The sequence below is a fragment of the Mesorhizobium sp. C120A genome (genome assembly GCF_030323105.1).
In the GTDB taxonomy this organism is placed as follows: domain Bacteria; phylum Pseudomonadota; class Alphaproteobacteria; order Rhizobiales; family Rhizobiaceae; genus Mesorhizobium.
In genome coordinates, this window is record NZ_CP100476.1 from 5,771,721 (window position 1) to 5,828,726 (window position 57,006).

The window sequence follows — 57,006 nt, forward strand, 5'->3', positions numbered from 1 at the left end:
GCGCGCAGATCACCTTGCCCTTGCCGACCTGTTTGCGAATGGTCTCGACCGCGTGCTCACGATAGGCGCGCATCGTCCAGTCGCCTTCGATGCCGGCGATGTTGTGCACGAAGTTTCTCAGCAGCCTGGCGCCATCCGGCGTATGCACCACTTCGGGGTGGAACATGATGCCGTACATCTTGCGCGCGACATTGCCGAAGATGGCGAAGGGCGAGCCTTCCGACTTGCCGAAGACTTCGAACCCCTTGGGCAGCGAGATGACGCGGTCGCCATGGCTCATCCACACCTGGTGACGCTGGCCGGGCGCCCACAGCCCTTCGAACAGCGGGCTGTCCTTTTCGATCTCGACGAAGGCGCGGCCGAATTCGCGATGGTTAGAGCTTTCGGCGACGCCGCCCATCTGCACGCACATGGCCATCTGGCCGTAGCAGATACCGAGCACCGGCACGCCGGCATCGAAGACGATCTGCGGCGCGCGTGGGCTGCCGATGTCCGATGTCGAGGCGGGACCGCCCGACAGGATCACGGCTTTCGGATTGATGCGCTTGAAGGCAGCTTCGGCCGATTGGAACGGCACGATCTCGGAAAACACGCCGGCCTCGCGGATGCGGCGGGCGATGAGCTGCGTAAACTGGCTGCCGAAATCGATGATGAGAACGGTGTCGGCCAGGACTGTATCGGGATGATTGGCTGTCGTCATGGCGAGCCTTTAGAGAAAGAAACGAGTCGGCGCAATGGGGTGCGTAGCCCGACTTTCAGAGCGCTGCCGGCTCTTGCCCAGGCTGCTCCTTGTGTAGCGTGCCGGAGCCGATGGCCTGTTCGAGGCGCACGACTGCATCCGCCAGCTTCTCGTCGATGACATGCAGATATTCGGTCCAGTCGCCAACGTGGCGCAGATCGGCTGCACCGTCTGAAATGCCGCGCAGGCCGATAAGCGGGACATCGAACAACTGGCAGGCGCGCAGGCAGGCGAAGGTTTCCATGTCGACCATGTCGGCGGCGATGGCGTCATAGGCGGCACCGGTGATGATGGCGCCGCCGGTCGACAGGCTGGCTTCTTTAATGCCCGGAATCCTGAATGATAGCGGGAGGGTCACCGGCAGGTCGAGGAACGGCGTCGCGCCTTTTTCGAAGCCTAGCGGCGAAGCGTCGATGTCGCGATAGCTGACCGAGACCGCCTGGTAGATTTCCGTCTGCTCCAGTGTGCGGCTGCCGGCGGAGCCGAGCGAGACGACGAGATCGGGCAGCGTCTTCTCAGACTTCAGCCATGATAGTTCGGCGCCGAGCCGCACACCTGCCTCTACCGGGCCGACGCCCGTCATCAGCGGCGTGAACAGTTTTTGCAGATGCGGACCGTACTCGGCCTGCGCCGCCATGACGAAGAGGACGTCCTTGCCACCAATTCGCGTAATTTTGGCCATCAGCCTGCTATCCCGTCACGGCCAACCACCGTCATCATCGTGCCGGTCATGGTCGCGATCAGCTTGGCCTCGCCATCGGCGGCAAAGGCGTAGGCCTGGCCGTCGGCGACGATGATGGTGCGGCCGGGCTTGGTCACCGAGCCGCGGAACAGGAAGCGTTCGCCCCGGCCGGGCGCCAGGAGATTGACCTTGAACTCGATGGTCAGCACGCCGGAATTTTCCGGCATCAGCGAGAACGCGGCGTAGCCGCAAGCCGAGTCCAGTGCGGTCGAAATCACGCCGGCATGCAGGAAACCATGCTGCTGCGTGAGTGCGGCCGAATAGGGCATTTCGATCTCGATGATGCCCGGCGTCACAAGCGTCAGTTCGGCGCCGATGGTCGCCATCGCCTGCTGGCGCGCGAACGACGCCCTGACGCGGTCCTCATAATCGGGTGCGGGTACGATCTTTGCTGCCATGGCCATCGCCCTGATTTATCTGCAAAGCTTATCGCAGACGCCTGAACGCCACGCAAATGCTTTTGCTGCACTGCAGCAAAAGCACTCAGTTCAACAGGAGCAGCGACGCGTTGAGCAAGGTGGCGAAGGCTACCCACGCGGCATAGGGCGCAAACAGCCAGCCGGAAACCCGGTCGCGGTTCCACACCGTGGCTATGAACAGCGCAATGCTGGCGAGAAGAGCCAGGATCACGACCAGTGCCGGCCCCATCTGTTTGGCGCCGAAGAAAGTCGGCGACCACGCGAAGTTCAGAACAAGCTGGAGGGCCCAGATCTTCATCGCGGCGGCTGCTCGTTCCCGCTCCCATGTCCGCCAGCCGGCCACGGCGATCAGCACATAGAGGAGCGTCCAGGCCGGCGCGAAGACCCAGTTGGGCGGGTTGAAGGGCGGCTTGGCGAGCGAGGCATACCATTCACCCGGCAGCGTCGCATAGCCGATCAACAGGCCGCCGCCGAGCACCAGAAGGAGGAAAAGCAGAAGCGACACATATCTTTGCAAGAATTCTACCCCGTCTGGCGGCCGACGCCGCGCATCTGCAACTGGCGCTATGTCAGCCTGTCAATCGCAGCGTCAATTCGCCCGACGCAGCGCACAGAAATGGAACCCGTCGGTGCCGCTCAGAGCCGGCGACAGCGAGATATCGCTTGTCTTGCCGATCCGGGCGGCCGCTGCGTGACCGGGGAAGCTGGCATCCCAGAGCGCGCGATGATCGACCGGAACGAAGCCCTTGTGCCGTTCGCGAAAGGCGGCGACCTGCTCGCCATTCTCCTCGTCGAACACCGAACAGGTGATGTAGACCAGCAGGCCGCCCGGTTTGACATAGGCATTCGCCGCATCGAGGATCGCCGACTGCTCGCCCTTGCGGGCATCGAGCTGTCTTTGCGTCAGCCGCCATTTGGCGTCTGGACGGCGCCGCCAGGTGCCGCTGCCGGTGCAGGGCGCATCGACCAGCACAATGTCCATGTGGCCTGCGAGGGGGCTGAGCTCAGCCGGCTTGGTGACAACCTGGACGTTGCGGTTTTCCGAACGGCGGATGCGGTCGAAGATCGGCGCCAGCCGCGCCTTTTCGGCATCATGGGCGAAGACCTGACCTTTGTTGGCCATCGCCGCAGATAGCGCCAGCGTCTTGCCGCCGGCGCCGGCGCAGAAATCGAGCACCTGCATCCCGGCTTGCGCGCCGGCAAGGGTTGCAACGATCTGCGAACCCTCGTCCTGAACCTCGAACCAGCCCTTTTGGAAAGCCGGCTCGGCCTGTACGTTGGGGTGCCGGCCGTCGCCGTCGATGGGCGGGATGCGAATGCCTTGTGGCGCGATAGCGGCTGCCTTGGCGCCGGTTTCGGCGAGTTCCGCCAGCACTTTGGCGCGGTCGGACTGCAGCGTATTGACCCTGATGTCGAGCGGCGGGCGGGTCGCCAAAGCCGCCCCTTCCGCAACCCAGTCTGCGCCAAAGGATCGTTCGAAGAGCGGCGCGCACCAGTCGGGTATGTCCGCCCGCACCGCCTCCGGCGCGTCTTCAGGCCGGCGCTCGGCCAGCGCCTGCAACTCGGCGGCGCTGAGCAGCGGCGGCGCGAACTTGTCACCCTGGAGCGCATCGTTAAGCGATTGCGGCGTCTGGCCCCATTCGATGAGCAGCGCGCCGAAGCCGATGGCGCGGGGCGTGTCTTCACCCAAAAGCCAGCCGGCGGAACGTTTGTGGCGCAGCGCGTCGTAGACGATGTTGCCGATCGCCGCGCGGTCGCCGCCGCCCGCAAAGCGATGCGACAGGCCCCAATCTTTCAGCGCATCGGCCACCGGCCGGTGGCGCCGGCCAATGTCGTCCAGCACTTCAATGGCTGCCGCCAGCCGTCCGCCCAGTCGCATTCGTCATTCCATCTATCGAGCACAGTATCTTTCGGCCTGCTCTTAGAGCGTTTCGCGTCGAGATTGAACCCCGCTTGAATTTCGCGGCGACGAGGCCTTCCGCTCGCGGCCGACGATTTTCCCCGCCGGCAAATGTCCGCCCGCCGGCGATAACAAATCTCAAATATATGCAAGGTCTCTAATGTTGGTAACTGGCCGCCGTAAGCACGATCTGTGGCGCAATTGCTCAGCTTTCCAAGCTTTTGCGTTGGGAATACTCTTTGCGCCATGATTCGCGGCGCGGAAAAGCGGACCGACGGATCGATACGAGGAGAGGGCAATGAAAACGTATCTTGCGGAAGTTCTAGGGACATTTCTATTGGTGTTTATCGGCACGGCGTCGGTGGCGACGGGTGGCTTTCTCGCCGACTTGCCGCTGGGCCAGGAAGCCATCGGTCTGGCGTTCGGCATCGGCCTGATTGCGGCGGCTTACGCGGTGGGTCCCATCTCAGGCGCACATCTCAACCCGGCCGTCACGCTCGGCGTCTTCCTTGCCGGCCGGCTGCCGGCCAAGGATGTCATTCCTTACTGGATCGCGCAGATCATCGGCGCCATTCTGGCCTCGCTGGCGCTGTGGATCATCGTCTCCGGCCAGACCGGCGGGCACACCACCGGTTTCGGCGCCAATGGCTGGGACGTGGCGAAATGGGGGACGAGTTCGGCCTTCCTGTGGGAGCTGATCGGCACCTTCACCTTCGTCACCGTCATCCTCGGCGTCACCGCCGAGAAGCACTCGACGGCGTTCGCCGGCCTGGTCATCGGCCTGACGCTGGCCGGACTCCACTTCGCAATGATCCCGGTGACCGGCACCTCGCTCAATCCGGCGCGTTCGATCGGCCCGGCGCTGTTTACCGGCGGCGCAGCCCTCAGCCAGCTCTGGCTGTTCATCGTTGCGCCGCTGATCGGCGGCGCAATCGCTGGCGTCGTCGCCAAGGCACGCATCTTCGAAAAGGACTGATTTCGAAGCCTGCGAAAACGAAGGGCGCGGGCCTCAGCCCGCGCCCTTCGTTTGGGAGGTTGTATCAGGCAGCGATGTCGAAACGGTCGGCGTTCATCACCTTGGTCCACGCCTTCACGAAATCGCCAACGAATTTCTGCCCGGCATCCGCCGACCCGTAGACCTCGGCCAGCGCGCGCAGCTGCGCATGCGAGCCGAAGATCAGGTCGGCGCGTGTGGCGGTCCACCTGACTGCCCTGGTCTTGCGGTCGCGTGCTTCATAGACCTCACGCGAGCCCGGCTCGGAGGCCGGATCCCAGATGGTGCTCATCGAGAGCAGGTTGACGAAGAAGTCGTTCGTCAGCGTGCCCGGCCTGTCGGTCAACACACCATGCTTCGAGCCGCCGGTGTTGGCGCCGAGCACGCGCAGGCCACCAACCAGCACCGTCATCTCCGGCGCCGTCAGGTTGAGCAGTTGCGCCCGGTCGACCAGCATGGCTTCGACCGACATCGGCGGTTTGCCCCTGAAATAGTTGCGGAAGCCGTCAATTTTCGGCTCGAGCGCCGCAAAGGAATGGACGTCGGTCTGCGCCTGCGAGGCGTCGGTGCGGCCGGGCGTGAAGGGAACCTTCACCGCATTGCCGCCATCCGTTGCGGCTTTCTCGACCGCGGCGACGCCGCCGAGCACGATGAGGTCGGCCAGCGAGACCTTCTTGCCGCTTGCGTTGAACTCGTTCTGGATGGCTTCGACCTGCGCCAGCACGGTAGCCAGTTCGACAGGCTGGTTGACCTCCCAGTCCTTCTGCGGCGCCAGGCGAATGCGCGCGCCATTGGCGCCGCCGCGCTTGTCGGAGTTGCGGAAGGTCGAGGCCGAGGCCCAGGCGGTCGAGACCAATTGCGAAACGCTGAGGCCCGAAGCCAGGATCTTGGCCTTCAGCAATGCGATGTCCTGGTCGCTGACCAGCTCATGGTCGACGGCCGGAACCGGATCCTGCCAGATCAGCTCTTCCTTCGGCACCAACGGGCCGAGATACCGCACAACCGGCCCCATGTCGCGATGGGTGAGCTTGTACCAGGCACGGGCGAAGGCATCGGCGAACTGCTCCGGATGCTCATGGAAGCGGCGCGAGATCTTCTCATAGGCCGGGTCGGCCCGCAGCGCGAGGTCGGTGGTCAGCATTGCCGGCGCATGACGCTTCGAGGGATTGTGCGCGTCCGGCACCGTAACCGCGCCAGAGCCGCCCTTCGGCGTCCACTGATGGGCCCCGGCCGGGCTCTTGGTCAGCTCCCATTCGAAGTTGAAGAGATTGTCGAAGAAGTTGTTGCTCCACTTGGTCGGCGTCGTCGTCCAGGTAACTTCGAGGCCGGACGTGATCGCATCGCCGGCAATGCCGGTGGCATGCTTGCTCGACCAGCCGAGGCCCTGCGCCTCGATGGCCGCGCCTTCCGGCTCGGCGCCGACCAGTGTTGCATCACCGGCGCCATGGGTCTTGCCGAAGGTGTGGCCGCCGGCGATCAGCGCCACGGTTTCCTCATCGTTCATTGCCATGCGTCCGAAGGTCTCGCGGATGTCGCGGGCCGAGGCCAGCGGATCCGGCTTGCCGTTCGGCCCTTCCGGGTTGACGTAGATCAGGCCCATCTGCACCGCGCCGAGATGGCCGTGCAACTCACGGTCGCCGGAATAGCGCTGGTCGTCGAGCCACTTGGTTTCCGAACCCCAGTCGACATCCTGCTCGGGCTCCCAGACATCGGCGCGGCCACCGGCAAAGCCAAAGGTCTTGAAGCCCATCGATTCCAGCGCGACGTTGCCGGTGAGAATCAACAGGTCGGCCCAGGAGATCTTGCGGCCGTATTTCTGCTTGACCGGCCACAAAAGCCGGCGCGCCTTGTCGAGATTGGCGTTGTCCGGCCAGCTGTTCAGCGGCGCGAAACGCTGCTGGCCCGCACCGGCGCCACCCCGGCCGTCGCCGATGCGATAGGTGCCGGCGCTGTGCCAGGCCATGCGGATGAACAGCGGCCCGTAATGGCCGAAATCGGCCGGCCACCAATCCTGCGAATCCGTCATCACCTTGTGCAAATCCTCGATCACCGCGTCGAGGTCGAGCGTCTTGAACTCCGCGGCGTAGTCGAAAGCTTCGCCCATCGGGTCCGAAAGGCTCGACTGCTGGTGGAGAACGCCGATGTCGAGCTGGTTCGGCCACCAGTCGCGGTTGGTCCTGGCGGAGGTTCCATGCGCGACCGGGCATTTGCCGGCGCTGTTGTCGTCGGTCATCGCGTCCATCTTGGCCTCCGAATTGCTGATTTTATGTGTTGTTTTTTCCGGGCCGGCCGGGAGCCGCGCCACTCTGGAATGGTTCCAGACTAAGCCGTCTCTTCGATAAAAACAAATTGCCTTTCCTGTTTGTTGCGATAGGCTTTCCTTATGATTGGCTTGACCGTGCGGCAGATGCAATATTTCGAGGCTTTGGCGCAAACGCTGCATTTCGGCCGCGCCGCAAAACTCGCCGGCGTCAGCCAGCCGGCGCTGTCCGCGCAGATCGCCGAGATGGAGCAAAGGCTGAACTGCCGGCTGTTCGAGCGCGGCGGCAAGACGGTGCGGATGACGGAAGAGGCGCAAGCGCTGCTGCCACGCATCGAGCGCATCCTGCGCGACATCAGTGATGTCGAGACGACGGCCCGGCGCGGCCGCCCGGCCATGGAAGGCCGCTTCCGGCTGGGCATCATCCCGACCGTGGCGCCGTATCTTTTGCCGCATGTGCTCCCGGAGCTGAAGCGGCATTTTCCGTCCCTGCAGCTCGAACTGCGCGAAGCAGTGACGGCATCACTGATCGAGGACACGGCAACCGGACGGCTCGACGCCTTCATCGCCGCGCTGCCGCTCGAGCAGCCGGGCCTGGTCACCGAAGAACTGTTCGCCGACCGCTTCTTCCTCGCCGTGCCATCCGGAGATCCAGCCTTCGCCTCGCCACCGGTGCCGCCGGAAAGCCCGGCGCTGGAGCGGTTGATGCTTTTGGAGGAAGGCCACTGCCTGCGCGAACAGGCGCTCGCGCTCTGCGGCAGCGTGCGTCCCGTAGCGATGGCAAGCTACGGCGCCACCAGCCTGACGACGCTGCTGCAGATGGTGGCGCATGGTCTCGGCGTCACGCTCATCCCCGAAATGGCGGCAAGGCCGGCCAGCGCCATGCCGGACCTCAAGATCGTGCCGTTCCAGGAGCCAATGCCGCAACGCACGATCTGCCTCGCCTGGCGCCGCAACAAGGTGCGGCATGGTGAATGCGTCGAGTTGGCGAAGATCATTCGGGGGTTGGATGCGGCGGTGCTGGGGGTGTGAGTCGTTTGGGTCTTGGATGTCGCCTGGAGAACCCCGAAAAGAAACTCAAATCAGGCGCGTTCGCGAATACCCGCATTGATGGCTGGTCGCCAGACCGCACCAAAGCCTCAAGGGATAAATACCAGAAATACATACGTAAAAAATATAACGGCATGGACGATTCCGGTCAGGAAGGTCGTCCTTTCGTTGCTAAAGCTTACGCCGCATATGAAAAGCGCTAAAACCAAAAGTACTGCGTCAGCTCCCGGGAGCCCCAGGGTCAACCCTCGTCCCGTAAGCAGGCTGGCTGCTGCGACCGCAGGTATCGTCAAACCAATCGTGGCGCAAGCCGAACCCATTGCGACATTCAGGCCGCGCTGCAGCTCATTGTTGAGTGAAGCGCGAACCGCCGAAATGGCTTCCGGCATCAAAACCAGACCCGCGATCATTGCCCCCACAATGCTGTCAGCCTGGGTCACCTGGTAAGCAACGAGTGTATTTTCAACACTTGCGGCGACCTGCTCGGCGAGCATGACAATTCCGATCAGTCCGATTACCAGGAGCAGAGCGCTGGAAGAGATGCTTTTGTGAGGGGCGGTTCGCGCCGAAAGGTCGTGTGCCAGTCCTTCGATGAAGTCGTCCCGGTGCCGGACGGTTTGCGCGAACACAAAACTTGCATAGAGCAGCACGGAAAGTACGCTCACAAGGCCAAGCTGAGCTGCCGAAAATGTGCCGGGATCGGTGGTCCGTGTATAGGTCGGCAGGATAAGCGTCATGACGGTCAGTGCGGCCAGAACCGCCAGATATGCGCTTGTCCCTTGCCGGACAATTGCCTGCTTGCGATGACGCCAGCCGCCAAACGTGAGACACGTCCCCACAACGCCGGTGGAGGCAATCATCACCGTCGAGAAGACGGACTCACGTGCAAGCGTGGGGTTGTTCTCTCCATGCAGCATCATGGAAACGATGATCGACACCTCGATTGCCGTTACGGCAAAAGTCAGCACCAATGTGCCGTAGGGTTCCCCCACACGGTGGGCCACCGCCTCGGCGTGATCGAGCACCACGAAAATAGTGATGAACATGATCGCACTCGAGAGCGCTCCGACGAGAATCCTGACGCTCGGCGAACCTTCGTCCACCGATAGCCCGCTGGCTCTGACCGCAACGGCCAGTGCCAGCGCGGCCAAAGGCATCGCATAGGAAGTCGCTGATCGTGCGAAACCAGTCATTCAAGCCCCAATGCGTTCGGCGAACCTTGCGGGAGCCTGTCGAGCACCCCAATGTCGAAGCGGGCAATCCCGTCCCCCGGCGTTCAACCCTCAAGCCGTCTTCTGCACCACCAGCCCCAGTTCCTCCACCATCGCCTCGCGCATCAGAAACTTCTGCGGTTTTCCCGTCACCGTCATGGGCAGTTCGGTGCGGAAGCGGATGTAGCGGGGGATTTTGTAGTGGGCGATCTGGCCGGCGCAGAAGTTCTTGATCTCCTGCTCGGTCGCGATCTGGTTGGGCTTCAGCACGATCCAGGCGCACAGCTCCTCGCCATATTTGGCGTCGGGAATACCGAACACCTGCACCTCCTTGACCTTGGGATGGCGATAGAGAAATTCCTCGACCTCTCTGGGATAGACGTTTTCGCCGCCGCGGATGACCATGTCCTTGGCCCGGCCGACGATGTTGCAATAGCCCTCGGCGTCGATCGTGGCGAGGTCGCCGGTGTGCATCCAGCCATCGCTGTCGATCGCCTCGCGGGTCTTTTCCGCATCGTCCCAATAACCCTTCATCACGGAATAGCCGCGGGTGCACAGCTCGCCCGGCGCGCCGACCGCGACGGTGGCGCCGTCGGCGTCGATGGCCTTGACCTCGACATGCGGATGGATGCGGCCGACGGTGGAGACGCGCTTTTCCAGCGGGTCGTCGACACTGCTCTGGAACGACACCGGACTGGTCTCGGTCATGCCATAGGCGATGGTCACCTCATCCATATGCATCAGCGACACCACCTTCTTCATCACCTCGATCGGGCATGGTGAGCCCGCCATGATGCCGGTGCGCAGGCTGGAGAGATCGAAGCTGGCGAAATCCGCATGGTCGAGCATGGCGACGAACATGGTCGGTACGCCGTAAAGGCCGGTGCAGCGTTCCTGCGCCACCGCTTTCAGCGTCGCGCCGGCGTCAAAACCCTCGCCCGGGAAGACCATGGTCGCGCCCTTTGAGACGCAGCCCATCGTGCCCATCGACATGCCGAAGCAGTGGTAGAGCGGCACCGGGATGCAGAGCCGGTCGTCGACGGTGAGCTTGATCGCAGCGGTGACGAAATTACCGTTATTGACGATGTTGGTGTGGGTCAGCGTCGCGCCCTTGGGCGCGCCCGTCGTGCCTGATGTGAACTGGATGTTGATGGCCTCGCCCGGCTTCAGCCCTTCGGAGATGCGGTCGAGGCTGTCATGCTCGTCGCGGCCGGCCATCGACAGCACATCGGCGAAATTGAACATGCCGGGCGAATTGTCATCGCCCATGCGGATGACGATCTTCAGCGCCGGCAATTTCTGCGCTTTGAGCTTGCCGGGGGTGGCCTTGGCGAGCTCCGGCGCCAGCGTCTCGATCATGCCGAGATAGTCGGAGGTCTTGAAACTGGGGGCGGTGACCAGCGCCTTGCAGCCGACCTTGTTGAGGGCATATTCCAGCTCCGTCAGCCGGTAGGCCGGGTTGATGTTGACCAGGATCAGGCCGATGCGAGCGGTGGCGAATTGGGTGACCAGCCATTCCCAGCGGTTGGGCGACCAGATGCCGACACGGTCGCCTTTTTCGAGGCCGAGCGCCAGGAAGCCGGCGGCGAGCGTATCGACCGTGTCCGACAATTCGCTCCAGGTGAAGCGCTTGTCCTGTCCGACGAAGACGGCAGCATCCTGCGTGGCGTATCTGCCGACCGTGTCGGAGAAAAGCTGAGGGATCGTCTTTTCGAACAGCGGCACCGAACGGTCGCCCGACACATGTGCCCGGCCGTCGAGCGGGGCGATGAACGCCCTGCCGCGCCCGCGCAGATTGGTGGCGTTCTTGAGCTCGTCGAGATTGATCGCCATCGCCGTCTCCTCCCGATGAGTGAGCCTAGCAGCCTGATGGGATGGTGGAAAGTAGAGGCGGTTCCCCTCCCCCTCGAGGGGAGGGTGCCTCGCGAAGCGAGGCGGGTGGGGTCCTCGGCGAAGTGCTCGACTCTTTGGTCATGGTCGACGCGGCTTGGGTGGTCTCGCGTCGAGCACTGCCGCAGCGACCCCACCCGTCCATCCGCCTTCGGCGACTGTCCACCCTCCCCTCAAGGGGGAGGGAGGGCGCCCATCTTCGCAGCGATATCGCGTACCAGCGCCTCATCCGGAGCCGCACGGCCCTTCCTGGAAGCCACCAGGCAAGCCTGCGACTTCAGCACAACCCCATCGGCCAGCACCTTGAGATGGTTGGCGCGCAGGGTCGAGCCGGTGGTGGTGATGTCGACGATGACATCGGCAAGGCCTGCCGCCGGCGCGCCTTCGGTGGCGCCGAGGCTTTCGACGATGCGATAGACCTGGATGCCGTGCTTTTGCGAGAAGAACTGCTGCGTGAGCCGCCAGTATTTGGTTGCGATCCTCAGCCGCCTGCCGTGGCGCTGGCGGAAATCGGCGGCGACATCGTCGAGATCGGCCATGGTATCGACGTCGAGCCAGATGCCGGGCACCGCGACCACGACATCGGCATGGCCGAAGCCGAGGCGAGCGACGATTTCGGCGCGCGCCTCCCAGTCGGCGAGGTTTTCGCGCAGCAGATCCTCGCCGGTAATGCCGAGGTCGACCGAACCTTGCCCAATCTCGCCGGCGATTTCGGACGCCGACAGGAGCGCCACCTCGATGCCCTCGGTGCCGTCGATGCGGGCGCGGTACTGGCGCTCATCGCCGGGCAGGCTGACGGCAAGCCCGGCCCTGGCCAGTACCTCCACGGCCTGCTCCTTGAGCCGGCCTTTCGATGGGATCGCCAGCGTGATCATTGCGGCTCTCCCCGCAGCGCTTCGATGCGGTCGAGCCAGACAGAGAAGCCGACGCCGGGGATCGGCGTCTTGGCGCCGAGCAGGGTCAGCAGCCGGTCGTAGCGACCGCCGCCGGCCAGCGGCCGCTCGCCACCAAGTGCTGCGATCTCGAAGACGATGCCGGTGTAGTAATCCAGCGGACGGCCGAAGGCAGCGTCGTAGCGGATCGTCTTTGCAGGCAGGCCATGTGCCTCGATGGCTTTGGCGCGGGCGGCGAATTTTTCCAGCGCCGCGCCCAGCGAAAGCCCGGCAGAGGCCGCAAAACTTTCGAGCGCAGCACTCGCGCCGTCGAGCGGCACGTCGATGGCGAGAAAATCCCTGAGCGCCGCAAACGCTTCGTTCGACAACCGCACGCTGCGCAGTTCGGCCTTTTCGATCAGCCGCCGGGCAATGTCCGCCGGCGCGCGCCCGCCGGAGCCCGACAGGCCGGCCTCTTCCATGCCGCCGGCGATGTGGGCGGAAAGCGCTTCGAGATCGCCATCGAGCACAAGGGCCGCGACATCGCCGTCAAGCTGACCGTTGCGCGGCGGGTTGGCGAGATCGGCGAGTGCTGCCTGCAGCATCGGCGCCGAGCCGAAGGCGCGCGCAAGCCGCATGCGCCAGCCGCGCGGCAAGCCGAGTGCTGCCAGCACCGCCTCGAAGATGGTCTGGTCGCCGAGCGTGATCGCCAGAGGTTGCGCCGGCAGCACCAGCTCAAGCAGCGCATGCGCATCGGCCAGCGAACGGGCGTCGGCCTCAGCCGTATCGCGGTCGCCGAGATCCTCGATGCCGGCCTGAAAGAACTCGTTGCCGCCCTCGCGGCGCTGGCGGAACACTTCGCCGAGATAGCTATAGCGGCGCGGCGTGCCGGCCTGCGAGGCGATGTGGTCGAGGCAGACGGGGATGGTGAATTCCGGCCGCAGACACAGCGTCTTGCCGGTCTCGCTTTCGGTGAGGAAGATGCGGCGGCGCAAATCCTCGCCGGCCATGTCGAGGAACGGATCGGCCGGCTGCAGCACGGCGACCTCCACCGCATGGGTGTTGCGGGTGGCGAAGAGCTTGGTGATTTCGGATGCGATGGCGGGATAGCGAGTCATCGGCTGGTTGGGTGCGAGGCACCCCCCTCTGGCCTGCCGGCCATCTCCCCCTCGAGGGGGAGATTGGCAGCTTGGAGCGCAGCGCCTCTTCTTCAACGCCGGAGATTGGCGAAACCATGCGCGACATCCAATCTCCCCCCTTGAGGGGGAGATGGCCGGCAGGCCAGAGGGGGGTGTTCAAGCGCCACCTTTCGCGCGATCGGCCGCCTGCGCCGCCAGTATCTTCTTCACCTCGGCGACCAGCTCAGCCTCCGCCACCGTCACCTGCGCAGGCCTCGCGGCGCGCCATTCGGCGTTGTCGGTGATCTCGGCCGACATACGCGCGCCTTCGATCAGATCCTTGATCTTCAGCTCGCCCTTGGCGCGTTCGTCGCCGCCCTGGATGATTGCGACCGGGCTGCCGCGGCGGTCGGCATATTTCAGCTGCGCCTTCATGCCGGCGCCGCCGAAATACATTTCGGAGCGGATGCCGGCGGCGCGCAGCTCTGCGACCATCTTCTGGTAGCGGCCAAGGCTATCGGTATCCTTGTCCATGACCAGCACGACGACCGGCGCGATGACATCGGTGGTGTCCAGCTTGCCGAGGTTCTTAAGCGCCGTCATCAGCCGCGAGACGCCGATGGAGAAACCGGTCGCCGGCACCGGCTCGCCACGGAAGCGCGAGACCAGGCCATCGTAACGGCCGCCGCCGCCGACCGAGCCGAAGCGCACGATCTGGCCGTCTTCGTTCGGGATCTCGGCCAACAGCTCGGCTTCGAAGACCGGGCCGGTGTAATATTCGAGGCCGCGGACAACGGAGGGATCGATGCGGATGCGGTCATTGTTGTAACCAGATGCATGCGCCAACTTTGCGATGACAGAAAGCTCCTCCAAGCCTTCTACTCCGCGAGCATTGCCCTCTACTGCCTTTGCCATACTCGCAAGGGTTTCATCGTTGGAAAGCCCTAATGCACCACCCAATGCATCCGGATATGCTGCAAGGCTCAACACTCGTTCGATGTGAGCTGCGCCAAGGCCCGCGCCTTTAGTAAAGTCCCCTTCGCCTTCCTTACCGCCATCCCATCGTCCGGCTCCAAGCAAAAGAGCCACGCCGTCTGGGCCAAATTTATCCAGCTTGTCGATCGCCCGGAGGACATGCAGCCGGCGGCCAGCATTCTCATCGCCGCCAAGGCCAATCGCCTCCAGCACGCCATCCAGCACCTTGCGGTTGTTGACCCGGATGACGTAGTCGCCGCGTTTGATGCCGAGCGCTTCCATCACGTCGGCCATCATCATCGCCATCTCGGCGTCGGCGGCGACGCCCGGCGTGCCGATCGTGTCGGCGTCGAACTGCATGAACTGGCGGAAGCGGCCGGGGCCGGGCTTTTCATTGCGGAACACCCAGCCGGACCGGTAGCTGCGATAGGGTTTCGGCAGCCGCTCAAAATTCTCGGCGACGAAACGTGCCGTCGGCGCGGTCAAATCGTAGCGCAGCGACAGCCACTGCTCGTCATCGTCCTGGAAAGAAAATACGCCCTCATTAGGCCGGTCCTGGTCGGGCAGGAACTTGCCGAGCGCATCGGTGTATTCGATCAGCGGCTGCTCGGCCGGCTCGAAACCGTATAGCTCATAGACCGAACGGATCGTCGCCATCATCTTCTCGACGGCACGGATGTCGTCCGCACTGCGGTCGACAAAGCCGCGCGGCAGCCGCGCTTTCGTCTTTTCCGATTTGTCGGCCATGGGATGGGTCTTTTCGCTAAGTAATCGATGACTTGTTTGGAGTGGGCGTGTCCTAACCGAAGCGGCTTGGTGCGGCAAGGGTTTGCGCTCTTTCCTTCTCCTTCGAAACAAAACGCACCAAAAGGAAACAATTCCGCCATCGGCGCGGCATCGTGCCGACACAATCAGAGCCGATAAGCGCGCCGAAACAAAGGGTTGGGCCATGACTGCGGCACGCAAATTCGATATCGGAGACGACGGCTTGCATGAAGTCCGGCTGCGGCCGGCCGAGAGCCGTGCGCAGGTGACGGCGAGCCCCGGTCCGTTTGAGGTCACTGCCGACGAGCGCAAGGGTTCCACCGTGCGCGAGGCGCTGATGACTGGATTGCTGGTGATTTATCCGGCCTTTGCGGCACTGGCGGCGATTGTCGCCGGGCTTTTTCTGACGGGCGCCAGCGGGACGTGAGTTCCTTACCCTCGCCCTTGTGGGGAGGGTCGACGCGTAGCGTCGGGGTGGGGGTGCGGCGCCAAGATACCCCCACCCGCGCCTTCGGCGCGACCTCCCCACAAGGGGGAGGTAGGGGGACAGCGCCCTACTTCGGCCTCTTAAAGGCCTTGCGTTCCTTCTCCACCTGCTCCCGGCAAACACACCCCTCGAGATGGTCGTTGACCAGACCCATCGCTTGCATGAAGGCATAGACCGTCGTCGGTCCGACAAAGGTCCAGCCGCGCTTTTTCAACTCCTTTGAAATCCTGATCGAGACCGCCGTCGTCGGGTTGGCGCGTAGATGCGCCAGGTCCACGACCGCCGGCCGCTCCTCCGGGCCTGGCTCGAACTTCCAGAACCAGGCGGCCAGCGAGCCGAATTCATCGACCATTTCGCGTGCGCGTTTGGCGTTGTTGATGGTCGAGACGATCTTGCCGCGGTGGCGGATGATGCCGGCATTGCCGACCAAGCGCTCGACATCCTCGTCGGTGAAGGCGGCGACCTTGTCGAAGTCGAAACCGGCGAAGGCCTCGCGGAAATTCTCGCGCTTGCGCAGAATGGTCAGCCAGGACAGGCCGGACTGAAAGCCTTCCAGGCAGATTTTTTCGAACAGCCTGCGGTCGTCGGCGACCGGCCGGCCCCATTCATGGTCGTGGTAGTGCAGATAATCCGGCAGATTGCCGTGCCAGAAGCAGCGCGTGATCCCGTCGGAGCCGGTAAGCAGTCCGGTGTTGTCTTGCGCCATGGCCAATCCATCCGTTAACGCGCTTTCGCGCTGCATTTACCGCGGCTTTACCAGATTCCTGAACCCGGCGGTAACCACACCAAAAGGTTTACTGACAGAACGGCATTTTACGCATTCCGATTCATGTTTCGGTTGCGGCTTCGCGCCAAGGATCGCGCAACCGGGGGCACGTCGCGCCTCCGTCCGTTCGACGATCAAGGTGCGTTCCGATGAAGATCTTTTTGCGTTCCGTGCTCGGCGCCGTGGCCATTCTGGCCGCCGGCGTCACCTCGTCTGCCGCCAACGACCGCTATGCCGACAGGCCGCCGGTGATGGTGAGCCCCGACCTTTCCGCACCCTGGGTGCTGCAGCTAGGCCGGGCGCCCGGCATCGTGCGGCAGAGCCGACAGGTGGTCCAGCAGCCGCGACTTCGCTATGCGCAGCCGGCGCGACCCGATCGGGTGCGCACTGCTTCCGTGCAGGCGCCGGCCAAGCGCGTGGTGATGCGGCCGCAGATCAATCCGCTCTACCTGCCGCAGGAAGTCGCCTATGACGGCCCGCAGAAGCCGGGCACGATCGTCATCGATACGACGCAGAACTTCCTGTTCCTGGTCGAGAAGAACGGCAAGGCGCGGCGCTATGGCGTCGGCACCGGCAAGCCTGGCTTCGAATGGTCTGGCACGCACAAGATCACCAACAAGCGCGTCTGGCCGGACTGGCGCCCGCCAGCGGAGATGATCAAGCGCGAGGCCGCCAAGGGCCGCTACCTCCCGACCTATCTGGCCGGCGGCGAGGAAAACCCGCTTGGCGCCCGCGCGCTCTATCTCGGCACGACGGAATACCGCATCCACGGCACCAACCAGCCATGGACCATCGGCGGCTCGGTGTCTTCCGGCTGTATCCGCATGCGCAACGAGGACGTGGTTGACCTTTACGAGAGGGTCAATGTTGGAACGACCGTGGTCGTGATATAGTCGGCTACCGAATCATCTGGTCCAAAAGGTTAGAGCTTCAGGATCGGGAAGAGTTTACGGGGGACGGGCCGTGTGGGGATGCGGCCAGTCAGGAAAGGGCAGCCCGGGAAACCGCGCTGCCCTTTCTCTTTGCGGCTATAGCTGAGCCAGGCTGCGCCAGAACGTCGCGCCAGGGGGATGACGGTTCGCTTTCACGCTGCCTTGCCGCATTTTCCCTGCTATAGGGACGGCCAAACTCCCCTGCGCCAAACTCCGCTGCAAAGGTCCAGCCATGTCTCCGCCAGACGATAGCCGCTATCTCCGGGGCGGCCCGGTCGCCCAGCGCATCATGGCATCCGTGCGCGAGGATGCCGCCATCGCCACCGCCGAAGGTTTTCCACCCAAGCTGGTGTCGATCACCGTCGGCGATACCGCTACCGTCGATGTCTATGTGCGCAACCAGCGCGCCAAGGCCGCGCTTGCCGGCATCGGTTTCGAGGAGCGGCGGTTCCCCGCCGACATCGGCGCAGGCGAACTCGAGGCGGCGATCCATGGCCTGAACGCCGACCCGCGCGTCACCGGCATCATCATCCAGCGGCCGGTGCCGGCGCATATCCCGATCAAGACGCTGCAGGCCGCGGTGCATCCGCTGAAGGATGTCGAAGGCATGCACCCGGCCTCGATCGGCAACATCGTCTACAATCAGCTCGACCTCGCACCTTGCACGGCTGCTGCCTCGGTCGAGCTGCTGAAGGAAACCGGCCTCGATCTCAAGGGGCTGGAGGTCGTCGTCGTCGGCCATTCGGAGATCGTCGGCAAGCCGATTGCCTTCCTGCTGATGAGCGAAGGCGCAACGGTGACGGTGTGCCATCACATGACGCGCTCGGTGGCCGCCCATGCGCGCCGCGCCGACGCACTGTTCGTCGCCGTCGGCAAGCCCAGGCTGATCAAGGCCGACATGGTGAAGCCCGGTGCGGCCGTCATCGACATCGGCATCAATTCCGAGATCGGCCCGGACGGCACGAGCCGCATCGTCGGCGACGTCGACACCGAGAGCGTGAAGGAAGTCGCGTCCTGGATCACGCCGGTGCCCGGCGGCGTCGGTCCGATCACCGTGGCGATCCTGCTGCGCAACACAATGGTTGCGCTCAGCCGCCAGCGCGCGCGCTACTAGGCGACATATGGCGTGGTGGACCGGCTGGCAGCGGAATAGCTGCTTACTCGGCGGCGACCAGGTTTCCTTCGGAGACGCCCTCCGGCTTCGGACCACCATAGGCCCAGTCGAGCAGCTTGATCGTGTGCACCACCGGCAGCTTCGCGGCGGAAGCGATCTGGGTGATGCAGCCGATGTTGCCGGTGGCGACGATTTCGGCGTCGGTCGCCTCGATGTTCTTCACCTTGCGGTCACGCAACCTTGCGGAAATCTCCGGCTGCAGGATGTTGTAGGTGCCGGCGGAGCCGCAGCACAGATGCCCCTCGCGCGGTTCGCGCACGACGAAGCCCGCCTTGGACAGCAATTCCTTCGGCTGGCGGATGATCTTCTGACCGTGCTGCATCGAGCAGGCGGAGTGATAGGCGACGACGGTGCCGGGTTTGCGCACCGGCTCGGGCAGGTCGAGGCTTGCGAGATATTCGGTAATGTCCCTGGCCAGCGCCGAGACCCGCGCGGCCTTGTCGGCATAGGCCGGATCGAGGCGCAGCATGAAGCCGTAGTCCTTGATCGTTGTGCCGCAGCCGGACGCGGTGATGACGATGGCATCGAGCCCGCCCTGGTCGATGGCACGCGTCCACGCATCGACATTCTGCCGGGCCGAGGCAAGGGCTGCTGCCTCGCGGCCCATATGATGGACAACCGCGCCACAGCAGGCTTCGCCCTGCGGCACCACGACCTCGACGCCAAGCCTGGTCAGCAATGCAATCGTCGTCTCGTTGATGGCGGGGTCGAGTACCGATTGGGCGCAGCCGGTGAGGATGGCGACGCGGCCTCTCTTCGTCCCCTGCCCGGCATGAATGCCGGAAGAGGCCATTGGCGAGACCGTCGGGATCGAGGCCGGTGCCAGCTTCAGCATCGCGCTGAGCGGCTTCAGGGCCGACACCTTTTCGAACAGACGAATGAATGGCTTGCCGAGTCTCGCCAATTTCAGCGCGGCGCGAAAGCGCGCGGGATAGGGCAGCACGAAGGCCAGCATGGCGCGGGTGAGCCGGTCGAGCAGCGGCCGCTTGTAAGTTTCCTCGATATGGGCGCGGGCATGGTCGACCAAGTGCATGTAATTGACGCCCGACGGGCAGGTCGTCATGCAGGCGAGGCAGGACAGGCAGCGGTCGATATGGGTGACGATCTCCTTGTCGGCCGGGCGGCCGTTCTCCAGCATGTCCTTGATGAGATAGATCCGCCCGCGTGGCGAATCCAGCTCGTTGCCCAATGTCACATAGGTCGGGCAAGTGGCGGTGCAGAAGCCGCAATGCACGCATTTGCGCAGGATCTTCTCCGATTCCGCGACATGCGGATCAGCAAGCTGGGCAAGGGAGAAGTTGGTTTGCATTATCTTAGCCTTGGGCCATGCGGCCGGGATTGAGGATGGACTTGGGATCGAACTCGGCCTTGAGCCGCGCCGACAGTGCGGCCAGATGCGGCGCCTGCGGCTCGAACACCGGAACGGCGGCGCGATACGAAGGGGTGGCGCGCACCAGCGTCGCGTGGCCGCCGCGATGCTTTCTGATCAGCCCGCGCAGCAGGGCGGCCTCGGGATCGCCCTCCTCCATGCGCAGCCAGACCAGCCCGCCCTGCCAGTCGTAGAAGGCGCTGACACCGATCTGCATGCGCAGCGTCAGCACCATCTGATGGGCCTGAGACGGCGCCATGGAGACGCGCCAGACCGGCTTTTCGCTACGGTCGGCGAATGGCGTGCAGTCCCTTATGTCACGCCAGAGGGTATGCGATGTCTCACCTGCGATCTCCTGCAGCGGGCCGGCATTTTTCAGCAGGGTCTTCAGCGCCTCAATGCGATAGGCGACCGATGGGCCAAACCCTTCGACGCGCAGCAGCGTTGCAGCGTCAGTGCCTAGACTGCCCCCGGCAATGCGCGCGGCGATGCGTTCGGGCAGATGGGCCGCGCTCGACACTTCGGCGCTGGAGCCGAGCGCCAGCGCCATGGCGGCAGAGGCGGCATCGTCGAGTAGGCCGCGCATGGCAAGCGTCACCTCGGTCTCGGCCGCCGGCAGCACCTTGAAGGTGACATCGGTGAACACGGCCAGCGTGCCCCAGCTGTTGGCCATCAGCTTCGACAGATCGTAGCCGGTGACATTCTTGACGACGCGGCCGCCGGACTTGAAGGCCTCGCCGCGTCCGGCAACCGCATTGATTCCCAGAATATGGTCTCGTGCAGCCCCCGCCTTCAGCCGGCGCGGGCCGGACAGGTTCGCGGCGAGCACGCTGCCGATCGTGCCCTTGCCGGGCTCGCCGCCGAGTAAAGGACCGTAATCCATCGGTTCGAAGGCGAGTTGCTGGCCGCTTTCGGCGAGCAGGTTTTCGATCTCGGAAAGCGGCGTGCCGGCCTTGGCCGACAGTACCAACTCGGCCGGCTCGTAGAGGGTGACGCCGGTGAGCTTCGAAAGATCGAGCGTGTGTTCGCTCTGCTGTGGCCGGCCGATGCCGCGCTTGGAGCCGTGGCCGATGATTTCCAAAGGTGACTCTTCCGCCGCCGCCCATTGGACGGTGGAGAGGATCTCGGCCGATGTGGTGGGGGTGAAGGTCGTCATGGCGAAGATGGGTCGAGTTCCTTCGCGCCCCCCTCTGTCCTGCCGGACATCTCCCCCACTTGGGGGGAGATTAGCAGCTTTGGCGACCGCGCCTCTCTAGCAACGTCGAAGGTTGGCGAAGGCAGAGATGACTGGTGATCTCCCCCCTTGTGGGTGAGATGTCCGGCAGGACAGAGGGGGGCGCGAAGGATCGCCGACGTGAGACATTCCGCCCCCATCAAAACCTCGGAATATCCGGAAATGCCAGCTGCCCCCGATGCACGTGCATGCGCCCAAGCTCCGCACAGCGGCGCAGTTGTGGAAACACTTTTCCCGGGTTAAGCAGATGGTTGGGATCGAAGGCGCATTTGACGCGCATTTGTTGGTCGAGGTCGATCTGGTTGAACATCTCCGGCATCAAATCGCGCTTCTCGACGCCGACGCCGTGCTCGCCGGTCAAGACGCCGCCGACCTTGACGCAGAGCCGCAAGATGTCGGCGCCAAAACTTTCCGCCTTGTCGAGTTCGCCCGGCACGTTGGCGTCGTAGAGGATCAGCGGATGCAGATTGCCGTCGCCGGCGTGGAAGACGTTGGCGACGCCGAGGCCGTATTTCTCCGACAGTTCGCGCATGCCGGCGAGCACACCCGGCAATTCCTTGCGCGGGATGGTGCCATCCATGCAGTAATAGTCGGGTGAGATGCGGCCGACCGCCGGGAAGGCCGCCTTGCGGCCGGCCCAGAAACTCAGCCGCTCCTGTTCGGATTGCGAGATGCGGCAGGTGGTGGAGCCGTTCCTGTAGGCGATCGCTTCGACGAGACCGATCAGGTGATCGACCTCGACGCCCGGCCCGTCGAGTTCGACGATCAGCAGCGCCTCGACATCAAGGGGATAGCCGGCGTGGACGAAATCTTCCGCGGCATGGATCGCCGGCCGGTCCATCATCTCCATGCCGCCAGGGATAATGCCGGCGCCGATGATGTCGGCGACGCATTGGCCGCCCTGCTCGCTGGTCGGAAAGCCGATCAGCAGAGCGCGCGCCGTCTCCGGCTTCTTCAGGATGCGTACCGTGACCTCGGTGACGACGCCGAGCAGGCCTTCGGACCCCGTCATGACGCCGAGGAGATCATAGCCTTCCGAGTCCAGATGATTGCCGCCCAGGCGCACCACCTCGCCGTTCATCAGCACCATCTCGATGCCCAGCACATTGTTAGCGGTCAGGCCGTATTTCAGGCAGTGCACGCCGCCGGAATTTTCAGCGACATTGCCGCCGATCGAGCAGGCGATCTGGGAGGATGGATCGGGCGCATAGTAGAAGCCCTCCTGCTCGACGGCGGTGGTGATGCCGAGATTGGTGACGCCGGGCTGAGCGACGACGACGCGATCGGGATAGTCGATGGCAAGGATGCGGTTGAAGCGGCTCATGACCAGCAGCACGGCATCCTCGAGCGGCAACGCGCCGCCGGAGAGCGAGGTGCCGGAGCCGCGCGGCACGACACGGATGTTGCGGTCGTTGCAGTATTTCAGCACCCGCGACACCTGCGCCACCGTTTCCGGCAGCACCACGACCAGAGGCAATTGCCGGTAGGCGGTGAGACCGTCGCTTTCGAAAGCGCGCATTTCGTTGGTGGCGTCGACGACGCCCTCGCCCGGCACGATGATGCGCATATCGGCGACGATCTCTGCGCGCCTTCGCATCGTGGCGTCGTCTGGCTTGGGCATGACAAGGCCGGACATCGGCGGCGTCCTCCGCTTGGCTGGTAAAAATCTTTTACCAGTTACATCCGGATGTTGCAAACACCGCGTCGGGCAAAGAGCGTACTGCCCGCCTTCCGCAGCGGCAATCTGCCGCTATGGATCTTAACCCTCCCCTTGTGGGGAGGCGCGAACGCAGTGAGCGGGGTGGGGGTCCGCGCGACGAAAGCTCTTTACGAGCACCCTCACCCCGATCCGCTATGCGGATCGACCCTCCCCACAAGGGGGAGGGTAAAGTGCGTTCCTACTCCCCCGGATGTTTCGCCGGCTCGGAGTGCATCCGCCTCACTCGCCGCACACCCCACCAGACCAGCACGATGGCGACCGGCACCGAGGCGGCGGTGACGACTTCGGGCGCAATGGCATGGCCGAAGATCGAGGCGCCCTTGGCAAGGTAGGAGATCAGACCGACGACATAGTAGGACACTGCTGCCACCGACAGGCCCTCGACCGTCTGCTGCAACCGCAGTTGCAGCCGGGCGCGGTTGTTCATCGACGCCAGCAGATCGCGGTTCTGCTTCTCGACCTCGACATCGACCCACGTGCGCAGCAGCGTCGTGGCGCGGGTTAGTTTGCGCGACAGGTTGGCCTGGCGCTCCTCGACCGAACGGCAGGTGCGCATGGCAGGCGCCACCCGCCGCTGCAGGAAGCCGCCCCAAGTGTCGTAGCCGGGCACGGCTTCTTCGTCCAGCGCCTCCAGCCGCTCGACAACGATGCCGTCATAGGCGCGGCTGGCGCCGAAGCGATAGAGGCTGGAGGCGGCATCGGCTTCCAGCTCGGCGGCAAGCTCGGTCAGGTCGGCGAGCAGCGTCTGGCTGTCGCGGGTTTCAGTGACCTTCATTTCCAGCGTGGTCTGCGCCAACCGGTCTTCAATGCGACGGGCGCGGCTCGACAGGGTCAGCGCCAGCGGCAGGCCGAGCATGGCAAGCGTGCGGTAGGTCTCGACGTCGATCAGCCGCTGCGACAGCGCGCCGGTCCGCGCCGGCGTCAGGCCGCGATCAAGCACCAGGATGCGGGTCAGGCCGTCGCCGTCCTGGCGGAAATCGGTGACGATGGCCGCATTGCCGCGCTCGACCAGCGAATAGCAGAGGCTCGTCGGGTCGAAGGCCGCAATCAGCTTCTCGCTTGCCGGCGTCCATTTGCGGATCTCCAGCCTTATGCCTGAGATCACCGTTCCCGGCGGCGAGAACCCGTTGCCGAAAGGAGAATCCTCCTGCGCCCTGCCGCTTTCGGCAAGCGGCCCTTCCCAAAGATAGGTCGAGAATTCCGTATGCCGCTCCCAGCGCAGCGTACCCTTGCCCCACTTCATGGCGTGGTGGCGGGCATGACGGTCGGGCGCCGCGATGCCGAGGCGCCGCGACAGTTCGGAGAGCACGGCCATGTCGACGCCGGAGCCGCCCTCGGTCATGAAGGCGAGTTGCACAAGCACGCGCGGCTTCTCGATCAGCGGATGCGGCCGGGCATGGACCTCGCCGATCGCGCCGGGCCGTCCCTCATGCGCGGGAAAGCCCATCACGCTGCCCTGGGCGCGCGGCTGGAATTCGAGGTTGGACGTCTCGTCCGACACGGTGGTCCCCCTGTTCTCGACCCTTCGTGTGATGGCGTCCTCTAAAGGCAATCCATGAGGCGCGTAAACACCAAAGTCTAGCATCGTAGGTCCTGCCGGCGCGACGCGCAGACCGACCCGATTGGGCAAATTGGATAAATAATTTGACCAGTTGGCGACGCTGGCTTTATCTTGCGCGACACCGGTTCAATTTCCCAGGCCCCCGTTGAGCGATATTTTCTCCAGGATCGAGCATTCGCGCACCGCCGACGAGGTGGTGCAGCAGATCGAAAGCCTGATCCTTGAAGGCGTGCTGCGCACCGGCGACCGGCTGCCGGGCGAGCGCGAGCTGGCGCGCCAGTTCGACGTGTCGCGGCCGATCCTGCGCGATGCGCTGAAGGCGCTGGAAGGGCGCGGGCTGCTGATCACCAAGGCCGGCGGCGGCACCCATGTCGCCGACGTCATCGGCCAGTTGTTCACCAAGCCGGTGACCGACCTCATCTCGATGCACCGCAAGGCGGTGACCGACTATCTGGAATACCGCCGCGAGATCGAAGGTGTTGCGGCCGAATATGCGGCGCGACGCGCGACAGCGGACGACATTGCGCTGCTCGACCGCATCATGGCGCGCATGGACGAGGCGCACCGCACCGGCGATTTCGACGACGAGGCGGAAATCGACGTCGAGTTCCACCATGCTGTGTGCGAATGCGCGCACAACATCATCCTCTTGCATACGCTGCGCTCCTGCTACCGGCTGCTGTCTGAAGGCGTGTTCCAGAACCGGCTTCTGGTGTTCAGCGTGCCCGGAGCGCGCGAGGCGCTGCTGGCCCAGCACGGCGCGATCTACAAAGCCGTGAAGGCCGGCGATCCCTCAGCTGCCCGCCAGGCGGCGATGGACCATATCTCCTATGTCGAGCGCTCGATGCTCGAGGCCGAACGCAGCGGCGAGTGGCAGCGCGTGTCGCGGCTCAGGCTCAAGCAGCGCTCCGACGCCGACGACGGCTTCAAGACGACTGGCTAACGAGGAACCACCATGAGCGACATCCTCACCATTGCCGATCTCAAGGACCTGGCGCGCCGGCGGGTGCCGAAGATGTTCTACGACTATGCCGATTCCGGCGCCTGGACCGAAAGCACCTACCGCGCCAACGAGGAGGACTTCCAGAAGATAAAATTCCGTCAGCGCGTGCTGGTCGACATGAGCAACCGCTCGCTGGAATCGACCATGATCGGCGAGAAAGTGGCGATGCCGGTGGCGCTTGCCCCAACTGGAATGACCGGCATGCAGCATGCCGATGGCGAGATGCTGGCGGCGCAGGCGGCAGAGGAATTCGGCGTGCCGTTCACGCTGTCGACGATGAGCATCTGCTCGATCGAGGATGTCGCGTCGGTGACGAAGAAGCCGTTCTGGTTCCAGCTCTACGTGCTTCGCGACAAGGATTTCGTGCTCGACCTGATCGACAGGGCGAAGGCTGCAAAATGCTCGGCGCTGGTGTTGACGCTCGACCTGCAGATCCTGGGGCAGCGCCACAAGGATGTCCGCAACGGGCTGTCGGCGCCGCCCAAGATGACGCTGGCCAACATTGCCAACATCGCCATGCGGCCACGCTGGCTGATGGGCATTGCCGGCACCAAGCGCCGCACCTTCCGCAACATTGTCGGCCATGCCAAGGGCGTCGGCGACGTCGCTTCGCTGGCATCGTGGACGACGGAGCAGTTCGACCCGCACCTGTCGTGGAAGGATGTCGCCTGGATCAAGGAACGTTGGGGCGGCAAGCTGATCCTGAAAGGCATTCTCGACAAGGAGGACGCGCTGATGGCGGTCGAGACCGGCGCCGACGCCATCATCGTTTCCAACCATGGCGGGCGCCAGCTCGACGGCGCATCGTCGTCAATCATGGCGCTGGAAGAGATCGCCGATGCCGTCGGCGACAGGATCGAGGTGCATATGGACGGCGGCATCCGCTCGGGCCAGGACGTGCTGAAGGCGCTTTGCCTCGGCGCCAAGGGCACCTATATCGGCCGCCCGTTCCTGTACGGGTTGGGCGCCATGGGCAAGCAAGGCGTGACCCTGGCGCTGGACATCATCCGCAAGGAGATGGACGTCACGCTGGCACTGTGCGGCAAACGGCTGGTGACCGAGATGGGCAAGGACCAGTTGCGGCGATAGGGTCTTGTTCACCGATTAGACCCTAGCCTCGCTGGATCACGGAGACGAAGCCGCCTTGACCGAGACCGGCATCCACTACCTCGACGCGCGCGCGCCCGATGGCATGCGCCTCTATGCGATCGGCGACGTGCATGGCCGGCTCGATCTGCTCGCCGCCATGCATCGCCGCATCGAGAGCGAACTCGAATACAAGCCGACCAGCGATTGGCGCGTCATCCACCTCGGCGACTATGTCGACCGCGGACCAGAGTCCAAGGGCGTCATAGACTTCCTGATCGAGGCACAGAAACGCGATCCACGGCATCTGATGCTCGCCGGCAACCACGATATCGGCTTCCTCGATTTTCTCGACGAGCCTGACCCGGAAGGGCTGTTCATCCGCTATGGCGGCGTGCAGACGGTACAATCCTATGGCGTCGACCTAGCGGGACACGCAAGCTGGTTCGGCAAGGCCGAGGCGTTACGGCGGGGACACCAGGCACTGGTCAATGCTGTACCGCAAGCCCATGTCGACTTCCTGCGGTCGCTGCAATTGTCACTGATATCAGGTGATTTCTTCTTCTGCCATGCCGGCGTCAGGCCTGACGTGCCGCTGGAGAGCCAGAGCCCGCAGGATCTGGTCTGGATCCGCGACGTCTTCCACAACCATCCAGGGCTTTACCCGAAGGTGATCGTGCACGGCCACACACCGGTGCCGGAGGCGGAGGTGATGCCGAACCGCGTCAATGTCGACACGCTCGCCTGGCAGTCAGGCATGCTCAGCGCGCTCGCCGTGGACGGCGCGGACAAGCGTATCCTGACTGTGCAGGGAAAAGCGTTTTAGCGAAGCGCGGCGGTGACGCCGTAGCCGTCGACGGCCTGATGGTTGTTGGCTGCATCGGCGGAATAAATGCCGAGACCGCACAAAACGATGGCAGACAGCATGACAAAGGACAGAAGCGCTGCTTTCACGGACGTCATCTCTAGTTGAGCTTCCTGCATCTGGGCATGAGGCGGTTACCAATGGGTTGAAACCGAGAATTCGTCTCAAAGTTTCGACGATTTCGCGCTTGTAGGTCGATTCTGTATCGGCGGTGTGTCGCGCGGATCACACAGAAGGTTCATCGCGGTTGCATTGCCGATGCATAGCGCGCGCCTTGTAGGATGGCGTTCGGCCACAAACCAAGGACGAAAGAAGTTGTCCCCGGCAGATTCCCCGCCGCGTGCCAATTATGCAACGGCCGCGCGTTGGCTGGGTTCAGATCGTCGCCACCCAGGCGCGGGCAATGGCCAAGCCCGCGGCATCAGCCTCGGGGCCGTTGAGAGCCATTTCGCTGTCGAGGCGATCGTGCCAGTCGGGATGGCGATCGGCAATCAGCGGCGCGAAGGACGTGCTCCAGTCCCTCACCATCGGCCGGTCGGCCTCGAAATGGAACTGGAAGCCGTAGACGGCGCGGCCGATTCGGAACGCCTGGTTCTCAGCAATTTCGCTGCCGGCAAGCCGCACCGCATTTGACGGCAGCGCGAAAGTGTCGTCGTGCCATTCGAAGATGGGGAAATCCTGGGGAAGTGCGCCAAGCACCGGATCGGTTCTGGCGTCCGGCGTCAGCGATACCTTGTGCCAGCCGAATTCCGAGGCGCCGCCGATCTGGTTCTCACCGCCGAAAGTGCGGGCAACCAACTGGCTGCCCAGGCAGATACCGAGAACCGAGCGATCCTTGGCGGCGAAATCGCGGGTCAGTTCGAGCAGCGCCGGGAAATACGGGTAGTCATCGTCGGCCAGCGCATTCTGACCGCCGCCAAGCATCACCATGGCATCGTGTCCGGTCGCGTCGTCCGGCAGCGCATCGCCCTTGTAGGGCCGGCGCAGGTCGAGATCGGCGCCGGCTTCGGCGAGCGCGGCACCAACCTGGCCAAGGCCGGTGTTGTCGTAGTTCTGGACCACCAGCACCCGCATCGCAAAACCCTGCTGACATGAAATGACGCGACGAGCGATATCATGTCGCCCGTATTGCAGCCAAGATGCGTATTCGGGAGAGAGCTATGCCACTGCAGAACCGGGTCGATCCGTTCGGCGCCATCCATGCCATATCCGAGCGCGGCCTGTTCACCGGCAATCGCGGCATCATCCACGATCCTGAGACCAAGACGCTGCTGAAAAAGCGTTGGGCCTTGCCGGCCTGGATCATCTGCGTCTGCCAATTCCGCAATGTGCGGCGCGAGCCGATGGGCAGGAACAGGCCGGGCGGCAGGGCCGGCTGGACCGAGTTGTTCTTCCTCGACGAGGTGACGGCGCTGGCCGCCGGGCACCGTCCCTGTTTCTATTGCCGGCGTGAGCGAGCCACGGATTTTGTCGGGCGTTTCGGCAAAGTCTTCGGTGTAAACGAACCGCGCGCGCCAATGGTGGACAAGCGGCTGCACAAGGAGCGGCTGGCTTCGGGCGGCAAGCCACCTGATGTCACCATGGGAGAGCTTGCCGAATTGCCGGACGGAGCGATGATCGCGGATGGCGGCTCGGCCTATGCGCTGCGCGGCGGCAACGCGCTGCCCTGGTCGTTCGCAGGCTATGGCGATGCGGCGGCCTTCGACAGCCTTGCCGGCCGTTCGCTGCGCCTGCTCACACCGGCCACGACCGTTTCGGTGCTGCGGCACGGTTTTGAACCGGTGTGGCATCGTTCCGCCGAGACTTGACGCCAGGCACCGCCTCGCCCATTCCTCGGCGATGCGCGCCAATTACAAGATGCAGCGGCTGTTCTTGGCCGACGATCTCGCAGCCGACATCGAATTCGATGCCGGCCAGCAGCAAAGCCATTACCTCATGCATGTGCTGCGGCTCGGCGAAGGCGCCGAGATTCTGGTCTTCAACGGCCGCGACGGCGAGTGGTCGGCGGCGATCGCTTCGAAGTCGAAGAAGGCGGTGCGGCTGAGAGTGCTCAGCCAACAGCGGCCGCAACCGCCTTTGCCCGATCTAGTTTATTGCTTCGCGCCGCTGAAGCAGGGGCGGCTCGACTATCTCGTGCAGAAGGCGGTGGAGATGGGCGCCGGCATCCTGCAGCCGGTGATCACCCAGCACACGCAATTGGCAAAACCCTCCATCGACCGGCTGCGCGCCAATGTCGTCGAGGCGGCCGAGCAATGCGGCATACTGGCGGTGCCGGAAGTGCGAGAAGCCGAGAAATTCGAGCGTCTGCTCTCCGGCTGGGACAAGGAGCGGCGACTGATCTTCTGCGACGAGGACGCCTCGACCAACAACCCGCTGCCGGCATTGCAGGCGGTGCCGGAGAAGAAGCTGGCGCTGCTGGTCGGACCGGAAGGCGGCTTTTCCGACGACGAACGCAAGATGCTGCGGGCGCTCCCCTTCGTCACTGCCATCCCGCTCGGACCGCGCATCCTGCGCGCTGACACAGCAGCTGTAGCGGCGCTTGCGGTGATGCAGGCGACGGTCGGAGACTGGTAAGAAGCGTAAAGATCAATTCCTGTTGACCTGTGGCTCAGGATTTTTCGCTTGATCGGCTGCTGACATTTCGTCCATTTAGCGCCGGCGGGCTCCGAGAGCCGCAGAGGGGGCCCCATGGCGCGCGACACAACCGATTTCCGGCCAATCGAAGACATCGACGAACTGGTCGAGCATCTGGCCGAAGGCAACAAGCCGCGCGACAAGTGGCGCATCGGGACCGAGCACGAGAAGTTCCCCTTCTATGTCGACGGCAACGCGCCGGTGCCTTATGGCGGCGAGCGCGGCATCCGCGCCATCCTCGAAGGCATGCAGCAAAAGCTCGGCTGGGACCCGATCATCGATGACGGCCGCATCATCGGCCTGGTCGAGCCGACCGGCCAGGGCGCGATCTCGCTCGAGCCGGGCGGCCAGTTCGAGCTGTCGGGCGCGCCGCTGGAAACGATCCACCAGACCTGTCGCGAGGGCAATGCGCATCTGGCGCAGGTACGCGAGATCGCCGAGCCGATGGGCATCCGCTTTCTCGGCCTCGGCGGCAGCCCGAAATGGTCGCTGGCCGAGACGCCGAAAATGCCGAAATCGCGCTACGAAATCATGACCCGCTACATGCCCAAGGTCGGCACCAAGGGTCTCGACATGATGTATCGCACCTGCACCATCCAGGTGAACCTCGACTTCGAAAGCGAAGCCGACATGCGCCGCAAGATGCAGGTGTCGCTGAAGCTGCAGCCACTGTCGACGGCGCTGTTTGCCAACTCGCCCTTCACCGACAGCCGGCCGAACGGACTGCAGAGCTGGCGCGGCGACATCTGGCGCGACACCGACAACCAGCGCTCGGGCCTGCTCGAATTCTGCTTCTCGCCCGAGTTCGGCTTTGCCGACTATGTCGAATGGGCGCTCGACGTGCCGATGTATTTCGTCATCCGCGACGGCCACTATCACGACATGACGCACATCACCTTCCGCCAGTTCATGGCCGGCGTTGCCCGCAATGAAGTACCGGACGGACTGCCCACCATGGGCGACTGGGCGAACCATCTGTCGACCCTGTTCCCTGACGTCAGGCTGAAGCGCTTCCTCGAAATGCGCGGCGCCGATGGCGGGCCGTGGCGCCGCATCTGCGCGCTGCCGGCCTTCTGGGTCGGGCTGCTCTATGACGAGGCCGCGCTCGACGCCGCCGAGGCGCTGACTTCGAGCTGGACCTATGAAGAAACGCTGGCGATGCGCAATGCGGTGCCGGAACAAGGCATTTCCGCGCCGTTCCGCAACACGACGCTGCGTGAGATCGGCCGCGATGTAATGACCATTTCGCGCCTTGGGCTGAAAAATCGCGGCAGGAAGAACCGCGACGGCTATGACGAGACTTCGTTCCTCAACACGCTGGACGAAGTCGTGGCGCGCGGTACCACCAGTGCCGAGGAAATGCTGTCGGCCTACCACACGCGCTGGGGCGGCTCGATCGAGCCGGTGTTCATGGAATATGCGTATTAGCGTCGCGCCTTGAGCAGCGGCAAAAGCCGCTTCAATCGAACATCGAAACGAACTAGGTTCTCCCTGGAGGATTTCCGGGAGGAGAAACCGATGCCTACCTTGTTCGACATATTGGCGCAGGCGCAGAACGGCAACGGCATGCAGGCGCTTGCCCAGCAGTACGGGCTTTCCATGCAGCAGACGCAGGCGGCTGTCGCGGCTCTGCTGCCGGCCTTCTCGCAAGGGTTGCAACGCAACACCGCCGATCCCTATGGGCTAGGCGCCTTCATGACGGCGATGGCGAGCGGCCAGCACGCGAAATATTTCGAGGACGCGACCAGGGCTTTCTCACCGCAAGGCGTCAATGAGGGCAATGGCATTCTGGGTCATCTGTTCGGCTCGAAGGAGCTGTCGCGCGCGGTGGCCAGCCAGGCCGCGCAGGCGACCGGCGTCAGCCAGCAGATCCTGCAGCAGATGCTGCCGGCCATCGCTTCGATGGTGATGGGCGGATTGTTCAAGCAGACGACAAACCAGTTGACCGGGGGTCAGATGCAGGCCGCCGGTGGCTTCGGCGGCGGCAGCAATCCGCTCGGCGAGATCATCGAACAGATGATGCGGCAGGCGGGCGGCGGGGCACAGCCTGCGCCGCCAGCACCCAATCCTTACGGTGAGAACCCGCTGGGCAAAGTGCTGCAGGACATGTTCGGCGGCGGCGCCCAACAGCCGCAAAGCCAGCCGCAACAGGCGCCCAACCCCTATGGCGACAATCCGCTCGGCAAAGTGCTGCAGGACATGTTCGGCGGTGGCGCGGCACAGCAACCGCCGGGCCGGCCGCAGCAACCAGCACAGCCGCAACAGACGCAGAGCCCTTACGGCGACAACCCGCTGGGCAAGATTTTTGAAGAGATGATGCGGCAAGGCGGTGGTGGCGGCTTCGGCCTGCCCGGTGGGCAGCCGGCGCCGCAGCAGCCGCAAGCACCCCAGCCGCGACAGGCACCGCAGGAGCGCCAGGCGCCGCAACCGCAGGCCAATCCGAGCGGCAGGCCACGCAATCCGTTCGACGATATTTTCGGCAAGATGTTCGAGACCGGCGCCCAGCAGCGCGACGACTATCAGAAGGGCGTGGAAACGATCTTCGACCAGTTCAAGCGGGACATGGACCGGCGGTAGTTGGCGGTAGTTGGGCGCTGACCTTCGCGGCTTCGGAGCAAGGAACGAAGCGACGCGGCGCAGACCGCACGATGACGACGGAGCTTTAAAAGAAAAAGCCCGGTCCTGGAGGAGGACCGGGCCAGTGTGCAGGCTGGCCGGCGGGGAACCGGCAGGGAGTGGGGAGCCTGCTATACTCGTTGGTCGCGGCGAGCCTGAGAAAGGTTCACGGCAACCGAAACAATGCGCCCGATATCACGCTATCTGGCGGGCGAGATCTTCGATCGTATCGGCACGATCGCTCGCAATCGCACGCAGCTTCACGGTCGGATCGGCGCCGAACGGCACATCGATGGCGACATGGAGGTCCGCGCGCGTCAGGCCGATATCGGCGAGTTCGGCGTCCGACATCTCGCCGAGGCGATAGAAGGCCCGGCGATTTTTCCAGGCCTGGTAGGCATTGAGAAGGGTGTTGGCCACGCGCGTCGCAACGGCCGGACGCGAGGTGATGCGCGAGGTCTCGGTGGCGAAATCAAACGTGGTCATGTCGGTCTCCTTCAGACTCGAACTGGACAAGACCAGGCGATCGGCGCTGGGGACAGCGGCCGTTCCGGTCTCGATTCACATGCTTTCATGTGGACAATGTGAATTTGCCACGCACCGATTGATTAATCCAACGAATGTTTCTAATCTTTAGCATCAACGCTAGTGATGGATTGGACCGATGAAAGCGCCACTCGATCTCGACCAGTTGCAGACCTTCATCTCGATTGCCGATACCGGCAGCTTTACCCGCGCGGCCGAGGAAGTGCTGCGCACGCAATCGGCGGTGTCGATGCAGATGCGCCGGCTGGAAGAGCGGATCGGCAAGCCGCTGTTCGAAAAGGACGGCCGCACCAACAGGCTGACCGAGGAAGGCGACAAGCTGCTCTCCTACGCGCGCCGCCTGCTCTATCTCAACCGCGAAACGCTGGCCGCCTTCGATGACCAGCGGCTCGAAGGCACCATCCGAATCGGCACCCCCGACGACTATGCCGACCGGTTCCTGCCCGAGATCATGGCGCGCTTCACGCGCTCCAACCCACGCGTCGAGCTGACCGTCATCTGCGAGCCGACACCAGGCTTGGTCGAGCATATCAAGCGCGGCAATCTCGATCTTGCGCTGGTGACGCACAACGACACGCGCGGCCAGTCGGAAGTGGTGCGGCGCGAGCCGCTGCTATGGGTGACCTCGGCCAACCATGCCACGCACGAACAGGAAGTGCTGCCGATGGCCTTCGGCCGGCCGAACTGCATCTGGCGGCGCGCCGCCGTCGATGTGCTCGACCGGCAAAGCCGCGACTATCGCATCCTGTTCACCAGCTTCTCGGCGACCGTCATCACCGCCGCGGTGCTGTCGGGGCTGGCGATCTCGGTGCTGCCGGAATGCGCGCTGCGGCCCGGCATGCGGGTGCTGGGCGAAGCCGACGGTTTTGGCGCCCTGCCCGACTGCCGCATCGGCATCATGCGCGGCCAGACCTCGCGGCCCGAAATCGTCGACGCGCTGGCCCGGCACATCTCGGAAAGCCTCGACAATATTTCCGTGCCGCTCGGCGAAGAAACGGGAAGCTTCGATTTTGCCTCGCTCGCCTTCGCCAAGATGAAGCGGAGCAAGCCGAACCAGATCCTGCCTGGCTGGTAGGAACAATCAGGCCGACGCTGCCGCCTCCGTCGTTGCGTTGGCCGACGACAGGCCGGGTAGCGCCACCAATTGCGCCGGCTCCAGCGGCGGCGACAAGAGGTAGCCCTGCAGCTGCTGGCAGCCCATGGCGACCAGCAGCGCCTTTTGCACCTCGGTCTCTACGCCCTCGGCGGTGACCTCGACCTTGAGCGCGCCGGCGAGATCGATCAGCGCCTTGACGATGGCGCCCGAATTGCCGTCGCCGTCGAGAAGCCGCACGAAGGAGCGGTCGATCTTGAGCTTGTCGATGGCATGGCGGCGCAGATAGCTCAGCGACGAATAGCCGGTGCCGAAATCGTCGAGCACAATGCCGACGCCGGACTGGCGCAAGGCTGCCAGAGCCGCTCTGGTGGTGTCGTTGTTTTCCAGGAGAACGTTTTCGGTGATCTCGAGCTGCAGGCGCTTCGGCGCCAGTCCCGTTTCGGCGAGGATCGAGGCAACCTCTTCGGCAAAGCCGGCGTCGCGCAATTGCAGCGGCGAGACATTGACGGCGAGCCACGGCAGTTTGGTCTTCACGGCGAAGCGGCAGGCTTCCAGCAGGGCCCATGCGCCGAGCTGCCCGATCATGCCGCGTTCCTCGGCGATGGCGATGAACTGCGCCGCCGGCAGTGCGCCATGGACCTCATGCGCCCAGCGGATCAGCGCCTCGGCGCCGACAATGGTCTTGCCATCGCTGGCAAAGACCGGCTGGTAGGCGAGCTTGATACCGGTGCCGCCATTCAGCGCGCTGCGCAGCTCGCTCTCGACCTTGCGCTTGCGCAGCAAAAGGTCGTCCATGTCGCCGGCGAAGACCTGGTAGCGGCCACGGCCGTTCTTCTTGGCTTCGTAGAGCGCGATGTCGGCCTTGCGCAGCAGATCGTCTGCATCGGCATCAGGGCCTGTCGACAAGGCTATGCCGATGCTGGCGCTGATAAAGACCTGATCGTCCATCAGTTTGAACGGCTCCTGCAGTTTCTGCAGCACCCTCTCGGAAATATCCTCTGCGTTCCTGACGTCGCGGACATCGATCAGGATTACCGCGAATTCGTCGCCACCCAGCCTTGCCACCGTGTCGACGTCGCGAACAGCATGGTGAAGCCTGGCCGCCGTCTGGCGCACGAGTTCGTCGCCTGCCGGGTGACCAAGCGTGTCGTTGACATGCTTGAAGCGATCTAGATCGAGATAAAGCAGCGCGACCTTGCTTTCATTGCCGGAGGTAAGCAAGGCACGCCGCAGCCTGTCCTCGAACAGTGCCCGGTTGGGCAGGCCGGTGAGCGTGTCGTGAAAGGCGAGATATTGCGCCTGGGCCTGGCTGGTCTGCAGCGCCGATGACGCACGGCGCAGACGCCGGAGCAGAAAGGCGAGCACGCTCGCCGCAACCAGCGCGGCCAGAGCCAGGGCCGGGCTGGCCTTGCCCACCAGCGTCAGGCCGGGCCGTTCCTGGTCCCAGGCAATATAGCCGAGGATGACACCCTGTTTGTCGATAAGCGGAATGGCAGCCGAGCCAAGCGGCTGAGCCATCGGCAGGAGATGCGCCCCCGCCAGAAGATATTTCTGCGCGATCTTGCCGATCACCGCGTCGTTGATGAACTCTATGGAGACATGCAGATATTCGCTGCCGGATGCCTGGGTGACGCGATCCGAACTCGGCACCAGAGGCATGACGCTGAGTATGGCAGGCTGACCGCCAAGCGAGACCAGATCGTCGGCAACGAATTTTGCGCCGGCCTGGCTTGCGTCCTTGCTCATCATCTGGCGCAACCTGGCGATTGTCGGCCGCAAAGCGGGTTCGTCCTCGCCAAAGACGGCAGGCGACACGACCTTCCCTTCGCGCATGGCGTGGACCGGCCGGTTGGCGTCGTCCAGCACATAGACCCGGTTGTGGCCGTAATACGAGGACATCCAGACGCTGAGATTCTCTGCCATCCAGGTCTGGTTGCCGGCCTTGGCGTTGATAACGGAATCATCCCAGACGGCGACGCTTTCCTGCTCGCGCTTTACCGCGGCGATCTGGTCCTGCAGGCCGTTGGCCAGGAAAACCTTCTGCCGCTCGAGCGAGACCCGGTCGGCCTGCATGGTGGCGTAAAGGCCGAAGCCGACAACGATGGCCAGTGCAAAAACGGCAAGCGTCAGCACCGTCAGGGTGACCTGGAACGTCAACGGGCTGCGTTGTCTGCGGGCGCTCATGCGTCCTCCTTGGCCCAGAGTCAATCAGGACAGGCTTAAGATCAAGTTATGGAATCTTGACGCGGAGCGACAACAGCCGCTCAATCGGCCGATGAGCGACGCAGAATCCGAATCACGAACCAATGCCACCGAATACACGGTGAGCGAGATTTCCGGCGCGCTGAAGCGCACGGTCGAGGATGTCTTCGGCCATGTGCGGGTGCGCGGCGAAATTTCCGGCTATCGCGGGCCGCACTCTTCCGGCCATGCCTATTTCACCCTGAAGGACGACCGCGCGCGGCTCGATGCCGTGGTCTGGAAAGGCACGATGAGCCGGCTGAAATTCCGTCCCGAAGAGGGGATGGAGGTGATCGCCACCGGCAAACTCACCACCTATCCCGGCAAATCCAACTACCAGATCGTCATCGACAATCTAGAACCCGCCGGCGCCGGGGCGCTGATGGCGCTTTTGGAAGAGCGCAAGCGGCGACTGCAGGCCGAAGGACTTTTCGATGCCGGCCGCAAGCGGCGGCTGCCGTTCATGCCGCGCACCATCGGCGTCGTCACCTCGCCGACCGGATCGGTGATCCGTGACATCATCCATCGCATCAAGGACCGCTTTCCGCTGCATGTGCTGGTCTGGCCGGTAAGAGTGCAGGGCGAGACGGCGGGGGCGGAAGTGACGGCGGCCGTCAACGGCTTCAACGCGCTGGCCTGGGATGGAGCGATCGTGCCGCCCGACCTTCTGATCGTGGCGCGCGGCGGCGGCAGCCTCGAGGACCTCTGGGGGTTCAACGATGAAGGGCTGGCGCGCGCCGTCGCCGCCTCGCGCATCCCGGTGATTTCGGCCGTCGGGCACGAGACCGACTGGACCTTGATCGATCTCGTCGCCGACATGCGGGCACCCACGCCGACAGGTGCGGCGGAGATCGCGGTGCCGGTGAAAGCGGACCTCGAAGCGACACTAGCCAGTCTTGGCGCACGGCTCAAAGCAGCCACCTTGCGCAATTTCGAACGCAAGCGGCAGGCCTCGCGTGCGGCCGCCCGCGCGCTGCCCTCGCCCGACCAGTTGCTGGCGCTGCCGCGACGGCGGCTGGACGAGGCGGCCAGCCGGCTTAGCCGGGGGCTGATGGTCTCCACCGAAAGAAAGCAAGCTCGGTTCTTCGCCGTGAAGCTCACTCCGGCAACGCTGTCGCGGCGAATTGCCGAGGCGCGACGCACCAACGACCGCAACCTTTTGCGCGCCCAGGGGGCGCTGCGCGCATTGGCGAGAGCCCGGCGCGCGGAGTTGAATCGTGCGGCGGATCAGTTGCCAAAATGTGCGAAAGCATCCCTGCAACGGCACAGGCAGCAACTGGCTTTGCTGCAAGGCCGCATTACGATCGAGCCAACGGCACGGCGGCAAACCGTGCAGAGGGATCTTCTGACAGCTTTGACGAGACGAGGCACGCAAGCGGTACTGCTCAGGCTGGAGCGACTGCGCGGCCGCATCGTCCAATCCGAGAGGCTGATGGCAACGCTGTCGCACAAGGCTGTGCTGGCCCGCGGCTTCGCGCTGGTCAAGGATGCCGGCGGCGCGGTGATCAAACTGGCAGTTGATGTGGCGCCGGGCGCTGGCCTGCAGCTGGAGTTCGCCGACGGCATCGTAAATGCAGTCGCGACCGGCGACGCCGAGCGGGTGCAGGCCGTTGCCAAACCAGCGGCCACGCCGCCCGCCAGCAAACCCGCCGCAAAGCCGACGGCCAGCAAACCGAAAGAGCCGGGCAATCAGGGCTCGCTTTTTTAGAGGACCGCATGACCGGACATGACCCGCATCTTCAAACGCCGGCGGGCAAGCCGCGCGCGCGTGCTTTCGGCATTACCTTCGAGGGCACGCCGGGCGGCTTCAACGCCATCACCGATGTGCCCGGCGTATCGGTCGGCTATGCGACGCTGATTTCCGGCGAGGGTCTGCTCGAGGTTGGCACGGGGCCGGTGCGCACCGGCGTCACCGCCATCCTGCCGCGGCCGTCGGCTGAGCTCGCCACGCCGGTGTTTGCCGGTGTCTTCAGCCAGAACGGCAATGGCGAGTTGACGGGGTCGCACATTATCGAGGAAGTCGGCGCCTTCAACCTGCCGGTCACCATCACCAACACGCATTCCTGCGGCGTTACCCGCGACGGCACGCTGCGCTGGATGCAACGCGTGCTGCCGGCGGCGCTCGACAGCGGCTGGGGCCTGCCGGTTGCGGCGGAGACCTATGATGGTTTCCTCAACGACATCAACGGTCATCACGTCGGCTTCGAAGATGTCGAAGCCGCGCTCGACGGTGCCGCCGGTGGAGCGATCGAGGAAGGCAGTGTCGGCGGCGGCACCGGCATGATTGCCTTTGGCTTCAAGGCCGGCTCGGGCACGGCATCGCGCATCGTCGAGTGGCAGGGCATCAGGCATACGGTCGGCGTATTCGTGCAGGCGAATTTCGGCAAGCGGCGCAATTTCACACTGCGCGGCGCCCGCGTCGGGCCCGATCTGGTAGAGCCGGCGATGCGCGAAGGCACGCCGCGTGCCGAAAAGGGCTCGATCATCGCCATCGTCGCCACCGATGCGCCATTTCTGCCGCACCAGATGAAGCGGCTGGCAAAGCGCGTGCCGCTCGGCATCGCCATGACAGGCGGCTTCGGCTACCACAGTTCGGGCGACATTTTTCTGGCCTTCACCACCGCCAATCCGCAAGCAGCACTTGCACCGTCGGGACGAACCGCAAACGCCGCTTACATCCCGGACGTCGATATCGATCCGTTCTTCGATGCGGTGGCGCAAGGCGTAGAGGAGGCGATCCTCAATGCAATGGTCGCCAATGAGGATATGAGCGGACGCGACGGCAATTTCGTGCCGGCGCTGCCGAAGGCCTGGCTGAAAGATCGATTTGGATAGAGGACAAGGCCTGGCGGGCCTGTTGCGTCACGGCTTGGCCGCGTTGCTCTGGTCGGCCTCGGCCGCCTCTTCGAGCCGCGATGCGATCAGTTCCTGGATGTCGCCGACTTCTTCCTGGATATCTTCCAGCGGAATGCCGACCTCAGCGGCCTTGGCCGCGCACTCCTTGGCGAGGGTCTCGGCCTGCTTCTCGATCTTTACCGGCGAGTGCTGGCAGTGGACCTTTTCACCGATCCATCCGCGCAAGAACTCGATCGCATGTTCACTCATACTGCTTTTCCCTGGCGGCTATGCCGGTTGGTAACCGTAAACGTCCGCACCCGGTAAAGGATGCATGCTGCCATTCGAACCGAGTCGGCTTCGCCCGGCAAGTTGATCTTGTCGGAGGTCCGAAGAGCCGAATGAAGGGAAGGGTTCAATGAGCACGTTCTGATTGTTTGATAGAGTGGTACGTTGGCCGGGATCGGCTTCGGCTCTATGCTATTGTTCTTACGATCTTTTCCTGCTGTCGACGGCCGATTTGTATCACAATAGGGATCACAACGCGTAACACATTTTCTGCTGCTTCGTGGTACACCGCCACAGCTACACGGTCGAAGCCGCCGCTATATAGTGACATCATTATGCGATGTCGACTCTATCAGCCATCCTGCTTCTTTCCGCCGCGCTGTGTCAAACGTCATCCCCGTCCAGTATGGAGATCGGATGGCCCCGGAGGGCGTATGAAGATGTTGATTTTATTGCGTTTCGTGGGCCAAAATCAGAAAGCTCTCGTCAGCGTCACCCCGCTCGACTGCCTCCGCCACACTCAGCGCCTCCGACGTCGATTCCTTGCACGTAAGGCGCGGGCCGGATGAACGACAACATTGGCGCTTTGGCAGCGCGCTCCTGCTAAGGACGATGTCTCGATGCAACAAGCTCTGCCTTTCGCTGCGCCGTCTCCAGACCGATTGAGATGAAGGCGCGCGCATGCCGGGCCAATTCCATATTGTCGGACCACAGATTGCGCCAGATCGCCGTCTTCCGTGACAGGTTCTCGTCGACGATCTTCGACGAGAAGGATTCAAAGCTGAGGTCGTCCCTATAGCCGATCGCGGTCAGCGCATCGAAGATGGCGGCAAAGTCGATATTGCCGGTGCCGAGGAAACCGCGATGGCTCTCGCCGATATGGACATAACCGATCTTGTCAGCGGCATGGCGGATAGCCAGTCCGACATCGGCCTCCTCGATGTTCATGTGGAAGGTATCGAGATGCAGGAAGATGTTGTCGGAGCCGGTGTCCGCGATGAAGGCCAGGCCTTGTGAAGCGGTGTTGAGAAGATTGCTTTCGAAGCGATTGACGATCTCCAGATTGAGCGTGACGCCGGCGGCCTTGGCCGTCTCCGCAACCTTCGCAAGTGTACCCGCGCTGCGGTTCCACTGATCGCGCGTCGGCGCCTGCGTCTGCAAGCCGTGGCTGGTACTGAGGATGCCGCCAATCTTCTGGCCGCCGAGATCGCGGGTGAGCGCGATCGTCTCGTTGAGGATCTCGACGCCGCGCGCGGCAACCGCCTTGTCGGCACTCGAAATGTCGCCGTCGGCCGGCAGGCCGATGCTGATCGCCACGCCAAGCTTGAGGTCGGCGATGCGCCTGGCCAGCCCGCCAACGTCGACATTGGCGGGGTCAAGATAGGAGAACTCGATCAGGTCGAAACCGGCCTCCTTGGTGTTGGCCAGCGTCCGTTCGAGGTCGCCTTGCGCCGAACTCGCCGACCAGACGAAGGAATGAATACCGATGCGCGACATGATCGTCTCCCGTTTCTGGAATTGAGTTGCGGCCGGGTTGCCCCGGCCGCATCGGCCTTGGGAGGCTTAGCGGGCTGCGGTCCAGCCCTTGTAGTCTTTCAGGTTCTCGGCCGTGATCAGCTTCGGGTCGAGCAGCACGGTCGGCTCCGCCGGCTTCTTGCCGGCAAGCAGCTCAGCCGCCATCGTCAGCGACTGGCCAGCCATCACGTAGGGATCCTGCGAAGCCGAGGCCTTGATCATCGAGGTGCCGGAAGCGAGTTCCTTCTCGATATCGGGAGCGCCATCCACTGCGGTGAAGATGAACTCCGAGCGATTGAGCTGCTTGGCCGCAAGCTGGGCGCCGATCGCCGTCGGATCGTTGATGGCAAACACCGCATCGATCTTGTCGAAGCGGGTGAGCAGCGACTGGAAGACCTTCAGGCCGCCGTCGCGCGAGCCTTCGGCATTCTGGTCGTCGGAGAGGATCTTGATGTCGGGGTGTTTTGCAAGGACGTCTTTGCAGCCCTTCACCCGCTCCAGGATCGACGACGACGCCGGGCCGTTGAGGATAACGTAGTCGCCCTTGCCGCCGGTGTGGTCGACCAGATACTGGCAGGCCTCTTCGCCGGCCTTGACGTTGTTGGTCATCACGGTGACGTCGGCGCCTGGCGCCGAGACGTCGAAGGCGGCAACGACGATGCCCGCTGCTTGCGCCTTCTTCACCGCCGGGCCGATCGCCTTGGCATCGACCGCATTGAGCATGATCACGTCGACCCCGGCGGCGATGAAGGAATCGACCTGAGAGACCTGCTTGTTGAGGTCGTAGTCGGCCGACACTGAGGTTACCTCGACCTTTGGGTTGATCTTCTTGGCTGCGTCCTCGATGCCCTTGATGGTGGCGACGAAGAAGGGGTTGCCGAGCAGGCCGACCGAGATGCCGACCTTGTTGAGGTCCTTGGCCGATGCGGGCGCGATGGCGGCGGCCGCGAGTGCGACGCCGCAGAGCAGTTTAGCGATGGTCTTCATTGCTTTCCTCCAATTGCCCCGCGCCTCTCACGGTGCGTTACACAAACCGGTCGTTTACGCCGGCGACCAAGGTCAATCACGTTCTCGCTCCTGCCTGGAGCCTGTAGCGGTCGAGGGCGACTGCCACGATGATGACCAATCCCTTGATGATGTACTGCCAGATGTCCGAGACACCGGCCAAGATGAGCCCGTTGGATAGCACCGCTATGATCAGGCCACCGATCAGCGTACCCCAGATCGAGCCGACGCCGCCGACGAAGCTGGTGCCGCCGAGAATGACCGCGGCAATGGCGTCGAGTTCGTAAGACTGCCCAAGCTGCAGCCCGTTGGCCGCATAGAGCCGGGCCGCTGACATGGCGCCGCCAAGGCCGGCCAGCAGGCCGGAAACGCCATAGACAAAGAGCAGCACCAGCGGCACCTTGATGCCGGTCAGCCGCGCCGCTTCGGCATTGCCGCCAACGGCATAGATCCAGGTGCCGAGCACGGTGCGCTTGAGCACCAGCCAGGACAGCACCACGATCGACAAGGCGATGATGACCAGCCACGGAATGCCGAACAGCGAACCGTTGCCGATGAAGTCGAACGGCAGGTCCGAGTTGAACACCGTGGTGTCCTGGCCGAGCAGGCGGGCGACGCCGCGCACAGCGGTCAGCGACCCCAGCGTGACGATGAAGGGCGGCAGTCTGATATAGGCGATCAGCAGCCCGTTGATGACGCCGAAGCCGAGGCCGACGAGAATGGCCGCCGGCACGCCCAGCAGTCCCCAATCGGGCACCAGCGACACCATCACCGCCACCATCGCCGAGGCGGCAAGTATCGAGCCGACGGACAGGTCGATCCCGCCGGTCAGGATGACGAAGGTCATGCCCGCTGCCAGCACGATGTTGATCGACGATTGCTGCATGACGATCAGCAAATTGGTCTGGGTGAAGAAGCGCGCGTTCATCAACTGGAAGCCGACCGCCAGCAGGATCAGGATCGGCAGCATGCCAAGGGCGGCGAAGGCGGTGCGCAACCGCCGGCTCCTGCCGACAACCTGGCCACTGATCTCGGTCGCCTTGTCGGTCATCCCTTGGCCGCTCCCGTTGCAAGTTCCATGATTGCTTCCTGGCGCAGCGGCTGGTCTTTGGACGCCGTAACCTCGCCGGCAATCGTGCCGTCGCGCATTACCAGCACGCGGTCGGCAACGCCGATCACCTCCGGCAGTTCGCTGGAGATCATCAGGATGGCGATGCCCTTTTTGGCGAGATTGTCGATCAGCCGGTAGATTTCCGACTTCGCTCCGACATCGACGCCGCGCGTCGGTTCATCCAGGATGACCACTTGCGGCTCGGTCTCGAGCAGGCGGGCAAGCAACACTTTCTGCTGGTTGCCGCCCGACAGCGAACCGGCATTGGCCTGTACCGACCTGGTGCGGATGGAGAGATCCGAAACGGCAGTGGCAGCACGTCTCTCGGCGGCTTTGAAATCGCGCAAGCCGCCGGGCCGCGCATCCCTGGCCAGCACGCCCATGCTGATGTTGTCGGAGATCGACATGTCGAGAAAGAGGCCGAGCTCCTTGCGGTCTTCGGTGAGATAGGCGATGCCGGCATTCAGTGCCTCGCTTGGCGAGCCGATGGTTACGGGCTTGCCGTCGAGTTCCAGCGTGCCGGCGATGCGTCTGTCGGCACCGAAGATCAGTCGCGCGAGTTCGGTGCGGCCCGAGCCGACAAGGCCAGCCAGAGCCAGCACCTCGCCCTTGTACAGTTCGAAGGAGCAGTTCTTCAGGAGATTGCCGTCCGCCATGCCGCGCACCGACAAGGCGACCGCGCGCTTGTTGTCCGGCGGGCGATGATCCTTCCTGTAAAAAGCGGACAGGTCGCGGCCAACCATCATCGAGACGAGGCGCGAGGCGTTCAGCTCGGCACGCTCGAGTGTGCCGACATAGCCGCTGTCGCGCAGCACGCTGACACGGTCGGCCAACTGGTAGACCTCTTCCATGCGGTGGCTGATGTAGATGATGGCGATGCCTTGCGACTTCAGCGTCGCGATGACCTCGAAGAGACGGTCGGTCTCGCGCGAGGTCAGCGAGGTGGTTGGCTCGTCCATGACGATGATGCGCGCGCTGGTCGAAAGCGCGCGGGCGATTTCGACCAGCTGACGCTCGCCGAGCGACAGGCTGGAAACCTGAGCCCGTGCGGAGAAGGACACGCCGAGACGCTTGATGATCTCATTGCTGCGCCGGTAGCATTGGTCGCGGTCGACGATGCCGAAACGCCTCGGCTCATTGCCGAGGAAGATGTTCTGCGCGACCGTCAGGTTGGGCGCCAGCGACAGTTCCTGATAGATAACCGCAATGCCGTGAGCCCGCGCCTTGATCGGGTCGCCGGTGGCGACCGGCACGCCGTCGATCAGTATCTCGCCGCCGGCATCAGGCCGATAGGCGCCGGACAGCACCTTCATCAAAGTCGACTTGCCAGCACCGTTTTCACCCATCAGCGCATGGACTTCGCCGGCATGGACGGTCAGCGACACGTCCTGCAAGGCGCGGACTGGCCCGAACGTCTTCGAGATGTGCCGCATTTCCAGCACTGGCTGGCGCGTGACTTCGGCCTGAGCAGCGACAATCACCGTGCGCCTCCCGCTGCCGCGCGGGGGATGCCCTGCTCGCCGATGAGGCCACGCCATGTGTCGCGATATCGGGCAAGTCCGGTGAAGCTTGCGGCACGCACGGGCTCCGGCACTTCCGCGGCAAATTCGCGGCCGACGGTCTCGAAGGCCAGCGCCGCCGCCCCGGTGGCGCTGCCCTCCAGTGTGGCCCCTTGCAGGAAGGCCTGGCTGGGACGCAGTTGCGCCACTAGCCCGGCGAGCAGGCCGCCAGCGTTCAGTCCGCCATCGACGATCACGGTGTTGTCCGAATGGATCTGGTCGAGGCAGAGGTCGACCATCAGCGCGACGTAGAGCAGCGCCACGGCTGCGCGTTCCTCGGCGCTTGGCATGCGGCCGACCAATTTGCCGGCGCGGCCGGGCATTGGTCCGCCCGGCGCGAAGCTCGGCAGCGCCATGCTGCCGGCGTTGATCACCCGCTGCACTGCCGCCGGCGCGATCGCGCCTTGCCAGCCGTCGCTGATCGTGGCGAATTCGCGCCCGCCCATGAAGCGGATGGTCGGCACAGGGCCGCCGTCGATATCGACATTGACCAGCATGTCGCGCTGGCCATCGAGCGCGTCGAGCAGGCAATCCGGATTAAGCACGACGACCCAGGTGCCGGTCGAGACGACGGTGACCGGGCCAAGCTCCTGCCGGCGATAGGCATGGAGCGCGGCATTGCTGTCATGGACACCATTGTGGATGGCGATCCGCCGCTTCCTGTCGCCGAGGCGTTGCTCGCCGACAACCGAGCCCGCCCGCTCGAAAGCGGGCATCCGGTCGCGCCAGCCCTCAATATCGACCAGCGAACTGAAGTCGCGCTTGCGCGGCGCCCATAAATGCGAGTGGCAGCCGAGATAGGACACTTCCGAGACCGCCCGGCCGCCAAACCGCCAGCTCCAGTATTGTGGATAGCCGAGGATCGATTTCGCGGCCGTGAATGCACCGGGTTGCACCGCCTGTAGCCACAGCATGTGGCGACCGTAGTTGAAGCCGAGCGGCAATCGCGGCGAGAAGGTCTCGGTGAAATCCGGAACGAGGCGATCAATTTGCGCGGCAATATCAGCGGGCGGCTCTTGCTCATAATCGAGTATCGGATGCGTCAGCGCCGCCTCGTCGACCAGGGCAAAGGTGCAGCCATGGCCCGACACCATCACGCCCTGTACGCCATGGACGTCGGAGGCCTCGCTTACGGCGCGAACCGCCCAACTGTGAAGTGCTGCCTCATCAAGCACGCTGAAGCCATCTTTGCGCATCCAGTTCGGCCGGGTCCGGCGCTCGTCGACGATGCGCCCGTCCTGAGCGAAGACGAACAGCTTCGAATTGGTCTTGCCGAAATCGAGGACGGCCATCTTCACTGGATGGCTCCCGAAGCCGAAGCGATGCGCACCATGACGCCCGCGTCTTCCAGCATGCGCGCGTCGACGTCGGACAGGCCGTCATCGGTCACCAGCGTGCCGATGCGCGACAAGGGCAGCGCGATGTTACGGGCGTGGATCGACAGTTTGCGGCTGTCGGCCAGCACCACGATCTGGTCGGCACACAGGCTGAGATCGGCGATGGAGCGGACCAGCAGCGGGTGCGATTCCAGCACGCCCTCCTGGCCAAGGCCTTGCGCGCCGAGAAAGAACTTCGATGCGTAGAACGGCTCCGCCTGGGTCGGTGAATGGATGATGCCCGGCTCACGATGCAGATCGCCGCCGGCAACGGTCAGGCTGCAATGGCCGTGGTCGCTCAGATAGGCCGCGAGCGGCATCGAATTGGTATAGAGACGGATGCTGCGCTCAGCCAGCTTGACCCCAAGGTGGAAGCAGGTCGAACCGCCATGCACGATGACCGCATCGCCGTCGCGCACCATCGTGGCCGCGAGAGCGGCGATCTGCCGCTTGGCCTCGACCGCGAGGTCGCGGTTCTCGTCATAGGGCCTGGCATAGGCAACACCCGCCTGTGAAGCGCCGTCGAGCGCCGAGATGCCACCATAGACCTTCCGTGCTTCACCGGCCTCGTCGATCTTGTCGATGTCGCGCCGCACCGTCGCCGCCGACACGCCGAGCTGCTCCTGCAGTTCGCGCACCGACGCGAAGGGGCGATCCCGCAGCAACTCGACGATCTGACGCTGGCGGCCGGAGTCGCTCAATCGTTTTCCTCCCAGGAGCCGTTTTTGCCACGGCATTTGACGTAACTTACTCAACATCTTTCCGATTGCAAGAACCTTTGATGACATTAGATCACTATTGACGTAAGTCGCTCGCATCTGCGATACACATCAACATCCCACGACGGGTATCCGAAGCTGCGAGGCTGACGGAGCTGATAGAGGAAATGCGCCATGGCGAGCTATGCGGATGCGCAGGAAATGGCTGCTTTGCGGGCGCTTTCGGCCAGCATCGGGCGCAATCCAAATCTGACCCAGGCCGCCGGCGGCAACACCTCGCTGAAAGCCGGCGACACGCTGTGGATCAAGGCTTCCGGCACATGGCTGAAGGATGCGCTCTCCGAAGACATCATGGTCCCGGTGACGATGGCGCCGCTGCTCAGGGCTGTCGAACAGCGCGACAGCGCCGCCGACCAGCCGCAGATCTTCGCCATCGAGACGCTCAACGCCCGGCGCCTGCGCCCTTCGATTGAAACCACCGTTCACGCGCTGATGCCGCAGCGCGTCGTCCTGCATGTCCATTGCGTCGAAACCATTTCGCTGGCGGTACAGGCCAATTGCGAGGTGGAAGCCGCCAGACGCCTTGATGGTCTCAAATGGGCGTATGTTCCTTATTTCCGGCCAGGCCTGCCGCTTGCCCAGGGTATTGCCGAGCGGCTTCAGGCTGGGGTCGACGTGCTGATCCTTGCCAATCACGGGCTGGTCGTCGCGGCCGATACCGTCGCCGAGGCCGAAGTGCTGCTGCGCCGCGTCACGCTGCTTCTGGCGCGGCCGGCGCGCCAAGTGGCGGAACCGGATGTTGCGGGATTGGCGGCGCTGGCCGGGAAAACCGGTTACAGGCTGCCGGCGGAAATCGAGGCGCACGCGGTCGCCATCGATCCCGAAAGCCGCCGCATGGCGTCCGGGGGCAGCCTCTACCCCGATCACGTCATCTTTCTGGGTCGGGGGTCGGTGGTGGCAAAGCCCGGTGAGGATGTGCCGCGCGTCATCGAGCGGTGCGGTACAAACCCCGTGGCGATCCTGTTTCCCGGGCTGGGCGTGCTGATGCGCGGCGATGCCAGTGCGGGCGCCGACGCCATGCAACGCTGCCTTGCCGACGTGACGGCACGCATCGACATTGCAGCGCGGCTGAACTACCTCACCGCCGCCGAGAACGATGAACTGGTCAACTGGGACGCCGAGAAGTATCGCCAGAAACTCAATGCCGCCAGCCGCTGACACGCCGCTTGCCATAGGCATCGACATCGGCACGTCCGGCGCGCGCGCGGTCGCCATGCGTCCGGATTTTTCCATTGCCGCGCGTTCCGCCGTTTCGCTCGAGTTGTTTGGCCGGAATGCCCGCGACCCTGCAGTGTGGTGGTCAGCGGTCGGCGCAGCGCTGGCGGAACTGCTTTCGGGCATCGACCGAACAGCGGTCCGGTCGATCGCTGTTGACGGCACTTCAGGTACGTTGCTGCCGGTCGACGGCGCCGGGCGGCCGCTGGCCGAGCCGCTGATGTACAACGATACGGTCGCCGACAACGCCATTCTGGTCGCGATCGCTCGCGAAGCCCCAGCGACCAGTGCCGCACTTGGGGCGACGTCCGGTCTCGCCAAGGCGCTCTGGTTCCAGCGCACGCCCGGTGTTGCCGCGGTGCTGCATCAGGCGGACTGGATCGCGGGACAATTCTCCGGTCGCTTCGATGTCAGCGACGAGAACAATGCCTTGAAAACCGGTTACGACATCACGGCCCGCTGCTGGCCGGACTGGATTGCGGCCACCGAAATGCGCATGGAGTTGCTGCCCGGTATCGCCAGGCCGGGCGATGTCGTCGGCAAACTCACCGCGGATGCCGCGGATATGTTCGGCTTACCGCGCGAAATCGCCGTCGTCGCCGGAACGACCGATGGCTGCGCCTCGTTCCTGGCGACAGGTGCCGCGGCAATAGGCGACGGCGTCACCGCGCTGGGGTCGTCGTTGACCGTCAAGATCCTGTCCGACCGGCCTATCTCGGCGCCACGCTTCGGCATCTACAGCCATCGGCTTGGAGATGTCTGGCTGGCGGGCGGCGCATCGAACTCCGGCGGCAAGGTGCTGACACAGCATTTCCCTCTGGCGCGCATCGTCGAGCTGAGCATGGCGATCGACCCGATGACCGAGACCGGCCTCGACTACTATCCTCTTGCCACTGCAGGCGAACGCTTTCCGATCGCCGATCCGGCACTGCCGCCGCGTCTTGTGCCGCGACCGGTGGAGGACGCCGACTATCTGAAAGCCATGTTGGAGGGTATCGCCGCGATCGAGGCGCTCGGCTATGACAGGCTCGCCGAGCTCGGCGCTCCGCAGCTGACGTCGGTCAGAAGCGTCGGCGGCGGTGCGGCGAATGCCGCCTGGACGGCGATCCGGCAGCGCAGACTTGGTGTTGATTTCCTGCCGGCGCTTTCGGACGAAGCCGCCGCCGGCACAGCGCGGCTGGCGCTGATGGGCGCAAGCGCGGCGGGGCTTCTATGAGCGCGAAAACAGTCGAACACCTCAACGGCGTCAACCAGCTGGCCGAGCGCTATGATTTTTTCCTGCTCGATCAGTTCGGCGTGCTGCATGACGGCGCCAGCCCCTATCCAGGGGCAGTGGAAGCACTGTCGGCGCTGAAGCGCGCCGGCAAGACCATTGTGCTGATCTCGAACTCCGGCAAGCGGGCGGGGCCTAACGAGAGCCGGCTGCTAAAGCTCGGCTTCGAACCGGGAAGCTGGGACCATTTTGTTTCTTCCGGCGAGGTCGCGTGGGAGTTCTTCCACGACATGGCGGTATCCGGAAAGCTACTGCCAAACACGAAATGCCTGTTGATAAGCCGCGACGATGACCGCTCGGCGATCGAAGGTCTGCCGTTCGCATTGACTAAGGACGGTGACGATGCCGGGCTGGTGCTGATTTCGGCCAGCGAGGGCGACCGCTATGATCTTGAGCACTATCGCCGACTTCTTGCGCCGGCTGCGGTGCGGCAGGTGCCATGCTTCTGCACCAACCCTGACAAGATCATGCTGACGGCAGTGGGGCCGCGCTTCGGCGCCGGCCGGCTGGCGGATCTCTACGAGGACCTCGGTGGTAGCGTCACGCGTATCGGCAAGCCTTACCCCGCCATATTCGGCGCCGCACTAGCGCTGGCAGGCGATCCAGACCGCGGCACTGTGGTCTGCGTCGGCGACAGTGTCGAACACGACATCGCCGGCGGACTTGCTGCCGGCGTGGCCACGGTGCTGGTTCTGTCAGGAATATTGGCGGAGACCCCTGACCTGTTCGATCTGTTCGACACGATGGACGCCTACCCGGATTACACCATGGATCGCTTCAGGTTTCGCTGATTTGATTCACCTGGCAGCGCTCGCGCGCGAATCCGGCCTCAACGCCTCGTGGCCGACGAGCATTGGCCGGCTGGCTCAAGACCGCCGAACAGCGCGGATCCAGTCGAGCCGCGCGGCTGGAATGAGGCCGTAATTGTAGAAATTGATGCCGTCAACACCGGGCGCCAGCGCCGGCTTCACCTTGGCCGCGAGGATGTCGGGGCGGACCATTTCCGGATAGAACAGCCGGTAGCCGGCGCCGAGGAATTTGTCCGCGCCCAGTGCCGCACGGCCGGCCGCCATCAGGCTGGCGACATCGCCGGCCTGCATGTCGTAGGCGCACAGGATCGCCCCGTCGCAGACCTTGCCCAGCGCTGCCAGATCGCAACCGCCAAGCCAGCCGTCTTTCAGATCGATAATAACGACCCGCGTCGTGGGATCGGCTACCTCGCGCAGTTCGGCGACCAGGCTGGTCACTGGCTCGAATCGCCACAAGAGATAGGCATGGAGCTCCGGCCACGGGGCAAAGGCGTCGAGGCCGCAGGCGGGGAAATCGGGAAAGCGCCGCTCAGGCACCGCACGCTCGCAGGTCTCGACGATCCATTGCCTGGTCAGCTTGCGCGCCGCCTCGGCATCGATGCCGGCTTTTGCCGCACGGGCGACGCAGGACGGACAGAAGCACAGAGACAAAAGAAAATCGTCTTCCGGCGTCAGCCCGACACCGTCCTTCTCGTGATGGTATTCATGGGCAAAGCCCATGAAGGACGGGCTTTCAAGTTCTATCCGGTCCGGCCGGTAGCTGTGCGAGATGTCGGCGATCAGCGCGCGGACATAGGCGCGCGCATCGGGATGGGACGGGCAGAGATTGTAGTAGTTGGCATCGCCGAAGGCGTTGCGGGTGACGGCCTGCGGATGCAGCATGCCCAGGCGGGTGTTGTGCAGGCAGACCGTCCAGCACGAAACGCCTAGCCCGCCTGCGTCGCGCCTGCGGATAAGCTGACCGAGCACGTCGCCGCCCTCAGCGATCACGTCAGCCACCTTGGGCTGGATGGCTAGACTTCCCCAGCGCGCAGCGGTCGGCTTGAAATAGATGGTGCCGTCCTCAGGGAAATAGGCCTTGCGGCGCGGGCTGCGCGGCTGCAGGAAGCGCCCGGCATGATAGGATGTCGCCAGGCTGATCATGTTGAGCCCGGCGCGCTCGACAAGATCACGTTCGACCGTCTCCAGGCCGAGATCCTGGATGTCCCAGGGATAGGTCCACATGGACAGTTGCTGCATGGAATATCCTCTGCCTTTGGCTCAGCCGTCGACCGGCTCTGCGACCTGCATTAGGCAGTCGCCCGCCTCACACATCGTGTGCAGCCGGCGCGACAGCACCAAGCCGCTTTCGGCGAAATGCAGGGCCTCCTCGGCAACATTGAGCCGCTCGAGATCGTGGTACCAGCCGGCCAATTGTCCTGAAGTGACACTGTCGCCGAGCCTGGCGGCGGGCTCGAACCAGCCGCGGCGGGTGGCATAGAGGCCCTGGCTGTGCCTGGACAGGGACAGCAGCCTTGTCGGCGCTGAAGGCTTTTCGCCAGCGCCAAGAACCGGCGCGCCGACCACACCCATTGCTATCATCAGACGGTCGAGCGCGCGGGCCGTGATCGCCATCGAATCGACCGTTGCGGTGCCACCGCCGCCGAACTCACCGCTGACGCCGATGGCGCCGGCGCGGCGCGCTGCGCCCATCGAGGTCGGCGAGGCCTGGCCGTTGTCAGCGATAAAGCCGTAGGGCATGCCGAGCGTGCGCATCAGCTCGACGCCACGCCGGTGGCGCTCGGGATCGGCGTTGCGTTCGACCAGCGCGGTCGGCAGATGCTCCATCGACGTGCCGCCCGAATGGATATCGAAGACGACGTCGTGACGAGGAAACAGCTCCGTCTCAAGGAAATTCGCGAGCCGGCTTGTCGGCGTTCCCGAGGGATCGCCGGGAAACGCCCGGTTGAGATTGCCGCCGTCGAGCGGCGAGCAGCGCTTGGCGGCCATCACCGCAGGGGCGTTGGCCATCGGCATGATGGTGATGCGGCCCTTGATCCGCTTCGGATCGAGCCGGCGCGCCAGTTTTGCCAGCGACAGCTCGCCCTCATATTCGTCGCCGTGATTGCCGGCCATCAAAAGCAGTGACGGGCCGTCGCCATTGCGGATGAGGCAGATCGGCACCTTGACCTGAAAGTAGGGCGAGCGATCGATCGAGAACGGAATGCTTAGATGGCTGAGCGTCTTGCCGTGGCGGTCGAAATCGAGCGTGTGGGCGAGGCCGGTGTGCATGGTCAGACCGCCGCGACGGCGGTGATTTCGATGCGCAGATCAGGGTCGGCAAGCCGCGCCTCGACGCAGGCCCGCACCGGCAGGCGGGCAGGATCGACCCAGGCATCGTAGATGCTGTTCATGGCCTCGAAATCACCGATCTGCGGCAGGAAGATGTTGACCGCCACCAGCTTCGACTTGCTGCTGCCGGCCTCGACCAGCAGCGCCTCGACTTTGGCCAGCACGTCGCTGGTCTGGCCTTCGATGCCGGCCTTGCGATCGTTGGCCACCTGGCCGGCTATGTGAACGAGGCCGCCATAGACGACTGCCTGCGACATGCGCGAGCCGGACTGAAAATACTTGATCATATCGGATCCTTTCGAGGTTCTCTTTTTGGGGGATCTGGTCAGCCGAACCAGGTGGGGAAAGCGTGGCGGACGTGGCCGGTCGCGTCGACGCCGAAGATCACGCGATAACGGTCGAGGCAGGTGCAGGGATGCGAGATGCCGAATTCGACGACGTCGCCGACGGCGATGTCGTCGCTCGGCGCAATCGACAGGAAGGAATGCTGGTCGTTGAGCTTGACCACCTCGGCGCGCGCCGCCGGCATCGGCAGCGGCTTGCGGGCACGAAAGACGGTGAGCGGCGTTGGAAAGCCCTGGTCGAACGACACGTCGCGCATGCCCATGCCGCAGATGGCAAGGCCTGGCTCCGGCCGCGACAGCACTTCGGCCCACAGGCGTAGCGCAGGGCGAAAGGAATGCCGCGCCGAAGCGCTGATGCCGCCTATGGCAAAACCCTTGCGGGCATCGAGGGGCGCCGAGCGAACGGTCATAGGTGCCGTGGTCGTGGAAGAAGATGGCGCCGCTGCGCAGCACCAGCGTTGCGTTGCCGTCGCTGGCAACGAGGGGTGCAAGCGCCGCGACCGCCTGGTCGAAGAAGGCGGAGCCGCCGGCCGTGACGATCAGCGGTGCGTCGCCGCCGACGCGGGCACGCAGCCGCAGGAACATATCGGCGGTCATTGCCAGCAGGCCGGATATCACCTCATCGGTGCGACCGGGCTCGGGTTGCGCCGCCGCCCCTTCATAGGTCGCAACGCCGGCGATCAGCAGCCGCCCGCCGCCAGCCGTGATCGCATCGGCGATGGCCTCGGCTTGCGCGGTGGTGCGGGCGCCCGCCCTGCCCGCACCAAGTTCGACCAGCACGCGCAGCGGCGGCAGCGCCGCATTGGCGCGCCAAGCCTCGGCAAGCGCGTTCACGGCGTCGACCGAGTCGGCAAAGACATAGAGCTCGGCATCCGGCCAGGCACCAGCAAGCACGGCCAGCCGGTTGGCGCCGCCGGCTCCTCCAACCTCATTGGCGATGATCAGCCGTGTCAAGCCGGCCTTCAGCATCACTGTCGCTTGCCTGATGTCGGCGACCGTCGTGCCCCATGCGCCGGCCTCGACCAGCGACCGGGTAAGATCGGGCGCCATCGGCGTCTTGGCATGCGGAGCGATCTCAACATTGTGTTCGCGCGCATAGCGCAGGAACAGGTCGCGATTGGCGGAGAAGGCCGCCTCGTCGAGGGTCAGCACCGGAAGCGCCATGCGTCCATCCGCGGGATGCCAGCGCTCGGCCGCGACAAGGCTGCTGTCAAGCCCGGTTGTGCCGGGAGGCACGCCGCGGATGCGGTCGTCGAGCCGAAAATTTTCGTGCACCGAAAGGGCTGGAACCGGTGAGTTTTCAGTCATCCGATGCTAACCCTTTCACCGTCGCAACGAAGCCAGATCGATCGCCGGTCACAGCCTGAGAGAGATACGTGCCAGAACCTTACGCCGGACCGATCATCGACGCCCATCATCATCTTTGGGATCTCAGCCTGGGACGGCATCCCTGGCTCGCCGCCACGGCCGGCGAGCGCGGCGGCCTGGGCGAGCTTGGCCCCTTGCGGCGGAACTATCTGCCTGGGGATTATGCGCGCGATGCCATAGGGCATAAAGTCCTCGCCACCATCCATGTCGAAGCCGGCTGGGCGAGTGGCGACTGCATCGGAGAAACGCGCTGGCTTGAAACACTCGACAAATCGCGCGGCGTCGCCGCTCGCTATGTCGTTCACGTGCCGCTCGCCGATCGCCAGGCGCCGGCGCTGATCGAAGCGCAAGCCGCGTTCGAGCGTGTCGTCGGCGTGCGCGACATATTGAGCTGGGATCCCGACCCTGCCCGCCGTTTTGCGACCCGTGACGGCATCATGGAGGAGCCGGCCTGGCGTGCCGGGCTTGCCTTGCTTGGCCAGCATCGGCTGGCCTTCGACCTGATGGTGTTTCCGCGCCAGCTCGCCGGCGCGGCTCGCCTTGCGGCTGCCTTCCCCGATCAGCAATTCGTGCTCAACCATTGCGGCAGTCCGATCGACCGCGACGCCGACGGCATGCAGAGATGGCGCGACGGGCTGCGGCTTCTGTCGCAATGCGACAACGTCGCCATCAAAATATCGGATCTGGTCGCCTACGATCATGACTGGACGCTCGACAGCCTGAAGCCCGTCGTCCTGCATTGCATCGATTGTTTCGGCACCGGTCGCGCCATGTTCGGCAGCGACTTTCCGGTCGCCGGCCTGCATGCCTCGTTCGATGACATATATGACGGCTTCAAAACCATCACAGCGGACTTTTCCGCCGACGAGCAGACGGCGCTGTTCTTCGGCAACGCAAGGCGCATCTATCGGCTCGACGATGTGTCATCGGCGCGCCTGCTCCCGGCCTGAGAGCAGCAGCAGGCCGAGGATCAGCGAGCCGAACAGGATGCTGCGCCAGCCGGGCGATGCGTTGACGACGGTGATCAGCGCGGTGATGGTGACCAGCAGGATGGCGCCGGGGATGGTGCCGGCATAGGTGCCAAGCCCGCCGAGGATCGAGGTGCCTCCGAGGACCACAGCGGCAATCGAGGCGAGCAGATAGGGATCGCCGATGCCGACATAGCCCTGTCCGTTCATGCCCAACACGAGCACGCCGGCAAGTCCCGAGCAGAAGCCGCTGATGCCGTAGACCGCAAGCGTCGTGGACGTGACCGGAACACCGGACAATGCCGCGGCAAGTGGGTTGGCGCCCATGGCGAAAATCCGGGCGCCGAGCGATGTCGCATGCATCGTGGTCAGCACGATCACCGAGACGACCACCCACAACAATACGCCAGCGGGAATGCCGGCCGGCCGGCCATTGCCGAGCCAGTGGACCAGCGGGTTCTCGGCGGTCACGGCGCTGCCGCCGGCGATGATGATCAACAGACCCTGCAAGAATGTCGCCATGGCCAATGTCATGATCATCGGGTGGACGCGCAGCAAAGCGACGCCGAGCCCGTTGACCAGGCCGATTGCCGTGGTCAGCACCAGAACGGCAAGAATGGCGGTGATGCCGGTCGGATCCACCTGCCACGACAGCAGCGGCAGGCTGACGGCGCTGACCGTGACGATGGCCGCGACGGAAAGGTCGATGCCGCCGGCGATCACCACAAAAGTCTGGCCCGCGGCAACCAGGCCGATGACGGCGCCGAGCTCCACCAGATAGCGCAGATGGCCATAAGCGCCGAAGCCGCGCGAAACGAAGCTCGCCACGATCCAGACCGCGGCAACGATGGCAACGGTGAGAAACGGCCGGCTGCGCAGGACCGTCAGGGCGCGTTTGCCGCCCGCGCTGTCATTCCATGCTGTCATTGCTGTGCCTTGCGGAATTGCGGGATGGCGACCGCGCCGATGATGATCAGGCCCTGGGCCACATATTGTGCGACCGGCGTGAAGCCGAGGAAGAACATGACGCTGATCATCAGGCTGAGCAGCAGGCTGCCGGCAAGCGCGCCGCGCATCGTGCCCTGGCCGCCGAGGAAGCCGATGCCGCCGAGCACCGCAGCGGCAATCGAGTTCAGGGTAAAGGCGGCGCCGATGACCGGGTCGCCCGAACCGGTCTGTGCGGCGACGAACAAGCCGCCGCCAGTGGAGAGCAGACCGCTGATCGCATAGGCCGCAATGCGCGCGCCGTCGACCGGCACGCCGGAGCGATAGGCGCCGACCGGATTCTCGCCGGCGGCATAGAGGCTCAAGCCAAGCGGCGTGGCGAGATAGAGCTTCCACAGGAGAATGATGACCACCAGCAGCACGAATGCCGCCGGTGTGTTGCCGGCAAGCAGGTCGGACAGCCACGCCGGGATTGCGCCGCCGGGCCGCGGCAGGGTCAGCAGTGCGGCGCCGCCGATGATGAACGACCCGGCAAGCGTCACCACGATCGCCGGCAGGCGAAGCCGTACCACGATGAAGCCGGTCGCCGCCCCGATGCCGAGGCCCGTCAGCGCCACTGCGGCAGTGCCCCCGGCGACGCCCAGCGGCCCGGCCATCGTCGTCGCGGCGATGACCGCGCCCAAGCTGACCGTCGCGCCGATGGCTAGGCTGATGCCGCCGGTGAGCATCAGGATCGCCTGCGCCATGGCGACCAGCGCCAATGGAAACCAGCTCTGCGTGAATTTGGCGAAGCCGGACGCCGTGAACAGGCCCGGAAAGAGGACGCCATAGGCGATGAGAAACACCAGGACGACGGCAAACAGGCTGCGCACGCCGACATTGCGACGCATCTGCACCGGCCAGTAGAGCGCATCGGTCTGCCGGGCGGAGGAAGATCCTTTCATGCCGCAACCTTCCGCTGTTCGGCGCCCATCGCCGCGGAGACGATGGCTTCCTCGCTCAGCGCTCCACGCGCCAGCA

At 64.3% G+C, this 57,006-nt stretch carries 52 protein-coding genes and 1 pseudogene (2 of these 53 running past the window's edge); 19 read left to right on the plus strand and 34 right to left on the minus strand.

What is annotated here, in order from left to right:
• The 5 genes from guaA to NL532_RS28290 all read right to left on the minus strand — a co-directional run.
• Positions 1–700: the 5' end (the start) of a glutamine-hydrolyzing GMP synthase gene (gene guaA / locus NL532_RS28270; protein WP_023827931.1), read on the minus strand. It extends 878 nt beyond the left edge of the window; only the first 700 of its 1,578 coding nucleotides appear in the window; it begins with the start codon at positions 698–700; the stop codon falls past the left edge of the window.
• A 55-nt stretch (positions 701–755) separates the two neighbouring features.
• Entirely contained in the window at positions 756–1,421 is a 666-nt protein-coding gene (locus NL532_RS28275) for a 5'-methylthioadenosine/S-adenosylhomocysteine nucleosidase (protein WP_031204112.1), read from the minus strand.
• A complete protein-coding gene (locus tag NL532_RS28280) occupies positions 1,421–1,879 on the minus strand; it encodes a PaaI family thioesterase (RefSeq protein ID WP_023686843.1) in 459 nt (152 codons plus the stop codon). The genes NL532_RS28275 and NL532_RS28280 overlap by 1 nt, the downstream gene beginning before the upstream one ends.
• Positions 1,880–1,964: 85 nt before the next feature.
• Positions 1,965–2,417 (minus strand): TspO/MBR family protein, encoded by a 453-nt coding sequence (locus NL532_RS28285; protein ID WP_023704461.1) that lies wholly within the window; start codon positions 2,415–2,417, stop codon positions 1,965–1,967.
• A gap of 72 nt (positions 2,418–2,489) precedes the next feature.
• Complete coding sequence (locus NL532_RS28290; protein ID WP_023827930.1) at positions 2,490–3,779, minus strand: RsmB/NOP family class I SAM-dependent RNA methyltransferase; 1,290 nt, start codon at positions 3,777–3,779, stop codon at positions 2,490–2,492.
• Between the two features lie 319 nt (positions 3,780–4,098).
• Between NL532_RS28290 and NL532_RS28295 the strand changes: the two genes are divergently transcribed.
• On the plus strand, positions 4,099–4,776 hold the full coding sequence (locus NL532_RS28295) for an MIP family channel protein (RefSeq protein ID WP_023681822.1): 678 nt from the start codon (positions 4,099–4,101) through the stop codon (positions 4,774–4,776).
• Positions 4,777–4,840: 64 nt separating this feature from the next.
• On the opposite strand, the gene katG is transcribed toward NL532_RS28295, so the two are convergent.
• Complete coding sequence (gene katG / locus NL532_RS28300; RefSeq protein ID WP_023827929.1) at positions 4,841–7,036, minus strand: catalase/peroxidase HPI; 2,196 nt, start codon at positions 7,034–7,036, stop codon at positions 4,841–4,843.
• 141 nt (positions 7,037–7,177) lie between these two features.
• On the opposite strand from katG, the gene NL532_RS28305 reads away from it, so the two are divergent.
• The gene (locus NL532_RS28305; protein ID WP_286487765.1) at positions 7,178–8,086 is read left to right on the plus strand and encodes a hydrogen peroxide-inducible genes activator; all 909 of its coding nucleotides are present in this window, start codon (positions 7,178–7,180) and stop codon (positions 8,084–8,086) included.
• 107 nt (positions 8,087–8,193) lie between these two features.
• On the opposite strand, the gene NL532_RS28310 is transcribed toward NL532_RS28305, so the two are convergent.
• The 5 genes from NL532_RS28310 to hisS all read right to left on the minus strand — a co-directional run bounded on the left by NL532_RS28310 (position 8,194) and on the right by hisS (position 14,917).
• On the minus strand, positions 8,194–9,297 hold the full coding sequence (locus tag NL532_RS28310; protein ID WP_023827928.1) for a calcium:cation antiporter: 1,104 nt from the start codon (positions 9,295–9,297) through the stop codon (positions 8,194–8,196).
• A 90-nt stretch (positions 9,298–9,387) separates the two neighbouring features.
• A complete protein-coding gene (locus NL532_RS28315; protein WP_023827927.1) occupies positions 9,388–11,148 on the minus strand; it encodes an AMP-binding protein in 1,761 nt (586 codons plus the stop codon).
• 230 nt (positions 11,149–11,378) lie between these two features.
• Positions 11,379–12,080 (minus strand): ATP phosphoribosyltransferase, encoded by a 702-nt coding sequence (hisG, locus tag NL532_RS28320; protein WP_023827926.1) that lies wholly within the window; start codon positions 12,078–12,080, stop codon positions 11,379–11,381.
• The gene (locus NL532_RS28325) at positions 12,077–13,195 is read right to left on the minus strand and encodes an ATP phosphoribosyltransferase regulatory subunit (RefSeq protein ID WP_023827925.1); all 1,119 of its coding nucleotides are present in this window, start codon (positions 13,193–13,195) and stop codon (positions 12,077–12,079) included. The genes hisG and NL532_RS28325 overlap by 4 nt, the downstream gene beginning before the upstream one ends.
• Positions 13,196–13,372: 177 nt before the next feature.
• The gene (gene hisS, locus NL532_RS28330; protein ID WP_023827924.1) at positions 13,373–14,917 is read right to left on the minus strand and encodes a histidine--tRNA ligase; all 1,545 of its coding nucleotides are present in this window, start codon (positions 14,915–14,917) and stop codon (positions 13,373–13,375) included.
• A 202-nt stretch (positions 14,918–15,119) separates the two neighbouring features.
• On the opposite strand from hisS, the gene NL532_RS28335 reads away from it, so the two are divergent.
• Positions 15,120–15,362: a hypothetical protein gene (locus NL532_RS28335; RefSeq protein ID WP_023827923.1), complete on the plus strand. Its 243-nt coding sequence runs from the start codon at positions 15,120–15,122 to the stop codon at positions 15,360–15,362.
• A 127-nt stretch (positions 15,363–15,489) separates the two neighbouring features.
• On the opposite strand, the gene NL532_RS28340 is transcribed toward NL532_RS28335, so the two are convergent.
• Entirely contained in the window at positions 15,490–16,128 is a 639-nt protein-coding gene (locus NL532_RS28340) for a DNA-3-methyladenine glycosylase I (protein WP_023827922.1), read from the minus strand.
• A 209-nt stretch (positions 16,129–16,337) separates the two neighbouring features.
• On the opposite strand from NL532_RS28340, the gene NL532_RS28345 reads away from it, so the two are divergent.
• The gene (locus tag NL532_RS28345; protein WP_023686831.1) at positions 16,338–17,081 is read left to right on the plus strand and encodes a L,D-transpeptidase; all 744 of its coding nucleotides are present in this window, start codon (positions 16,338–16,340) and stop codon (positions 17,079–17,081) included.
• A 271-nt stretch (positions 17,082–17,352) separates the two neighbouring features.
• Positions 17,353–18,234, plus strand: a complete 882-nt coding sequence (locus tag NL532_RS28350) for a bifunctional 5,10-methylenetetrahydrofolate dehydrogenase/5,10-methenyltetrahydrofolate cyclohydrolase (RefSeq protein ID WP_031202532.1) — start codon at positions 17,353–17,355, stop codon at positions 18,232–18,234.
• Positions 18,235–18,277: 43 nt separating this feature from the next.
• Here the strand turns inward: NL532_RS28350 and glcF are convergent, their stop codons facing one another.
• The 4 genes from glcF to NL532_RS28370 form a co-directional block, all read right to left on the minus strand.
• Positions 18,278–19,603 carry a glycolate oxidase subunit GlcF gene (glcF, locus tag NL532_RS28355; protein ID WP_023681832.1) on the minus strand — a complete coding sequence of 442 codons (1,326 nt, stop codon included), beginning with the start codon at positions 19,601–19,603 and terminating at the stop codon, positions 18,278–18,280.
• 4 nt (positions 19,604–19,607) lie between these two features.
• A complete protein-coding gene (locus NL532_RS28360) occupies positions 19,608–20,819 on the minus strand; it encodes an FAD-binding protein (RefSeq protein ID WP_023681833.1) in 1,212 nt (403 codons plus the stop codon).
• 217 nt (positions 20,820–21,036) lie between these two features.
• Positions 21,037–22,533, minus strand: a complete 1,497-nt coding sequence (locus tag NL532_RS28365) for an FAD-linked oxidase C-terminal domain-containing protein (RefSeq protein ID WP_023827921.1) — start codon at positions 22,531–22,533, stop codon at positions 21,037–21,039.
• Between the two features lie 262 nt (positions 22,534–22,795).
• Positions 22,796–24,118 carry a DUF3422 family protein gene (locus NL532_RS28370; protein ID WP_023686827.1) on the minus strand — a complete coding sequence of 441 codons (1,323 nt, stop codon included), beginning with the start codon at positions 24,116–24,118 and terminating at the stop codon, positions 22,796–22,798.
• Positions 24,119–24,323: 205 nt separating this feature from the next.
• Between NL532_RS28370 and NL532_RS28375 the strand changes: the two genes are divergently transcribed.
• The 3 genes from NL532_RS28375 to NL532_RS28385 are packed head-to-tail and all read left to right on the plus strand — an operon-like array spanning position 24,324 to position 27,093.
• Positions 24,324–25,121, plus strand: coding sequence for an FCD domain-containing protein (locus NL532_RS28375; protein ID WP_023827917.1), 798 nt, complete (start codon positions 24,324–24,326; stop codon positions 25,119–25,121).
• 12 nt (positions 25,122–25,133) lie between these two features.
• Positions 25,134–26,270, plus strand: coding sequence for an alpha-hydroxy acid oxidase (locus tag NL532_RS28380; RefSeq protein WP_023827916.1), 1,137 nt, complete (start codon positions 25,134–25,136; stop codon positions 26,268–26,270).
• 55 nt (positions 26,271–26,325) lie between these two features.
• On the plus strand, positions 26,326–27,093 hold the full coding sequence (locus tag NL532_RS28385) for a metallophosphoesterase family protein (protein WP_023827915.1): 768 nt from the start codon (positions 26,326–26,328) through the stop codon (positions 27,091–27,093).
• On the opposite strand, the gene NL532_RS28390 is transcribed toward NL532_RS28385, so the two are convergent.
• The gene (locus tag NL532_RS28390; RefSeq protein WP_006206855.1) at positions 27,090–27,230 is read right to left on the minus strand and encodes a hypothetical protein; all 141 of its coding nucleotides are present in this window, start codon (positions 27,228–27,230) and stop codon (positions 27,090–27,092) included. The two genes, NL532_RS28385 and NL532_RS28390, sit on opposite strands and share 4 nt — an antisense overlap.
• Positions 27,231–27,507: 277 nt before the next feature.
• Positions 27,508–28,206, minus strand: a complete 699-nt coding sequence (locus tag NL532_RS28395; protein ID WP_023692350.1) for a type 1 glutamine amidotransferase — start codon at positions 28,204–28,206, stop codon at positions 27,508–27,510.
• 86 nt (positions 28,207–28,292) lie between these two features.
• Between NL532_RS28395 and NL532_RS28400 the strand changes: the two genes are divergently transcribed.
• From NL532_RS28400 to NL532_RS28415, 4 genes are all read left to right on the plus strand, one after another.
• Complete coding sequence (locus NL532_RS28400) at positions 28,293–28,940, plus strand: hypothetical protein (protein WP_023692351.1); 648 nt, start codon at positions 28,293–28,295, stop codon at positions 28,938–28,940.
• Between the two features lie 31 nt (positions 28,941–28,971).
• A complete protein-coding gene (locus NL532_RS28405) occupies positions 28,972–29,706 on the plus strand; it encodes a 16S rRNA (uracil(1498)-N(3))-methyltransferase (RefSeq protein ID WP_023827914.1) in 735 nt (244 codons plus the stop codon).
• A 114-nt stretch (positions 29,707–29,820) separates the two neighbouring features.
• Positions 29,821–31,194: a glutamate--cysteine ligase gene (locus NL532_RS28410; protein WP_023681841.1), complete on the plus strand. Its 1,374-nt coding sequence runs from the start codon at positions 29,821–29,823 to the stop codon at positions 31,192–31,194.
• A gap of 90 nt (positions 31,195–31,284) precedes the next feature.
• Positions 31,285–32,343, plus strand: a complete 1,059-nt coding sequence (locus tag NL532_RS28415) for a DUF937 domain-containing protein (RefSeq protein ID WP_023727720.1) — start codon at positions 31,285–31,287, stop codon at positions 32,341–32,343.
• A gap of 234 nt (positions 32,344–32,577) precedes the next feature.
• Here NL532_RS28415 and NL532_RS28420 read toward each other — a convergent pair whose 3' ends face one another.
• Positions 32,578–32,868, minus strand: a complete 291-nt coding sequence (locus NL532_RS28420; protein WP_023670560.1) for a DUF1127 domain-containing protein — start codon at positions 32,866–32,868, stop codon at positions 32,578–32,580.
• A 178-nt stretch (positions 32,869–33,046) separates the two neighbouring features.
• On the opposite strand from NL532_RS28420, the gene NL532_RS28425 reads away from it, so the two are divergent.
• The gene (locus tag NL532_RS28425) at positions 33,047–34,003 is read left to right on the plus strand and encodes a LysR substrate-binding domain-containing protein (protein WP_023670561.1); all 957 of its coding nucleotides are present in this window, start codon (positions 33,047–33,049) and stop codon (positions 34,001–34,003) included.
• A gap of 6 nt (positions 34,004–34,009) precedes the next feature.
• On the opposite strand, the gene NL532_RS28430 is transcribed toward NL532_RS28425, so the two are convergent.
• The gene (locus NL532_RS28430) at positions 34,010–36,208 is read right to left on the minus strand and encodes a bifunctional diguanylate cyclase/phosphodiesterase (protein WP_023827913.1); all 2,199 of its coding nucleotides are present in this window, start codon (positions 36,206–36,208) and stop codon (positions 34,010–34,012) included.
• Between the two features lie 91 nt (positions 36,209–36,299).
• Between NL532_RS28430 and xseA the strand changes: the two genes are divergently transcribed.
• Together xseA and NL532_RS28440 are read left to right on the plus strand one after the other, a co-directional pair.
• Positions 36,300–37,973, plus strand: coding sequence for an exodeoxyribonuclease VII large subunit (gene xseA, locus NL532_RS28435; RefSeq protein ID WP_023727722.1), 1,674 nt, complete (start codon positions 36,300–36,302; stop codon positions 37,971–37,973).
• A gap of 8 nt (positions 37,974–37,981) precedes the next feature.
• Positions 37,982–39,100, plus strand: coding sequence for a DmpA family aminopeptidase (locus tag NL532_RS28440; protein ID WP_023727723.1), 1,119 nt, complete (start codon positions 37,982–37,984; stop codon positions 39,098–39,100).
• A gap of 27 nt (positions 39,101–39,127) precedes the next feature.
• Here the strand turns inward: NL532_RS28440 and NL532_RS28445 are convergent, their stop codons facing one another.
• The 7 genes from NL532_RS28445 to NL532_RS28475 form a co-directional block, all read right to left on the minus strand.
• On the minus strand, positions 39,128–39,370 hold the full coding sequence (locus NL532_RS28445; protein WP_023670565.1) for a DUF768 domain-containing protein: 243 nt from the start codon (positions 39,368–39,370) through the stop codon (positions 39,128–39,130).
• 621 nt (positions 39,371–39,991) lie between these two features.
• Positions 39,992–40,885 carry a sugar phosphate isomerase/epimerase family protein gene (locus NL532_RS28450; RefSeq protein ID WP_023707957.1) on the minus strand — a complete coding sequence of 298 codons (894 nt, stop codon included), beginning with the start codon at positions 40,883–40,885 and terminating at the stop codon, positions 39,992–39,994.
• Between the two features lie 66 nt (positions 40,886–40,951).
• Positions 40,952–41,890: an ABC transporter substrate-binding protein gene (locus NL532_RS28455; RefSeq protein ID WP_023670567.1), complete on the minus strand. Its 939-nt coding sequence runs from the start codon at positions 41,888–41,890 to the stop codon at positions 40,952–40,954.
• Between the two features lie 76 nt (positions 41,891–41,966).
• The gene (locus NL532_RS28460; protein ID WP_023701287.1) at positions 41,967–42,959 is read right to left on the minus strand and encodes an ABC transporter permease subunit; all 993 of its coding nucleotides are present in this window, start codon (positions 42,957–42,959) and stop codon (positions 41,967–41,969) included.
• Positions 42,956–44,452: a sugar ABC transporter ATP-binding protein gene (locus tag NL532_RS28465; RefSeq protein WP_050588083.1), complete on the minus strand. Its 1,497-nt coding sequence runs from the start codon at positions 44,450–44,452 to the stop codon at positions 42,956–42,958. Before NL532_RS28465 ends, NL532_RS28460 begins: the two co-directional genes overlap by 4 nt.
• Before the next feature lie 44 nt (positions 44,453–44,496).
• On the minus strand, positions 44,497–45,876 hold the full coding sequence (locus NL532_RS28470) for an FGGY-family carbohydrate kinase (protein ID WP_023827912.1): 1,380 nt from the start codon (positions 45,874–45,876) through the stop codon (positions 44,497–44,499).
• Positions 45,873–46,655, minus strand: coding sequence for a DeoR/GlpR family DNA-binding transcription regulator (locus NL532_RS28475; RefSeq protein WP_023701285.1), 783 nt, complete (start codon positions 46,653–46,655; stop codon positions 45,873–45,875). Before NL532_RS28475 ends, NL532_RS28470 begins: the two co-directional genes overlap by 4 nt.
• A gap of 192 nt (positions 46,656–46,847) precedes the next feature.
• Here NL532_RS28475 and NL532_RS28480 point away from each other — a divergent pair, with 192 nt between their 5' ends.
• The 3 genes from NL532_RS28480 to NL532_RS28490 are packed head-to-tail and all read left to right on the plus strand — an operon-like array spanning position 46,848 to position 50,012.
• Entirely contained in the window at positions 46,848–47,891 is a 1,044-nt protein-coding gene (locus NL532_RS28480; RefSeq protein WP_023827911.1) for a class II aldolase/adducin family protein, read from the plus strand.
• Complete coding sequence (locus NL532_RS28485; protein WP_023723356.1) at positions 47,875–49,164, plus strand: FGGY-family carbohydrate kinase; 1,290 nt, start codon at positions 47,875–47,877, stop codon at positions 49,162–49,164. Before NL532_RS28480 ends, NL532_RS28485 begins: the two co-directional genes overlap by 17 nt.
• Positions 49,161–50,012 carry a TIGR01459 family HAD-type hydrolase gene (locus NL532_RS28490; RefSeq protein WP_023732354.1) on the plus strand — a complete coding sequence of 284 codons (852 nt, stop codon included), beginning with the start codon at positions 49,161–49,163 and terminating at the stop codon, positions 50,010–50,012. Before NL532_RS28485 ends, NL532_RS28490 begins: the two co-directional genes overlap by 4 nt.
• A 75-nt stretch (positions 50,013–50,087) precedes the next feature.
• Here the strand turns inward: NL532_RS28490 and NL532_RS28495 are convergent, their stop codons facing one another.
• From NL532_RS28495 to NL532_RS28510, 4 genes and pseudogenes are all read right to left on the minus strand, one after another.
• Entirely contained in the window at positions 50,088–51,269 is a 1,182-nt protein-coding gene (locus NL532_RS28495) for a hypothetical protein (RefSeq protein WP_031194650.1), read from the minus strand.
• Between the two features lie 21 nt (positions 51,270–51,290).
• The gene (locus NL532_RS28500) at positions 51,291–52,301 is read right to left on the minus strand and encodes a succinylglutamate desuccinylase/aspartoacylase family protein (RefSeq protein ID WP_023827910.1); all 1,011 of its coding nucleotides are present in this window, start codon (positions 52,299–52,301) and stop codon (positions 51,291–51,293) included.
• A 2-nt stretch (positions 52,302–52,303) separates the two neighbouring features.
• Positions 52,304–52,648 carry a RidA family protein gene (locus NL532_RS28505; protein ID WP_023827909.1) on the minus strand — a complete coding sequence of 115 codons (345 nt, stop codon included), beginning with the start codon at positions 52,646–52,648 and terminating at the stop codon, positions 52,304–52,306.
• A 38-nt stretch (positions 52,649–52,686) separates the two neighbouring features.
• Positions 52,687–54,013 (minus strand): annotated as a pseudogene (locus NL532_RS28510) (alanine racemase).
• 68 nt (positions 54,014–54,081) lie between these two features.
• On the opposite strand from NL532_RS28510, the gene NL532_RS28515 reads away from it, so the two are divergent.
• Positions 54,082–55,023 (plus strand): amidohydrolase family protein, encoded by a 942-nt coding sequence (locus NL532_RS28515; RefSeq protein ID WP_023753898.1) that lies wholly within the window; start codon positions 54,082–54,084, stop codon positions 55,021–55,023.
• On the opposite strand, the gene NL532_RS28520 is transcribed toward NL532_RS28515, so the two are convergent.
• The 3 genes in view from NL532_RS28520 to NL532_RS28530 are tightly spaced (each overlapping or abutting the next) and all read right to left on the minus strand, a layout consistent with a single transcriptional unit that may run on beyond the window.
• Positions 54,997–55,968: an ABC transporter permease gene (locus NL532_RS28520; RefSeq protein WP_023748645.1), complete on the minus strand. Its 972-nt coding sequence runs from the start codon at positions 55,966–55,968 to the stop codon at positions 54,997–54,999. The two genes, NL532_RS28515 and NL532_RS28520, sit on opposite strands and share 27 nt — an antisense overlap.
• On the minus strand, positions 55,965–56,930 hold the full coding sequence (locus NL532_RS28525) for an ABC transporter permease (RefSeq protein ID WP_023753897.1): 966 nt from the start codon (positions 56,928–56,930) through the stop codon (positions 55,965–55,967). Before NL532_RS28525 ends, NL532_RS28520 begins: the two co-directional genes overlap by 4 nt.
• On the minus strand, positions 56,927–57,006 hold the final stretch of the coding sequence (locus tag NL532_RS28530) for a sugar ABC transporter ATP-binding protein (RefSeq protein WP_196813807.1). Its footprint extends 1,420 nt past the window's final position; the window shows 80 of its 1,500 coding nt (coding positions 1,421–1,500); its start codon lies beyond the right edge, outside the window — the gene reads right to left on this strand; the stop codon is at positions 56,927–56,929. Before NL532_RS28530 ends, NL532_RS28525 begins: the two co-directional genes overlap by 4 nt.

Coding starts and splice junctions, on each gene's coding strand:
- NL532_RS28390 (WP_006206855.1), bottom strand. CDS start 27,230: ATGACGTCCGTGAAAGCAGCGCTTCTGTCCTTTGTCATGCTGTCTGCC.
- NL532_RS28420 (WP_023670560.1), bottom strand. CDS start 32,868: ATGACCACGTTTGATTTCGCCACCGAGACCTCGCGCATCACCTCGCGT.
- NL532_RS28275 (WP_031204112.1), bottom strand. CDS start 1,421: ATGGCCAAAATTACGCGAATTGGTGGCAAGGACGTCCTCTTCGTCATG.
- NL532_RS28305 (WP_286487765.1), top strand. CDS start 7,178: ATGATTGGCTTGACCGTGCGGCAGATGCAATATTTCGAGGCTTTGGCG.
- NL532_RS28380 (WP_023827916.1), top strand. CDS start 25,134: ATGAGCGACATCCTCACCATTGCCGATCTCAAGGACCTGGCGCGCCGG.
- NL532_RS28315 (WP_023827927.1), bottom strand. CDS start 11,148: ATGGCGATCAATCTCGACGAGCTCAAGAACGCCACCAATCTGCGCGGG.
- NL532_RS28500 (WP_023827910.1), bottom strand. CDS start 52,301: ATGCACACCGGCCTCGCCCACACGCTCGATTTCGACCGCCACGGCAAG.
- NL532_RS28445 (WP_023670565.1), bottom strand. CDS start 39,370: ATGAGTGAACATGCGATCGAGTTCTTGCGCGGATGGATCGGTGAAAAG.
- NL532_RS28280 (WP_023686843.1), bottom strand. CDS start 1,879: ATGGCAGCAAAGATCGTACCCGCACCCGATTATGAGGACCGCGTCAGG.
- NL532_RS28450 (WP_023707957.1), bottom strand. CDS start 40,885: ATGTCGCGCATCGGTATTCATTCCTTCGTCTGGTCGGCGAGTTCGGCG.
- NL532_RS28360 (WP_023681833.1), bottom strand. CDS start 20,819: ATGACGACCTTCACCCCCACCACATCGGCCGAGATCCTCTCCACCGTC.
- NL532_RS28440 (WP_023727723.1), top strand. CDS start 37,982: ATGACCGGACATGACCCGCATCTTCAAACGCCGGCGGGCAAGCCGCGC.
- NL532_RS28460 (WP_023701287.1), bottom strand. CDS start 42,959: ATGACCGACAAGGCGACCGAGATCAGTGGCCAGGTTGTCGGCAGGAGC.
- NL532_RS28480 (WP_023827911.1), top strand. CDS start 46,848: ATGGCGAGCTATGCGGATGCGCAGGAAATGGCTGCTTTGCGGGCGCTT.
- glcF (WP_023681832.1), bottom strand. CDS start 19,603: ATGCAAACCAACTTCTCCCTTGCCCAGCTTGCTGATCCGCATGTCGCG.
- hisS (WP_023827924.1), bottom strand. CDS start 14,917: ATGGCCGACAAATCGGAAAAGACGAAAGCGCGGCTGCCGCGCGGCTTT.
- NL532_RS28495 (WP_031194650.1), bottom strand. CDS start 51,269: ATGCAGCAACTGTCCATGTGGACCTATCCCTGGGACATCCAGGATCTC.
- NL532_RS28290 (WP_023827930.1), bottom strand. CDS start 3,779: ATGCGACTGGGCGGACGGCTGGCGGCAGCCATTGAAGTGCTGGACGAC.
- hisG (WP_023827926.1), bottom strand. CDS start 12,080: ATGATCACGCTGGCGATCCCATCGAAAGGCCGGCTCAAGGAGCAGGCC.
- NL532_RS28430 (WP_023827913.1), bottom strand. CDS start 36,208: ATGAGCGCCCGCAGACAACGCAGCCCGTTGACGTTCCAGGTCACCCTG.
- NL532_RS28490 (WP_023732354.1), top strand. CDS start 49,161: ATGAGCGCGAAAACAGTCGAACACCTCAACGGCGTCAACCAGCTGGCC.
- NL532_RS28340 (WP_023827922.1), bottom strand. CDS start 16,128: ATGGCGCAAGACAACACCGGACTGCTTACCGGCTCCGACGGGATCACG.
- NL532_RS28410 (WP_023681841.1), top strand. CDS start 29,821: ATGGCGCGCGACACAACCGATTTCCGGCCAATCGAAGACATCGACGAA.
- NL532_RS28345 (WP_023686831.1), top strand. CDS start 16,338: ATGAAGATCTTTTTGCGTTCCGTGCTCGGCGCCGTGGCCATTCTGGCC.
- NL532_RS28325 (WP_023827925.1), bottom strand. CDS start 13,195: ATGACTCGCTATCCCGCCATCGCATCCGAAATCACCAAGCTCTTCGCC.
- NL532_RS28400 (WP_023692351.1), top strand. CDS start 28,293: ATGCCACTGCAGAACCGGGTCGATCCGTTCGGCGCCATCCATGCCATA.
- NL532_RS28505 (WP_023827909.1), bottom strand. CDS start 52,648: ATGATCAAGTATTTTCAGTCCGGCTCGCGCATGTCGCAGGCAGTCGTC.
- NL532_RS28520 (WP_023748645.1), bottom strand. CDS start 55,968: ATGACAGCATGGAATGACAGCGCGGGCGGCAAACGCGCCCTGACGGTC.
- NL532_RS28415 (WP_023727720.1), top strand. CDS start 31,285: ATGCCTACCTTGTTCGACATATTGGCGCAGGCGCAGAACGGCAACGGC.
- NL532_RS28350 (WP_031202532.1), top strand. CDS start 17,353: ATGTCTCCGCCAGACGATAGCCGCTATCTCCGGGGCGGCCCGGTCGCC.
- NL532_RS28425 (WP_023670561.1), top strand. CDS start 33,047: ATGAAAGCGCCACTCGATCTCGACCAGTTGCAGACCTTCATCTCGATT.
- NL532_RS28310 (WP_023827928.1), bottom strand. CDS start 9,297: ATGACTGGTTTCGCACGATCAGCGACTTCCTATGCGATGCCTTTGGCC.
- katG (WP_023827929.1), bottom strand. CDS start 7,036: ATGGACGCGATGACCGACGACAACAGCGCCGGCAAATGCCCGGTCGCG.
- NL532_RS28525 (WP_023753897.1), bottom strand. CDS start 56,930: ATGAAAGGATCTTCCTCCGCCCGGCAGACCGATGCGCTCTACTGGCCG.
- xseA (WP_023727722.1), top strand. CDS start 36,300: ATGAGCGACGCAGAATCCGAATCACGAACCAATGCCACCGAATACACG.
- NL532_RS28335 (WP_023827923.1), top strand. CDS start 15,120: ATGACTGCGGCACGCAAATTCGATATCGGAGACGACGGCTTGCATGAA.
- NL532_RS28395 (WP_023692350.1), bottom strand. CDS start 28,206: ATGCGGGTGCTGGTGGTCCAGAACTACGACAACACCGGCCTTGGCCAG.
- NL532_RS28465 (WP_050588083.1), bottom strand. CDS start 44,452: ATGCGGCACATCTCGAAGACGTTCGGGCCAGTCCGCGCCTTGCAGGAC.
- NL532_RS28365 (WP_023827921.1), bottom strand. CDS start 22,533: ATGTCCGGCCTTGTCATGCCCAAGCCAGACGACGCCACGATGCGAAGG.
- NL532_RS28455 (WP_023670567.1), bottom strand. CDS start 41,890: ATGAAGACCATCGCTAAACTGCTCTGCGGCGTCGCACTCGCGGCCGCC.
- NL532_RS28485 (WP_023723356.1), top strand. CDS start 47,875: ATGCCGCCAGCCGCTGACACGCCGCTTGCCATAGGCATCGACATCGGC.
- NL532_RS28405 (WP_023827914.1), top strand. CDS start 28,972: ATGCGCGCCAATTACAAGATGCAGCGGCTGTTCTTGGCCGACGATCTC.
- NL532_RS28295 (WP_023681822.1), top strand. CDS start 4,099: ATGAAAACGTATCTTGCGGAAGTTCTAGGGACATTTCTATTGGTGTTT.